The 57,671-nt window shown below is 49.9% G+C and carries 46 protein-coding genes and 1 pseudogene (2 of these 47 running past the window's edge); 21 read left to right on the forward strand and 26 right to left on the reverse strand.

Going from position 1 to position 57,671, the window contains the following annotated elements:
- On the forward strand, positions 1-396 hold the end of the coding sequence (locus tag J1C60_RS15375) for an oxidoreductase (RefSeq protein ID WP_128179051.1). It extends 444 nt beyond the left edge of the window; the window shows 396 of its 840 coding nt (coding positions 445-840); its start codon lies off the left edge, out of view; its stop codon occupies positions 394-396.
- On the opposite strand, the gene J1C60_RS18740 is transcribed toward J1C60_RS15375, so the two are convergent.
- The 3 genes and pseudogenes from J1C60_RS18740 to J1C60_RS15390 all read right to left on the reverse strand — a co-directional run.
- A complete protein-coding gene (locus J1C60_RS18740; RefSeq protein ID WP_375139769.1) occupies positions 283-564 on the reverse strand; it encodes a hypothetical protein in 282 nt (93 codons plus the stop codon). The two genes, J1C60_RS15375 and J1C60_RS18740, sit on opposite strands and share 114 nt — an antisense overlap.
- Before the next feature lie 265 nt (positions 565-829).
- Entirely contained in the window at positions 830-7,816 is a 6,987-nt protein-coding gene (locus J1C60_RS15385) for an autotransporter outer membrane beta-barrel domain-containing protein (RefSeq protein ID WP_128179052.1), read from the reverse strand.
- Between the two features lie 1,030 nt (positions 7,817-8,846).
- Positions 8,847-9,211, reverse strand: a pseudogene (locus tag J1C60_RS15390) (IS3 family transposase); the annotation flags it as partial.
- 198 nt (positions 9,212-9,409) lie between these two features.
- Here J1C60_RS15390 and J1C60_RS15395 point away from each other — a divergent pair.
- On the forward strand, positions 9,410-10,048 hold the full coding sequence (locus J1C60_RS15395; protein ID WP_128179053.1) for a response regulator: 639 nt from the start codon (positions 9,410-9,412) through the stop codon (positions 10,046-10,048).
- Here the strand turns inward: J1C60_RS15395 and J1C60_RS15400 are convergent.
- Together J1C60_RS15400 and J1C60_RS15405 are read right to left on the reverse strand one after the other, a co-directional pair.
- A complete protein-coding gene (locus J1C60_RS15400; RefSeq protein WP_128179054.1) occupies positions 10,045-11,481 on the reverse strand; it encodes a PAS domain-containing sensor histidine kinase in 1,437 nt (478 codons plus the stop codon). The genes J1C60_RS15395 and J1C60_RS15400 overlap by 4 nt on opposite strands.
- Before the next feature lie 92 nt (positions 11,482-11,573).
- Entirely contained in the window at positions 11,574-12,143 is a 570-nt protein-coding gene (locus tag J1C60_RS15405; RefSeq protein ID WP_128179055.1) for an RNA polymerase sigma factor, read from the reverse strand.
- Positions 12,144-12,394: 251 nt separating this feature from the next.
- On the opposite strand from J1C60_RS15405, the gene sctW reads away from it, so the two are divergent.
- From sctW to sctU, 11 genes are read left to right on the forward strand one after another with little or no spacing between them, the layout of a single operon-like run.
- Positions 12,395-13,579: a type III secretion system gatekeeper subunit SctW gene (gene sctW / locus J1C60_RS15410; RefSeq protein WP_128179056.1), complete on the forward strand. Its 1,185-nt coding sequence runs from the start codon at positions 12,395-12,397 to the stop codon at positions 13,577-13,579.
- Between the two features lie 33 nt (positions 13,580-13,612).
- Complete coding sequence (gene sctV, locus J1C60_RS15415) at positions 13,613-15,721, forward strand: type III secretion system export apparatus subunit SctV (protein WP_128179057.1); 2,109 nt, start codon at positions 13,613-13,615, stop codon at positions 15,719-15,721.
- Positions 15,722-15,731: 10 nt separating this feature from the next.
- Positions 15,732-16,700, forward strand: a complete 969-nt coding sequence (locus J1C60_RS15420) for an FHA domain-containing protein (RefSeq protein WP_128179058.1) — start codon at positions 15,732-15,734, stop codon at positions 16,698-16,700.
- Positions 16,694-18,058 (forward strand): FliI/YscN family ATPase, encoded by a 1,365-nt coding sequence (locus J1C60_RS15425; protein ID WP_277925159.1) that lies wholly within the window; start codon positions 16,694-16,696, stop codon positions 18,056-18,058. The genes J1C60_RS15420 and J1C60_RS15425 overlap by 7 nt, the downstream gene beginning before the upstream one ends.
- Entirely contained in the window at positions 18,042-18,509 is a 468-nt protein-coding gene (locus J1C60_RS15430) for a type III secretion protein (RefSeq protein ID WP_128179060.1), read from the forward strand. The genes J1C60_RS15425 and J1C60_RS15430 overlap by 17 nt, the downstream gene beginning before the upstream one ends.
- Positions 18,509-19,192 (forward strand): type III secretion system HrpP C-terminal domain-containing protein, encoded by a 684-nt coding sequence (locus tag J1C60_RS15435; protein ID WP_128179061.1) that lies wholly within the window; start codon positions 18,509-18,511, stop codon positions 19,190-19,192. Before J1C60_RS15430 ends, J1C60_RS15435 begins: the two co-directional genes overlap by 1 nt.
- The gene (locus tag J1C60_RS15440) at positions 19,189-20,385 is read left to right on the forward strand and encodes a FliM/FliN family flagellar motor switch protein (protein WP_229655756.1); all 1,197 of its coding nucleotides are present in this window, start codon (positions 19,189-19,191) and stop codon (positions 20,383-20,385) included. Before J1C60_RS15435 ends, J1C60_RS15440 begins: the two co-directional genes overlap by 4 nt.
- Entirely contained in the window at positions 20,385-21,050 is a 666-nt protein-coding gene (sctR, locus tag J1C60_RS15445; protein ID WP_128179062.1) for a type III secretion system export apparatus subunit SctR, read from the forward strand. The genes J1C60_RS15440 and sctR overlap by 1 nt, the downstream gene beginning before the upstream one ends.
- Positions 21,051-21,069: 19 nt before the next feature.
- Positions 21,070-21,333, forward strand: a complete 264-nt coding sequence (sctS, locus tag J1C60_RS15450) for a type III secretion system export apparatus subunit SctS (RefSeq protein ID WP_128179063.1) — start codon at positions 21,070-21,072, stop codon at positions 21,331-21,333.
- Position 21,334: 1 nt separating this feature from the next.
- Positions 21,335-22,141, forward strand: a complete 807-nt coding sequence (sctT, locus tag J1C60_RS15455) for a type III secretion system export apparatus subunit SctT (protein ID WP_128179064.1) — start codon at positions 21,335-21,337, stop codon at positions 22,139-22,141.
- Complete coding sequence (gene sctU, locus J1C60_RS15460; RefSeq protein ID WP_128179065.1) at positions 22,142-23,227, forward strand: type III secretion system export apparatus subunit SctU; 1,086 nt, start codon at positions 22,142-22,144, stop codon at positions 23,225-23,227.
- 60 nt (positions 23,228-23,287) lie between these two features.
- Here sctU and hrpT read toward each other — a convergent pair whose 3' ends face one another.
- The 11 genes from hrpT to J1C60_RS15515 all read right to left on the reverse strand — a co-directional run bounded on the left by hrpT (position 23,288) and on the right by J1C60_RS15515 (position 32,217).
- On the reverse strand, positions 23,288-23,476 hold the full coding sequence (gene hrpT, locus J1C60_RS15465; protein WP_128179066.1) for an HrpT family type III secretion system protein: 189 nt from the start codon (positions 23,474-23,476) through the stop codon (positions 23,288-23,290).
- A 9-nt stretch (positions 23,477-23,485) separates the two neighbouring features.
- Entirely contained in the window at positions 23,486-25,498 is a 2,013-nt protein-coding gene (sctC, locus tag J1C60_RS15470) for a type III secretion system outer membrane ring subunit SctC (RefSeq protein WP_128179152.1), read from the reverse strand.
- Positions 25,499-25,711: 213 nt separating this feature from the next.
- On the reverse strand, positions 25,712-25,942 hold the full coding sequence (locus J1C60_RS15475) for a type III secretion protein HrpF (RefSeq protein WP_164877306.1): 231 nt from the start codon (positions 25,940-25,942) through the stop codon (positions 25,712-25,714).
- 125 nt (positions 25,943-26,067) lie between these two features.
- Positions 26,068-26,688: a type III secretion system stator protein SctL gene (gene sctL, locus J1C60_RS15480; RefSeq protein ID WP_128179068.1), complete on the reverse strand. Its 621-nt coding sequence runs from the start codon at positions 26,686-26,688 to the stop codon at positions 26,068-26,070.
- The gene (locus J1C60_RS15485; protein ID WP_128179069.1) at positions 26,675-27,301 is read right to left on the reverse strand and encodes a hypothetical protein; all 627 of its coding nucleotides are present in this window, start codon (positions 27,299-27,301) and stop codon (positions 26,675-26,677) included. Before J1C60_RS15485 ends, sctL begins: the two co-directional genes overlap by 14 nt.
- A 42-nt stretch (positions 27,302-27,343) precedes the next feature.
- Positions 27,344-28,108, reverse strand: a complete 765-nt coding sequence (gene sctJ / locus J1C60_RS15490) for a type III secretion system inner membrane ring lipoprotein SctJ (RefSeq protein ID WP_128179153.1) — start codon at positions 28,106-28,108, stop codon at positions 27,344-27,346.
- Positions 28,109-28,113: 5 nt separating this feature from the next.
- Positions 28,114-28,476: an EscI/YscI/HrpB family type III secretion system inner rod protein gene (locus J1C60_RS15495; RefSeq protein ID WP_128179070.1), complete on the reverse strand. Its 363-nt coding sequence runs from the start codon at positions 28,474-28,476 to the stop codon at positions 28,114-28,116.
- Positions 28,477-28,538: 62 nt separating this feature from the next.
- The gene (locus J1C60_RS15500; RefSeq protein WP_128179071.1) at positions 28,539-28,775 is read right to left on the reverse strand and encodes a hypothetical protein; all 237 of its coding nucleotides are present in this window, start codon (positions 28,773-28,775) and stop codon (positions 28,539-28,541) included.
- 134 nt (positions 28,776-28,909) lie between these two features.
- Positions 28,910-29,893, reverse strand: a complete 984-nt coding sequence (locus J1C60_RS15505; RefSeq protein WP_164877307.1) for a sigma 54-interacting transcriptional regulator — start codon at positions 29,891-29,893, stop codon at positions 28,910-28,912.
- 818 nt (positions 29,894-30,711) lie between these two features.
- Positions 30,712-31,737 carry a lytic transglycosylase domain-containing protein gene (locus J1C60_RS15510; protein WP_206612523.1) on the reverse strand — a complete coding sequence of 342 codons (1,026 nt, stop codon included), beginning with the start codon at positions 31,735-31,737 and terminating at the stop codon, positions 30,712-30,714.
- Between the two features lie 249 nt (positions 31,738-31,986).
- The gene (locus J1C60_RS15515; protein WP_154325359.1) at positions 31,987-32,217 is read right to left on the reverse strand and encodes a hypothetical protein; all 231 of its coding nucleotides are present in this window, start codon (positions 32,215-32,217) and stop codon (positions 31,987-31,989) included.
- A 14-nt stretch (positions 32,218-32,231) separates the two neighbouring features.
- Here J1C60_RS15515 and J1C60_RS15520 point away from each other — a divergent pair, with 14 nt between their 5' ends.
- Complete coding sequence (locus tag J1C60_RS15520; protein ID WP_154325360.1) at positions 32,232-32,372, forward strand: hypothetical protein; 141 nt, start codon at positions 32,232-32,234, stop codon at positions 32,370-32,372.
- Here J1C60_RS15520 and J1C60_RS15525 read toward each other — a convergent pair.
- Entirely contained in the window at positions 32,369-32,638 is a 270-nt protein-coding gene (locus J1C60_RS15525) for a hypothetical protein (RefSeq protein ID WP_128179073.1), read from the reverse strand. The genes J1C60_RS15520 and J1C60_RS15525 overlap by 4 nt on opposite strands.
- Positions 32,639-32,883: 245 nt before the next feature.
- On the opposite strand from J1C60_RS15525, the gene J1C60_RS15530 reads away from it, so the two are divergent.
- Positions 32,884-33,396, forward strand: a complete 513-nt coding sequence (locus J1C60_RS15530; protein WP_128179074.1) for a lytic transglycosylase domain-containing protein — start codon at positions 32,884-32,886, stop codon at positions 33,394-33,396.
- Here the strand turns inward: J1C60_RS15530 and J1C60_RS15535 are convergent.
- The 8 genes from J1C60_RS15535 to J1C60_RS15570 form a co-directional block, all read right to left on the reverse strand.
- Positions 33,358-33,771 (reverse strand): type III secretion system chaperone, encoded by a 414-nt coding sequence (locus J1C60_RS15535; protein ID WP_128179075.1) that lies wholly within the window; start codon positions 33,769-33,771, stop codon positions 33,358-33,360. The two genes, J1C60_RS15530 and J1C60_RS15535, sit on opposite strands and share 39 nt — an antisense overlap.
- Positions 33,772-33,837: 66 nt before the next feature.
- Positions 33,838-38,913, reverse strand: coding sequence for an AvrE-family type 3 secretion system effector (locus J1C60_RS15540; protein ID WP_128179076.1), 5,076 nt, complete (start codon positions 38,911-38,913; stop codon positions 33,838-33,840).
- Positions 38,914-39,434: 521 nt separating this feature from the next.
- On the reverse strand, positions 39,435-40,229 hold the full coding sequence (locus J1C60_RS15545; protein ID WP_128179077.1) for a hypothetical protein: 795 nt from the start codon (positions 40,227-40,229) through the stop codon (positions 39,435-39,437).
- A 16-nt stretch (positions 40,230-40,245) separates the two neighbouring features.
- The gene (locus J1C60_RS15550) at positions 40,246-41,409 is read right to left on the reverse strand and encodes an MFS transporter (protein ID WP_128179078.1); all 1,164 of its coding nucleotides are present in this window, start codon (positions 41,407-41,409) and stop codon (positions 40,246-40,248) included.
- A 218-nt stretch (positions 41,410-41,627) separates the two neighbouring features.
- Positions 41,628-42,428: a hypothetical protein gene (locus tag J1C60_RS15555; protein ID WP_128179079.1), complete on the reverse strand. Its 801-nt coding sequence runs from the start codon at positions 42,426-42,428 to the stop codon at positions 41,628-41,630.
- Between the two features lie 3 nt (positions 42,429-42,431).
- Positions 42,432-43,880 carry a radical SAM protein gene (locus tag J1C60_RS15560; protein WP_128179080.1) on the reverse strand — a complete coding sequence of 483 codons (1,449 nt, stop codon included), beginning with the start codon at positions 43,878-43,880 and terminating at the stop codon, positions 42,432-42,434.
- Positions 43,880-46,546, reverse strand: coding sequence for a glycosyltransferase (locus tag J1C60_RS15565; protein ID WP_128179081.1), 2,667 nt, complete (start codon positions 46,544-46,546; stop codon positions 43,880-43,882). Before J1C60_RS15565 ends, J1C60_RS15560 begins: the two co-directional genes overlap by 1 nt.
- Positions 46,547-48,003: 1,457 nt before the next feature.
- Complete coding sequence (locus tag J1C60_RS15570) at positions 48,004-49,113, reverse strand: AI-2E family transporter (RefSeq protein WP_128179082.1); 1,110 nt, start codon at positions 49,111-49,113, stop codon at positions 48,004-48,006.
- A 457-nt stretch (positions 49,114-49,570) separates the two neighbouring features.
- Here J1C60_RS15570 and J1C60_RS15575 point away from each other — a divergent pair, with 457 nt between their 5' ends.
- Positions 49,571-50,473: an endonuclease/exonuclease/phosphatase family protein gene (locus J1C60_RS15575; protein WP_128179083.1), complete on the forward strand. Its 903-nt coding sequence runs from the start codon at positions 49,571-49,573 to the stop codon at positions 50,471-50,473.
- 96 nt (positions 50,474-50,569) lie between these two features.
- On the opposite strand, the gene J1C60_RS15580 is transcribed toward J1C60_RS15575, so the two are convergent.
- On the reverse strand, positions 50,570-51,739 hold the full coding sequence (locus J1C60_RS15580; RefSeq protein WP_128179084.1) for an ROK family protein: 1,170 nt from the start codon (positions 51,737-51,739) through the stop codon (positions 50,570-50,572).
- Positions 51,740-51,918: 179 nt separating this feature from the next.
- Here J1C60_RS15580 and J1C60_RS15585 point away from each other — a divergent pair, with 179 nt between their 5' ends.
- From J1C60_RS15585 to J1C60_RS15605, 5 genes are all read left to right on the forward strand, one after another.
- Positions 51,919-52,797, forward strand: coding sequence for an MBL fold metallo-hydrolase (locus J1C60_RS15585; protein WP_128179085.1), 879 nt, complete (start codon positions 51,919-51,921; stop codon positions 52,795-52,797).
- Positions 52,798-52,917: 120 nt separating this feature from the next.
- The gene (locus tag J1C60_RS15590) at positions 52,918-54,231 is read left to right on the forward strand and encodes an MFS transporter (RefSeq protein WP_164877308.1); all 1,314 of its coding nucleotides are present in this window, start codon (positions 52,918-52,920) and stop codon (positions 54,229-54,231) included.
- Between the two features lie 9 nt (positions 54,232-54,240).
- The gene (locus J1C60_RS15595) at positions 54,241-55,893 is read left to right on the forward strand and encodes a GMC family oxidoreductase (protein ID WP_128179087.1); all 1,653 of its coding nucleotides are present in this window, start codon (positions 54,241-54,243) and stop codon (positions 55,891-55,893) included.
- Complete coding sequence (locus J1C60_RS15600) at positions 55,890-56,972, forward strand: M24 family metallopeptidase (protein ID WP_128179088.1); 1,083 nt, start codon at positions 55,890-55,892, stop codon at positions 56,970-56,972. The genes J1C60_RS15595 and J1C60_RS15600 overlap by 4 nt, the downstream gene beginning before the upstream one ends.
- 17 nt (positions 56,973-56,989) lie before the next feature.
- Positions 56,990-57,671, forward strand: the 5' portion of a protein-coding gene (locus J1C60_RS15605) for an SDR family oxidoreductase (RefSeq protein WP_128179089.1). Its footprint extends 98 nt past the window's final position; the window shows 682 of its 780 coding nt (coding positions 1-682); its start codon is at positions 56,990-56,992; the stop codon falls past the right edge of the window.

Genomic DNA, 57,671 nt, shown 5'->3' on the forward strand with positions numbered 1-57,671 from the left:
AACGCCAGTAAACATGCCGTTGAAGCGCTGTCCGAATCGCTGGCTCAGGAGGTTCAAGCGTTAGGCATTAAGGTTACAGCAATTGAGCCTGGTCCATTCCGCACCGACTGGGCAGGACGATCGATGCTACGTGCAGAAAAAAGAATAGGTGATTATATCTCCAGCGCAGGTGCAATTCGGGATGCACTGGCACAGCGTAATGGTAAACAACCCGGCGATCCGGTACGCGCGGGCACCGTTCTGGTCAATCTGAGCAACCACGAAAACCCACCCCGCCGCTTGTTACTCGGCACCATGGGCTATAAACAAGTAGGGGCTCATCTCAGTAACCGTCTGGCTGAAATGATCGGCTGGGTTGATGTCACCACCAGTACCGATTTCCCGGCTGGCGAGTAAGGAACGCAGCAACGCATCCGCTACGTTATCGTCACGCATCCACTGTATTAACTGCTGACGTGATGCAGGCTTCAGTACCACTGTCAGGATCAATTTTTGTAGCGTTTGACTGGCGGCTACGGGCGTGGTGGTATCACGCCGCGCAACCGCATTCGTTCCCCTGAGCACGGAAGTGATCCGAAGCTTCTCAACGTCAGATTCTATAAACGAATTTTTTCACCTGGCTTTGCGCGAGCAATGTTAACCCTTTGTCGTGAAAAAGGGGCTATCTGGATAGTGGATATTCAGAAGAGGGGAACAGAAGAGTATGAGTCTGCTATCAGGAGCGATGAAAAAGGGTTCATGCAGAACATGAACCCTTTTTTAACCCTGTGCAAGGACAGAGAAGCCGGCGATTCAACAGCAGGTATCAGGATTTCATCCCGCTGTTTTATTAAAAGTTATATTTAAGCCCTATCATAGCCGAGGTATCGTTATAGCCTTTATCGCCCGCCTGTACGCCGATATTTCCCCAGACGTTAAGCCCGGGATTAATTTGCCCTTCCACACCGGTTTTAATTTCGCCCAGGTTGCGTGCACCTTTCTGACGAATGCTGACGCCATCCATTTTGGTACCGAAGTCACGGGTATTGTGGATCCAGTTAACGTCAACAAACGGCTGAAACGTGCGGCCCTTTCCATTATCAATGGCGCTATGGCCTTTAAGGAACGTTCTCACACCGAGCCGGGTTTGCAGGTTACCGTCACCTTCGCCCTGAATACGCGATCCGTTGGCTTCATGATGATCATTCGCTTTTACGCCCATCCAGATCGCCTGGGCCTGTGGCTGAATGAACCATTCACTCCCTGAACCTTTGCTGCCAGTAAACTCGCCCAGCTTGTGGGTATAGCCGAATTCAAGTGAACCGGTGATACCTTTAGACTTATAGGATTCACTCTGAATCGCCTGGCCCTTAACGCTGTTGTTAAACCAGCTATACTGCGCCCAACTGTCAAGATAAGCGCCCTGATGGGTTTCATCGTTGGCATACCAGGTTGCGTACAGACCGGTGCTGTAACCATTTACCGAGCCCTCTGAACCGTATCCCGTAGACGAGGAACGCGTGTTACTGCTGTTATGTCCATAGCCCGCCATCGCACCAAGATGCCATCGGTCAAGTCCATCACCGCTCCAGCGCGCAATGTCTCCCCCGATTTGCATCACATAGCGATTGCTCTGGGTTTTCAACTGCCCGGAACTGTCTCGCCATGCGTTATGCCCACCGACCTGACGCATCCACATACTGGTCACTTTCTTCTCGCCTGTTAACGCATCAATATACTGCGTTTCACCAAGACGATCGTGCAGCCGGTTGATAAACATGGTGTTTGCTGCGGCCAGGTTAGCCGTATAACTGCCCGGTTCCGGACGCACATCAGGTTGAGGCTTGGGCTTAGGATCGGGCCCCGGATTTGGATTCGCTTTATGGCTGGTTAAATACCAGTTGCTGTCGTTGTCATCCTGCCCACGGACCAGTGAATAATCATAAGCACCGGCGACAATCCTGCCATCCTGCGTAAACTCACCGTCTGACTGACCGTCTACATGAATCACTTCGATACCATTAATCGTCTGCGCACCTGATCCGCCAGCATTAGTGACGCTGACGCCGGTTGAGCCAGAGGTGTCCCCTTTAACAATCAGTTTATCGGTGGTGGAGTCGTCGCCGTTCAGGGCGGTATTCAGAGAGAGATGCCCCCCATCACCGATATAGTTGCCGTTAACAATCAACTGATTGCCTGCCGGGCCTACGCCATTTCCGGTCCGGATATTTCCGCTGTTAGTCAGGTTACCTCCGGCGGTAAAAATCGCCGTACCGGAAGTACCCTGGTCATCACCAACGGCCAGCGTGCCCTGGTTATCAATATTGCCTGCTACCCCGCCAAAACCGGATAAGCGCCCACCGGTGTGGATATTGACCTGGCTGCTGGCCAGTGTAACAGCCTTATCCGCTTCCCCCAGCATCAACCCACCGCCGTTGATATCGGTCTGCCCGGTCCACTGCGCGCTGCCGTTTAGCGTCACGCTACCGTTACCCTTTTTCACCACGCTGCCCAAGCCGCTAACGCTGTTTTTCAGCGACCAGCTGTCATTCGTATTAAGAACGAATTGACCGGCGTCCTTAATCGCTGCCGTCCCCAACTGCTGTGCGGAAGAGGCGGTCAGCGTTGACGCAGTATCAATCTCAAATGTACCGGTAAAATCACGATTATTTCCGGCGAGGGTAACGTCGCTGGAGGCCAGCATCACCCGCCCGGCATCGCTAATACTGTTGTATAACGCCCCCGCGGCTTTACTCAGATTCAGCACGCCCGCCGCGATAATCTGTCCGCTACCCAGCCCCTGGGTATTATCCAGTACGGCGGTTGCGCCTTGGGCAATTGTGGTACTGGCTCTCAGCGCCGAATTAGCACCGGCGACATTCAACGTTCCACCTGCAACGGTCAGTTCCCCGTCACCGGCCAGTCTGCCTGCGGACTCCCCGCCGTTCGTCAGGGTCAGGTGACCGCCGTTTAAATCCGTCAGTGAACCGCTTTCCGCCGAGAGTTTACCGATGGTCTGCGCATGGCCGCGCATATCAAACCCGGTTGCAGCGGCCAGTTTCAGCTCGCGGGTATTGCCGAGGGCACGATCGTTTAGCATCGCCAGGTTACCGCTGCGCACATCGGTGAGGCCACTGTAGTCATTATCCCTATTGGATAGCGTCACGGTCTGACCTTTCCGGCTGTCAAAGGCCAAATCCCCACTGCCGGTCACCCTGGCACTCAGGTCCGCTGCGTTATCGCTTTTGCCGTTAGCATCAAGGATAAGCGCATCCGCCCCTTTGCCCTGCAAATCGACCTGGGTCAGACCGTAGTTAACATAAAGCCCATCGTTGTTCTCTCCGCTGGTCAGACGATAGTCATAGGTTCCTTTCGCCACCACCTTGCCATTCTGGGAAATATCTGCGGTAACCGCATCGGTAATCACATTCCCGTCTTTATCCTTCAGCACCAGATCGCCGGCTCCGCCCTGAACGGCGGTGTCTGACGCGGCCAGTTTGATGAATGCCCGGGCATCATCCTGTTCCAGAATAGAGCGATGCGTATCGGCCTGGGGACGATCGTTGCTGACCGTTCCGGTATCAACCTGCACCGTTCCCCGTCCCGATAAATCCGTCGTCCCGGTGTGAAGGGTACCGCTCGCGGAGGGATTACCCGGCGTTACGCCATCAAACCGTACGGTCCCACCATTAAATGCCAGCCCGCCGATATTCTGTTCCCCAAAACCAACGTGGGTAACGCTGCCATCCCCGGCGAGAAGCGTGGCGTTAGCCAGCGCCTGGGTGTTAAGTCCGCTCAGTTCAAACTGGCTGTGAGTTAATGCCAGCGTACCGGCAAAGCCATCGGTCGCATTGTTGCGGTCAAAATCGAAGCGGTTATCCGCAGCATCCGCAGAGAGAATCCCGGTACCGGCCAGATGGCTTTTAAAGGTGATATCCGCCTTATTTTGCAGGTTAAGCTGGCTGGTGCCATCAATGTTATATCCGGTGCCGGCCCCGTCATCGCCGTTATCCCCCAATGCCAAATCAACATTATCCAGGGTGAGGCGCGAGTTGTTAGCCAGCTCAATATGCTCCATGCCAGTAATGGCATCAGCCCGATTGACGGTATAGGCTGAATTTTCCAGCCGTAGCGTATCCTCCCCGCTGCCGCCGTTTAATGAGGTGAACAGCTTGCCGCTTTCCGCTTCCTGAATATCTTTCAGAATAAAGCGATCGGTGCCGGTACCGCTGGTGATATCGGTCGCCGTACTGCCGGACGCCAGTATCACGGTATTATCACCGCTTAATAAATTCACCTGGCCGCGAATATTCGCACCGCTGGCGTTGGTAAAGGTGATCCCCTTGCCCCGATTCATTTCCAGCGCGGTATGGCCGGCATCCCGTGCCAGGATATCCGCGCGGTTAGTAAAGGTTTCAAGCGAGCCGTTGTCGACATTCACCACGGCAGCGTTATCAGAAACGGAGATGAGATTACCCAACTGCTCAACGTTCTTTGTCGTTCCCTCAACCACCAGCGCAGACTGCCCCTGGTCACTGAGCACATTCACGCTGGCACCCGTTTTCAGATCGGCGGTTGAATGAACAACGATACCGTAGCCTTCCGCCGAATTGACATTTATCACCAGATTTCTGGAGTCCGACATATCCAGCATCTGGTCGCTATTAATACCGTGCCAGGCGCTGGCAAGCGGCATCGCGTTAACGATGGCATGTATAGGGATCACTTCGAACAATAAGCCAGTCCCGCTGCCGTTAACATTGATAACGCCGGAGTTGGTCTGAGCCAAAGACGCACCGGTGTGAATGCCCAGGCCATTTCCCACATTAATGGTGGTATCTTTAAGCTGAATACCACTCACGGCGGCTCTGTTTTCTATCGCACTACCGCTGCTGGCGCTGTCCATATTGATGGTTGCACCCTCTACCGTCAGGCCTTTCGCGTACTGATCCAGTAAGATGCCGTGTGCGGTGCCCGCCGCACGGGTTTCACCTTTACCCTCTAAAGCCAGCGTAGCCTTAGCGCCGACCCGATAGGCTGCCGTGCCGTCTGTCGCGGTGACAACACCACTGTTAATGACCCGGGAATTGGCCCCCTTAATATCGATCGCCACGCCGTTAACCGTCACATCAGAGCGGTTATCGACCGTTCCGCCAGCCACCTGAATCCCGGTGCTGAACTTCGTCGCAAAGTCGATGAAGCCTTCATGGATAAGTTTACCGCCATTTTTAACCAGGTAGCCAAACGCACTATCTGAGATATTGGCCGTTTTCAACGCAGCATGGCTGGTTAAGACCGAATCACCTTTTTTCGTTTCGTCGGTTGAGCCATCAAGTTTGTAATAATTACCATCAACAATCCCAGCGGTGGCACCGCGCCCTGACACGGCAATCGTGGTGTCCGCGCTTATCTCGCCCGTCGCACCTCCTTCAATGCGAACGCCGGTTGCTCCCTGACCTGTTACGTTCAGCGCCTGTTTGCCGGAATCAAAACGGCTGTCGCTACCGGTGGTGCGGATAATAGTCGCGCCGATACCGGAAGCATTAAGCTGAGATGTACTGCCTGAGGCTCCAGAGAAGTGAGCTCCACCGTCCACACGGTAAAGCGTGGCCCCCTTCATGGAGGCGTCCTGAACGCTGGATGCGGTATTTTTAATGGAGGAACCCGCACCAAAGATGTAATACCCCGTCTGATTAACGCCCCGTTTAAAGCTGACGGCGCCGTTTCCGGCCACATCAATTTCACCCTTATTCAGCGCATAAACACCGATTGCACCGTCGCCGTATAAGTTTATCTTCCCGGATAACAGCGCCAGCGCTTTTTCCCCCTCGGCCTTAATACCGTAGTTGGCATAGTGGGTAACAGGATCCAGCCCGCCATTAACGTTAATGATCCCCGCATGGGTCGCCTGAGCATTGCTCATAACATATATCCCAATGCCGTTCAGACCACTCAAACCAATGGTACCGCTATTGACGACTTTCTCCGCCTGCGTGCCGCTGCGGGCAATAATACCGTAGTTGGCCACGGCAGCTTCACCGCCAGCCGCGCCAAAGATGGCGATACTCCCTTTTTGATTAAGGGTTGCAGGGCCGCCAACATCAAAGGCAGCGGCATTCTGCACCTGGCTACCGATAATGACCTGCGAAGCTTCCGAACCGTTATAAGTACCGTTACCGTACAGATGAACCCCAATAGACCGTTTCTTTATCGCAATGCTGTTCACGGCATCCGTCGGGGTCCGCTGCGCCATGCGGCCAATATAGAGCACCCCCTGGTTATTGAAGGTACTATTTTTCTGAACTTCCACCCCGATGTTGCTGCCATCACCCTCTGTTTTAGCGAGTTCCGGAGTGGCAGCGATGTTAATCGCGCCATCGTTATTTAATGTGGCACTATCGTTCATTAATACGGCCGTGTTGCCGAAATAATCACCTGTCGCGGCGACATTGATAACGCCCGTACGATTGTTATTAATGACGGATTTTCCGCTGGCGGAAATAGCGGTGTGCTGCCCCTGGGTAACGCCAATAGCGCCATTGTTAAAATATCCCGCCATCTCCGGGTTGGTTCCGGCATCAATCACGCCATTATTGTTGACGACTGCATCTTGTTTGGCAGCGATGACATACGCCCCACGCAGGGTATTGTTCGCCGTTCCTAACGTGCCGTTGTTAGTTAACGTGGCACTGTTTTCCAGGTTAACAACGGTTGCATCTGAATTAACCAGTTGAATATTCGCATTATTATCAACAGCAACCTTCGCGTTATTTTCAGCGTGAATATATGAAACGGCATCCTTGCTAACCGTGGCCCTGACCGCATCATCCGCGGGAATAACGGTATTGGCGTAGATAGCATGCAGCGATGTGTCTCTGGCTTTATCGAGTTCGTCAGCATACTGCTTTTCAGTTAGTGCAATTTGGCCGCTCTGAATCGCTTTGATTAGCGCATCGTTATAAGCCTTAAACTCTGCGATATTCGCGACGTTCTGTTTCCCGATGACGCTATCAAATTCCCCTTTAAAATCAGCTGCCGTCATTGAAGCCACGGGAGAAGAGGTATCACGAGCGTTGCTGTAGGTATTCCCCAAGTGTACGACCGTTTTCGCAAGATAATTTACGTTGCCGTTATCGGTTACGTGATAGACCGAAGAGAGATTTTTATACCCCAGCGAACTTTTCAGAATGGCATTGAACTGGTTATCAGCGCGAGTAAACCAGTCGTCCGTTTTCTGCCCTACATCAACATCAAGGGAAGCGTCATTGCCGATTTGATAAAAATTGCGATCAACATATTGCCCATCTTTACCCACAGGATCGGTAAGAACGATGCGGAAGTTTTCCGTTGAATCGGTTCGAATGTCTTTATTGTCAAAAACATTCATAGAGGTTGTATTGCCGGTTATCGGGTCAATAAAATTAATGGCTTTTGCCTGAGCCCCCATCCGCAATATTTGGTGATCGATCCAATTGGCTGACTCCCCGGTAATAAAACCCTCCTTTCTGGCCTGCCCGAGCGTCGTCCAGTGAAATCCTTTTTGACCTGGCGCGATCCCGGCAAAACTTCCCGTGAGTTGGGTGGAGCCAGAAATGGTTTCTTCAAAGGGATCCTGCGGTGAAAAATCGTGAACCTGCAATTCGGCGGACATTGAGGATGTTGCACATGCGCCCGATACGATTAACGCAACGGCAGACAGCATGAAGCGGTTAATAAAGCCGTATGAATCAGAATTATTCAGACTCACAGCACTTCTGCAATATCCTTTTGCTAATTCAGATACCACGACAAAAACATTCATCTGAGCATTCCAGATAACTTTAAAAACCTTATTCATCCTTTCCTCACTATATTAATAGTTTTGGTACCCTGATGATGCAGTACTCCATTATTTTAAAATCACATTCGCCAGTCTAAAAATATTGACGAGAAATTTAAAAATCAAATAAAGCAATTATTTTAATAGCGCATATATTTCATGAAGTTGAGGATGCTACCATAAGGCAAATCACCGTATCTATAGTGCAACGGAGATGAGCAAAGAGATAGTTTTCAGCTATCAAAAACAGGGAGAGTGAGCCTGTCACTTACAAAAAAAAAATTAATCACACCGTGCGACAAACCACGACAAAGTTTTAACAACCTATTGATATATATAACAATAACCTCTTAATAAGAAAATATTATAACGCATAATGGTGGTTTAAATTTACGCAGTTAGAAATCTGCTGTAAGTGAGTTTTTCTTTCTGTTACCATGCTCCGCGCAAAGCAATCTTTATGATTTATAAGAAGTTTCTACTGTGGAAAATTAATTTAAAAATCAACAAAAATTGATCGTAATCAATTTTCCTCATGACTTTATGCACGGAGTTTACCGTCTGTCGTTCCCTCTCAGGCATAGCTTCTCCCGCTGCCACAGCTCAATCAACTGGAAAACAATATTTGAAATAGTATGAGAAATGAGATGAGAATGAGAAGAAAAATGTTTCCCTGTCACTTCAGGCTGAACGCCTGGCAATGCGATGATTCTCTATCCATCGACGCTGGCTCAGTCAATCAAATAAATCGATATAAGTCTGTTATTATCTATCCTCATATATTCTATCACTGTAATCTTGTCGGATATCATTGGCTAATATTCGTATCTAAAACAAAAAAAATCGTTCTCATATCTATTATTTAGTTTTCTCACTTATAGCGTCATCGCGTCGGGCATATCCGACTAACCTATTGACCGTCGCGATCCCTCACCGATTAGCGTTAGAAAAAACTTTCCCCGAAGGGAATTCTATTGAACACACCTCCTGAATATGAAGTCTACTTTCTCTTTCCTTTGATATGTTGCCCACTAAATAGCGGTGCTTAATCGCATTCGATATGATTAAACGCCGTCGTTCGAATACTTTTACAGCTGTCGAAACATTCACCGCGGATACATTCTACTTTCAGTGAATAGAAGATGCTTTCCTCGCAGGCATTATCGTGCCAGTGCGTGATGGCATCGACCAGCCAATAACCGCACGTGACGACGCCGCAATGACAACCGCCAGAGACAACCAGACTTCATCAATACGCAAGTATATGATTGTCGCCTGTCCATTTTTGGTTTGAGCCGCAGGCGCTAAAATCTTACTTCAATATCAGCTGGCCATGTTCACGATAGCTGGCCGCGCTGAGCATCCGTAAAACTTTTACCCCAGCCTTTGGCGATGCAGGCAGGTAGCCACGGTGTTGTCATGTGAGTCACCTCTTACCTGAGAGTTTACTCACTGAGTCCCATGTCCACTATTGATGGGTAAGATCATAATACTTGATCAACGTTTAAGCTTGTTCCTCTGCTTTACGCCGCTTACACTCATACAAATGTGGGTCATTTTCAGGATGATTATTCATTTTCAAACATCACAATAAGAAAAATTGCTATTCTCATGCAAACAATCATACGATTAATACTCGCCGACGATCATGTTCTGATGCGGGAAGGACTCAAACAGATTTTTAATCTGGATAAACAACTGACCGTGGTCGCCGAAGCCGGGAACGGAGATGAGGTGCTGGCTGCATTAGCACATACCGAATGCGATATTTTGCTGCTTGATCTCTCAATGCCGGGCGTTAGCGGCACAGAGATGGTCAGAAAGATCGCCAAAGAGTGGCCGTACCTGCCAGTGCTGGTGCTGAGTATGTATAACGAGCCGCAGATGGCGATGACCGTGCTCAATAGCGGTGCGCGTGGATTTATCACCAAAGATCAGGATCCGCAAACCCTGCTTGGAGCCATCCATCGGGTAAGTCAGCACCAGCGTTATATCGATCCCAGCCTGGCTGAAGCGATTATCTTCGCCAATGGCGATAGCAGCGAGCAATGTCGCTACGCCAGTCTGTCACAGCGGGAAAAGCAGATCCTCGCCATGCTGACGCACGGCGACAGTATTAACGCTATCGCTGAAGCACTGAAGATCAGTAATAAAACAGTGAGTACTCACAAAGCGCGTATGGTGGAAAAAATGCAGTTCAGTAGTAATGCTGAAATGATTCGTTTTGGCATTAAGCATAATCTTTCTTAATGAGGCGAGGGCAGTTCTCCCGTAATTCTGACCTGACTGCCCTGTCCCGGTTGGCTGGTAATACGTAATTCCCAGCCCAGCATAGTACAGCGTTCACGCATGCCTAACAGGCCAAAGGCGGTCGTTGGCACGCTGTCGACATCAAACCCCCGTCCATTATCACTGACATCAATAGACAACAAACTCCCGGTCTGTGCGACGGTAATATGCACACGACTCGCCCGGGCATGGCGATAAACGTTGGTCAGGGACTCTTGTACCACGCGGAAAATCGCCGTGGTGTGTTCATCAGAAAGGGCAATTTCATTTTCAGCCGCTTCCAGCGTATAGCGGCAATCGCGGTGATATTTATTTGACTCATCGCACAACCATCTTAGCGCCGGGACTAGCCCCATATTGAGTACGGCTGGACGAAGAATGGTAGACAGGTCCCTTACCACACGGATCGTACCGTCAACGATATCTTTCAGCGTCTGCATCTGCTCGCTACACTCGCGGCCTTCGTCATGTATTAAAGCAATGACCATCCGCAGCGTGCTAAGCCGCTGCCCAAGTTCGTCATGGATTTCTCGTGCGATGTGTTTACGCTCATTCTCAACGCTCACCTGGATCTGTCGGGTCATCTGGCGTAATTGCTCATGGGTCCGCTTGAGCAGTTGATCATCTTTGAACTGACGGGTGATATCCTGTCCGGTGATCAGTACCGATTCGAGCATATGGCGATCGTTAAATTCAGGAATAAAACGGAGCTGAAGAATCGACTCCTCGGTTCCACTCAGTTTGCGCAAAACGTTCTCGAACCGTTTGCCGCTCTGAGCTACCGAGCGGACCGAGAGCGCGATTTGCTGAAATAGTTGGCTATTTTCCAGCACATTTCGTAAAGCCTGCCCCACTAGCGGAGCGTCAACATAGTCCAACCAATACTGTGCTGCCTCGTTGGCATAGAGGCAGCGAAGATGCATATCAACACGCAGCATCACGTCGGGCACATTTTTTAACATACCGCGCAGGCTGTTTTCGCGTTCGTAGTAAAAGCGGTGCAAATCGTTACGATGGCGCGTATCGCAAATCACTACGGTCGCGTGCTGTCGTTGCTGGTAGATAAACCGGCTGGTACACACTTCAGCGGGAATCATGCCTTGCGTATGGGTGGCATAGAAAACGTTAAACTTATCGCCATAGCGAGTGGTTTCAATCTGCCATAGCAAAGCCAGAATATTCTGTTCCTGATAGCCGTGCAGAAAAGACAGCAAGTCCTTGCCATACAGTGTCTGGGGCGTCTTTCCCATCAATTCCATCGCATGCCGGTTGGCGTAGACGATGCAATTTTGATCATCAATGATAAAAACCGATTCGCGCAGGTTCTCAAAAGCAGCGTTAGTCAGGTTGGTCGCAGCAGATAACTCTTCGTGTAGCGTGTTGTCGTCTAACATACCCGGTTAATCCTGTAGCGGCATTAACATTTCCCTTATTCACAGCGCAGAGAAACATTAGTAGCGACCCGTTTTTATATTTTGCACATCACTTAGAAAGTCATATCCGAATCAAGCTCGCTCCGCAGAGACTGACGCAAACGCGACAAACGGGAACGGACGGTGCCAATCGGGATTGCCATCTCCAGTGCGACTTCCTGGTAGCTAATATCACCGTCCACGATCAGCTGTAACATCTGCTGAGATTCTTCGGGTAGGTGCGCCACAATGCTCAGTATTTTGCTCAAAGTCCGATGTCCTGCGGTGAGATCATCAGGCTTGCCATGGCAAGGCAACTGACTCAACAGCTCATCACTTAGCTCATCGTGCAGGAAGCTTGTGGCTCGTGATTTATAATAGTTGCGCACCAAATTCAGTGCAATGCCGAAAACCCAGGTTTCAGGACGCGAGGTACCTGAATATTTATGCTTGTTTTTCAAGACTTCCAGCCACGTCGACTGCACTAAATCCTCGACGTCAGCAAAGTTCGCAACCCGCTTACGGATAAAGTTAACCAGACGCTTCTCCTGCTGAGTCATTACGTTCTCCCATCTCACCGACGAAACCGTTTGCGGGAAAGACTGATCAACATAATGCATTTCATAATCTAATAATGCCGACATGGGGTAACTCCTGATAAGGGTTGGAGTTGTACCTGTAGCAAACGCCATGCCAGCACAAAAATAAAATTAACCAATTGATTTTAAATGAAAGAAAAATCAAATACAGACAATTCCGAGTATAAAGCGACACGGTTTTTTTAACCCTTTGTGCAACTTTTGACACAGATGTAGCTGCGCATTAAAAATTTTAATTTCTGCGGAACCGTACCGGATTCCCCACCACATAACTGCATTAACCTGCAGAGGTGTTTATGCGAATTAATCATCCCCTCCCGAAAATTCATCATCATCATCCTACGCACACAACTGGCGATAAGCAGGATGAGATTGATGTCCGCGAGAGTAACAGCAGTAACGACGCCAGGACTGCCAATAAAGTGAAATCGCCGGAGGGGGAATTCGCTGAAGTCGTTGCTAAAGGCGGGAGCCAGCTAGCCGAGGCGATTGAAAACCGTCTGAAACTCAATGAGCAGCGCATAACCAACACCCGCCCGGCTGGGCGCTTGCGGATCGCGGTCGATAAAATCGAGCGTCTGGCTGAGCTTTATCAATTGCTGGACGATCGGCCGTCTGAGACCCAAAACAAACAACACGCGGCGATTAACGCCCTGACCTCGCGTGAAGCACCGGCCTCGCCGGAAGAGTATCTTTCTGCAGCCAATGACGACCCCGTCATTGCCGATACTCTGCTCCGCATTTCACTGGAGAAAGCACAGAAAAAACAAGACAGTGCGGCAGTTGAGAAAATTCAACTGGCGTTAGCGACGCTTAGCAGCAAGTTCGGCGAGCAGATTGTCGCCGGTGTGAATACCGCCGCAGCGATTTCACTGTTTAGTACCCAGCCTGAGCAGAAACAGGCGATGCGTCAAATTTATTATAACTCAGTGATCGGCCAGCAATCCTCCGGGGCAATTTTCGATGCCCTGCTCGATAAGTTTGGCAAAGAAGGCTTTGTGCCCGCACTGCGCACGCTGCAACGCGCGCTGGCTGATGATATTGCTGCATTCGCACCTTCGATGACGCCGGTCGCGCTGCGCAAAGTATTAAACGGGCTTAACGATACCCGCACCATCACCCACACGATGGCGGCGGTTGATACTCTGTTGCAGCGCCTGAATAACAAATATCCGCATATCTCGCTCGACGGATCCCAACTGACTCGCCGTCTGCTCAACCTGACGCAGAACGGCTTCAAGCCACAGGACATCGCCAATCTGGGGCTGGAGGTAGTCGGCCAGCAGCCGCATCATCAGTCAGTATTTTTCAACCAACTTTTATCACTGTTGCAGAAACTCCCCGCCACGTTATGGCGCGAAGAAAAAAACCGAGGCGGCGCGTTGGCCATGCTACGCACACTGATCGGTGAGTATGCAACGTGGGAACAGAAAACAACCCGAAAAACTAAATATCGATCGTCGCTCAATGCCCGTTCGTAACACATGCAAGCTTGGAGTAGCCTGAGGCTGTAGATGAATACCCTATTTAACCTGCTAAATAAAATTGCCATCAGCGCAATGCAGCGCTCAGAAATTGTCGGTGCAGCTATTGCACTGGCGATCGTATTCATGCTGATTATTCCGTTACCTCTGCCGTTGATCGATGTGCTGATTGCCGTCAATATCAGTCTGTCTTCACTGCTGATCGTACTGGCAATGTACTTGCCGAAGCCGCTGGCTTTTTCAACCTTCCCGGCGGTGCTGCTGCTAACCACCATGTTCCGTATGGCGCTCTCTATCTCCACCACCCGCCAAATTTTGCTGCAACAGAACGCCGGGCATATCGTACAGGCGTTTGGCGACTTCGTGGTCGGTGGTAACCTCGCCGTGGGCCTGGTGGTGTTTTTAATTCTTACCGTGGTCAACTTTCTGGTCATTACCAAAGGCTCCGAGCGCGTGGCGGAAGTGGCAGCGCGCTTCACCCTTGACGCCATGCCAGGCAAACAGATGTCTATCGACAGCGATCTGCGTGCCGGCATGATTAACGTACAGCAGGCGAAAAATCGCCGCGAAGACTTAGCTAAAGAGAGCCAGCTGTTCGGCGCCATGGACGGTGCGATGAAGTTCGTAAAAGGCGACGCCATCTCCGGCCTGGTTATCCTGTTTATCAACATGATCGGCGGCTTTTGTATTGGCGTCTTGCAACTGGGTATGGAGGCAGGCGATGCCATGCATACCTACTCCATTTTGACCATTGGCGATGGCCTGATTGCTCAGATCCCTGCTCTGCTTATCTCGCTGACCGCCGGGATGATCATCACCCGCGTCTCCGGCAACGAGGAGATTAAAAGCAACAATATTGGTCGCGAAATTACCGATCAACTGACTAGCCAACCCAAAGCATGGATTATCTCCTCCTTTGGTATGTTGTGTTTTGCCCTGCTGCCGGGAATGCCCACGGTTATTTTTATTATCCTTGCGGCCATCACCTGTACAACCGGTTCATTCCAGCTATGGCGCGCAAGCAAGCAAGCTGTACAGGTCGTGCGCGAACAAGTTGAGAATATCACCCCGGATATGAACGGCAGCGAAGATATACGTTCCTTCAATCCCGCACGCTATTTTGTACTCAGCTTTCCGGCAGCACGCCATGGCGACCCGATAGTCGATAAGATAACGGAAGGCGTGCGACGCCTGCGTAACCGTATCGTCTACCGCTACGGCTTTACCCTGCCGTCGTTCCATGTGGAATATATCCCCACGCAGCCGGAAGATGAATTTCGTTTTAGCATATATGAAATTCCTAAGATAACCGCCACCCTGAGCAACGATCGCTACGCGGTTGAGGCTGGCTTGCTGACGGAAGAACAGCGTAACGACACCGATGGTCGCACTCCTGGGATCGAGCGCCGCAACGAAAGCCAGTTCCTGTGGTTTGGTGACGGTGACAGCCTGCGACAACAAACAGAAATTAAGGTGTGGAGCGCCTCGGAGCTGCTACTTGAACGTATGGAACAGGCGCTATTTGCCAACAGCTCACGCTTCATTGGCTTACAGGAGACTCGCTCCATTCTGAACTGGCTGGAGGCCGAGCACGCTGAACTGGCACAGGAATTTCAGCGTATCCTGCCACTGCCACGCCTTTCCGCTGTGTTGCAGCGTCTGGTCGCCGAGCGCGTTTCCCTGCGTTCGGTGCGTGGCATTACCGAATCGTTGATTGAACACGGTCAGCACGAACGCGACATCAATCTGCTCGTCGATCAGGTGCGTATCGATATTAAAGAGCAAATTTGCCATCAGTATGCGAGTGAAGGCGGCATATCAGTCTGGCTGCTTACCCCTGAAACCGAAGAGATCCTACGTGACAGCCTGCGTCAGACACAGAATGACACCTTTTTCGCTCTGGAGCAGCAGCAGCACACTCAATTACTGGAATATTTTAAAGATCTCTTCCCGCTCTTTGAACCGCTGTCTGGCGTGCTGCTAACGGCACAGGACTTGCGCAGCCCACTGCGCATGTTGATTCAGGATGAGTTCAACCATGTACCGGTTCTGTCGTTTGCCGAGCTGCAGTTTGACCTGTCGGTTAACGTGCTGGGCCGTATTGAGCTGAATACTTCATCCGAATCCTTCAACGCATAAGGACCTCATCATGTATGAGCTCAGAGTCTTAAATGGTCTTCATGAAGGTGCCGCGCTTCCCCTCAGTGGCAACCTTTGGTGGATAGGGAATACGGTCGAGAGTGACCTGCAACTGTGTGACAACGGTATCAAAGCGCGCCACTGTCAACTGGTACGGCAGGATGATCAATCATGGCTACTTCTGGCCGAAGAAGGCATCGTATGTAACCGCGAAGGCGAACGCCAAACCATCCCATTGAGTATTGTGCCAGGCGAAATTTTCACACTCAACGGCGTGTGGATCTGCCTTGAAGCCGCAGAAACCGAATGGTCTGGCAACCAGATCATCCCCCAACCGCAAGTACAAACTGCGATCAAGCCTGTCCAGCCCGTACAACAGGATCGGCAAGAGCCGATAGGCGAACAAATCGCGGCGATGGTACCGGCGAAAAAATCACTGTTCAAACGCCTGTTGCCACCGTGGACACAGATAACCGCAGTCTCACTGCTGCTGCTGTTTGCTATCACCGTGACCAGTTGGATCCTCCAGCCGGGCATCGCCGAACAAAGCACCGAGACCACCACACAACTCAGCAAACCACATCTTGACAACAACGTTGCTATACGAACGGTGGTGGAACACATGTTGCGCGAACGTCAGTTGAACGGTGTGGTGAAAATCGATACGTCAAAGAAAAGCGTTATCCTGCGCGGTTCGCTACCTAAAGATCAATTGCCGGTCGTGCAACGGATGGTCGATAACGTAGAGAAAAACTATCACTTGGGTGTGCCACTGATCAACGACACCGAAGCGCGTGCCACCACGCTGCCGTTTCGCATCACTCAAATCACCGATGGCAGCAAAGCCAACATCGTCACTGAGGATGGCCAACGCCTGTTTATCGGCGATGAACATAGCGGCTTCCGCTTAGTGCGTATCAGTACCAACGAAGTGCAGTTCAGAGGCCAGGACAACAACGACATCACGGTGAACTGGTAATGGACGCGATCAAGGCACTGGACAACTGGTACCAGCAACGTTCGCAGGCGCTGAGGGCCGTTTCGGCAGTCACCGCCAGCGGTAAAATTACCGGAATCAACGGCATTCTGCTGGAGAGCAGCTTGCCACAAGCACGTATTGGTGATTTATGCCGGGTGAGCCGCAGCGGCGATGATGAGATGATGGCTGAAGTCGTCGGCTTCAATCCGAATCACACCCTGCTGTCAGCGCTTGGCCCACTGGACGGCGTCGCACAGGGCGCCAAAGTGGTCCCCCTCTTTCAGCCACACAGCATCGCGGTGTCGGAAGCCCTGCTCGGCAGCGTACTCGACGGCTTTGGTCGTGCTATCGATGACGACAGCATTTCAGCCTTTGCGCTCTCCAGTGAACACGCTAACACCACGCCGGTATTGGGTGACGCTCCGTCGCCGACCGATCGTCCGCGTATCGACACCGCGTTGACCACCGGGATCCGCGCGATTGATGGCTTGCTGACGATTGGCGTTGGCCAACGCGTCGGCGTATTCGCCGGTGCAGGCTGTGGCAAAACGACGCTCCTGGCGGAACTGGCACGTAATACGCCGTGCGACGTCATCGTCTTTGGTTTGATCGGCGAGCGAGGCCGCGAACTTCGCGAGTTTCTCGATCATGAACTGGACGCCAAATTACGCAGCCGTACCGTACTGGTTTGTTCCACCTCGGACCGCAGCAGCATGGAGCGTGCCCGCGCTGCCTTTACGGCCACTTCTATTGCCGAAGCCTTCCGCGACAGCGGTAAAAGCGTATTACTGATCATCGATTCCCTGACTCGTTTTGCCCGTGCCCAGCGAGAAATTGGGCTGGCATTGGGTGAGCCGCCTGGACGCGGTGGCCTACCGCCTTCGGTCTATACTCTGTTGCCCGGTTTGCTGGAGCGTGCGGGGAAAACCTCAAAAGGATCCATTACCGCGCTCTATTCCGTGCTGATCGAGCAGGACTCAATGAATGACCCGGTGGCGGACGAAGTTCGATCGCTGATTGACGGGCACATTGTACTGGCACGTCGCCTGGCGGAGCGAGGTCACTATCCAGCCATTGATATCTTAGCCAGCCTGAGCCGTACCATGTCGAGCGTGGTGGATCCATCACAAATGCAGGATGCCTCACTGGTGCGCCAGTTGATGTCTTCTTATCAACAAGTCGAAATGCTCATTCGTCTGGGAGAATACCAACCTGGCAACGATGCGATGGTTGATGCCGCCGTACAGGCGCAGGGAGCGATTAACGCCTATTTACGTCAGGCGGGGCGTTCTCCTACCGCTTTCGAAGACGTCCGTTATGCTCTTGCTGAGGTAAGCCGCTATGCGCCGACACATTGATCCTGAAACGCCGCCAGAACCCGATTTACAAGCCGAAGAGTTACAGCGCATTCTTAAAATCCTGCTGCCAATTCGTAAACAGCGCCTGAGCCGCAGTGAACGCGTGCAGCGTGCCGAAGCGGCCAAACTGGTGGCCTGCGATCGTGCGCTTATTGAAGGTGAACAACAATTAGTCGGGCAACGGCAGGAGTACCGTACCGTCAATACGATGGTGGAGGAGCAGTACGTTGGTCGGACCGAGGCGCTGAGTACGCTGCGCAACGTCCTGAATAAGGAGCAAACAAGCCACCAGATGGTACTGCAACAGGAAATACACCTGGTACAGCTAGACGCCGATCGTCAGCAGCAGCAACAGAAAAATGAAAACGCCCAACGCGATGTGGCCTTGCGCCAGCGTGAAGTTGAAAAAGTGGAGTATCTGCTCCAGCAACATCAGGGGAATAACTCATAATGCATCGCCCTATACAACATTCGTTACCTCCCACAGCGCACACCCAGCAGCACCATGACCATGAGAATCGCGAGGAGGCCCAGGCAAAAAATCGTCCGAATCCGGCATTCGCCAACAACAAACCCAACGCGCTAATCCAGCCGAGAAACCCGCTACCCGGTCCGCTATCGGCGCAGCACAGCGGTCGCTCGTCCACCGCCTCCCGCAGCGCGGACAAGCACCACCTGAACCGTGACAAAAATGATTTCGCCAGCCTACTTTCTGGTGACAACGAAGCAGCTATGCCGATATTGCCAGTCATGCTGGCCGATAATCACAGCGGTGAAAACTTCCGTTCGATGCTGTCAGAAGCCAGCGAAGCCGGGGCGTCTGCGCCAACACCGCCCTGCTGGCAGATTGTTGAACCGACGCTGACCGAGGAGATCGACAAACAGCCGACCTTCCCCGCCACGTTCAGCATGCTGTTACCACAGTTGGGGGAAGTCAACGCGCAGGTTAATCAGATCAACAGCGGCGAACTCGACATCGCGCTGGCTTTCAAACGTAGCAGTTTTGACGCGGTGCGTGGTTCACAGAATAGCTGCGGTCGTTCGCTGTCACAGCGTATGGGCAAACGTGTACACCTGAGCTTCAATCTGCAAGACGAGCGCTATCAGGACAACATGCAGGATAAATGGTCATGACAGCGCTGACGTTAAGACAGCAAAGTCGTGCCGAAGCCGACGCCCGGCGCTGGCTTGGTAAAGGCCAGATCCTGCGCTTTTACCACGACAATCAGCCCGGCGAGCTGCGTATTAAACTGAGTAATAAGGGAGCAGCAGACCTTCGCTGGCCGTGCTTTAGCTGTTCGGCTGGCATGCTGGCGTTAAGTGATTTTGCGCCACTGTTTTCCCTACTGAGCGAATGCCCGGCACTTAACGGTGATAGCGATGACGACGGGGAATGGTACTGGGAGCTGTTCAATCAAAGTCTGTTTAGTGATATCGCGTCGCTGTTTGGTACGATACGACCTCTGGCAGCCACCGACACGCCTTCGGTAACACTCTGTTTACAGCTTCAGGTGACTTTTGCCGGGCAACAGGCTCGCAGCCTGCTATGTCTGACGCCAGAAACCCTGAATACTTTGTCCGCCCATCCCGGCTGGCAACCGCACAAGACTGCGCTCATTGAGACCCTACCGCTGACCCTCCCACTGGTGATGGCAACCTTCTCGTTACCGCTGGAAGACATTATTCAATTACAGGCTGGAGATGTTCTGCGTGCGCCCTCTGCACACTTCGGTGTTGATGGCGACGGCGTAATTAACATCGGACATCTGGCGCTATATGGAGCACTACAACCTTCGCCCGACTCTCCACACAACGCCTGTTTTTCAATTTACGATATCAAGGAGTTAACCATGAGCTACCCGAATGACCCGCTGCTGCCTGCTGATGAAGAAAATCCGTACCCGCACGTTAATGAAACCGATGACTACGAGCAAAACGAGCTGTATGACAGCGGCGATGGGGAACAGCTCAACGAGATACTTGATGAAGAAAGTCCGTATCCACACGCCGATGATATGCATGATGATTACGGGCAAGATGAACAGCACGAAATCGCTGGCGCGAGTGCGCTTAACGAGGCGCTTAGCGCCCTGCCACTGGAGCTAAGCGTTCGCTGTGGGCAGCTCAGACTAACACTGGGTGAACTGCAGCAACTGGATATTGGCTCAACCGTGGTAGTCGATAACGTCAAGCCGGGTGCCGCGATACTGTGTCACGGTAGCTTCCCAATCGCCAAAGGCGAGTTGGTGAATGTCGACGGCCATCTTGGCTTACAGTTGACCAATATCATCAATAACCGACCCGTTGGCACAGGGGAAGGTGTGTAATGAACACCGATATCAATGCCTTTAATCCACTGGCGCTGGCACTGTTGCTTGGCGCACTATCTTTACTGCCGCTGGCGTTGATGATAACCACCAGTTTTTTAAAAATTTCTATTGTGCTGATGTTAACGCGCAACGCGCTCGGCGTTCAGCAGATCCCCCCCAATATGGCACTTTATAGCATCGCGCTGGCGGCAACATTGTTCGTAATGGCCCCCGTATTTAACGGCATGCATCAGCGATTTACCGAGCGTCCGATAGATACATCGTCAACGGAAAAGCTGGAAAGCACGTTGACGAACGGCATTCAACCTCTGACCCTTTTTATGCAGCACAATACCGATGCGGATATCGAGACTCACTTGCAGGAGAATACCCAGCGCATGTGGCCAAAAGAGATGTCCGCTTCCGTGGTAAAAGATCGCAATAACCTGATGCTCCTGATCCCTGCGTTCGTGCTGTCTGAGCTGCAAAGCGGTTTTAAAATTGGCTTCCTCATCTTTATTCCTTTCGTAGTCGTTGACCTGATTGTGTCCAATGTACTGCTCGCGCTTGGTATGCAAATGGTGTCGCCAATGTCCATCTCATTGCCGCTAAAAATCCTGTTATTTGTAATGGCCAGTGGCTGGACTCGCCTGCTCGACGGCTTGTTCTACAGCTATTTATGACGTAATGAGGGGGTAGGGTATGGATATTATTTACATGTTCAAGCAAGCAATGGTCCTGGTGGTGATGCTTTCAGCACCACCACTGGCCGTGGCGGTGCTGATCGGCATTATTATTTCGCTGCTGCAGGCCGTGATGCAGTTACAGGATCAGACATTGCCATTTGCCGTCAAGCTGTTGGCGGTAGGCGCTACTCTTGCACTAACCGGCCGCTGGATTGGCGTCCAGTTGCTCGATCTGACGCAATCAGCCTTTACCATGATGGCTACAGTGAACGCACCGTAATATGTTAACTACCGTGATGCACGAGCTGTTTAGCTATATTCTGGCGCTGGGTTTTGCCATCGCGCGTATTTTTCCTTGCCTGCTTATCGTGCCGGCCTTCTCTTTTTTCACGCTAAAGGGGATGGTGCGCAGTGCGATCATCGTTTCGCTATCGCTGTTTTTAGTGCCGGCACTGCAACCAGTACTGTCAGTACTGTCGAAGGATCCTTATGTATTGCTGGGGATTGCGATGAAAGAGATCGTGATCGGTATGTTCCTCGGCATCCTGCTTTCTGTACCCTTTTGGATTTTCGAATCGGTCGGGGCGCTGTTTGATAACCAGCGTGGTGCGATGTCCGGTGGTCAACTAAACCCGGCGCTCGGCCCAGACGTCACCATCATCGGTCATATGTTGCAACAGTGGTTTATCATGCTGCTGATGCTTGGTTTCGGTTTGACGGTAATGACACAGGTGATTTGGGATAGCTATCGTCTCTGGCCGCTGGAGTCCTGGCTACCGACCTTCTCCGCAAAAGGATTTAGCTACTTCCTTGATTTGCTGGCCGACATGTTCACCAAAAGCGTGTTGTTCGCCGCGCCGCTGGTGCTGGTGCTGATGCTGATTGACTTCTGTATCGGCGTGTTAAGTGTCTACAGCCAGCAACTGCAGGCCTCAACCCTGTCCGTGCCGCTAAAAAGTATCGTTGGCATTCTGTTTTTCCTGATGTATTTACCGACCCTTGAATACCTCGCCAACCATCAACTTGCCTCATTTCACGATTTGATTGCCCATCTGACGCTGGTGTTCCCTAAAGGAGGGGCTTTATAAGTGGCCGAAAAAACGGAGAAAGCTTCCCCCCAGAAACTTCAGCAAGCGCGACGTAAGGGGCAGGTTACACAAAGTCAGGACATTCCCAAGCTTTTGATCATGTTAGGCGTCACCGAAACGGTGTTCGCAATGGCCGACGACAGTCTGGACAAGTTACAGGCACTGCTCCTGCTGCCAACACAACGTCTCACCCAACCATTTGACGCGGCGGCGAACGACATCCTGGGCAGCGCACTCCTGTTAGTCGTGGTCTTTTTTATGATGACGCTCGGGGTGGCGGTGCTAATGCGTATCATCGGGGGCTGGGCACAGTTCGGCCCGCTATTTGCCACCGAGGCACTGCAGCTGAAGCTTGATGCGCTCAATCCGATGGGTAAGTTCAAACAGATGTTTTCCGGTCGCCAGTTAATACAGCTGCTGGTGAGTATCCTGAAAGCGGTGGTGATGTCCTTCGTGTTTTATAAGTTGCTCGCACCGAAACTGGGGGATATCGCCATACTGGCGACCACCTCACTGGAAGGCTTTATTCATGCTGCACTGCAAATACTTGAGAAACTGTCACGCACTATTTTTGGCGTGCTACTGGTCTTTGGTATTGCAGACTATGGCATACAAAAATATTTCTTCCTCAAGCAGAACCGCATGAGTATGGAAGATGTGAAAAACGAATATAAACAGAGCGAAGGCGATCCACACACCAAGGGGCATCGCAAGCAGCTGGCACGAGAATTAGCCAATGAAGCACCGAAAAAACGCCTGGGGCCCGCCGACATTGAAAACGCTGATGTTTTGATGATTAACCCCACCCACTTCGCGGTAGGCTTGTATTATCGTCCGGATGAAACGCCGCTACCGAAGTTGCTTTTTAAGGCGGAAGAGGAGGAGGTACGTGAAGTGATCAAAATGGCCCACGACGCCAAAATCCCGGTGATTCGCTATATCTGGCTAACCCGCACTCTCCACCGTACCACCAAGGAGGGCGCCTATATCCCGCGTGAAACACTCAAAGCCGTGGCGCAAATTTACCGCCTGCTGCGCGAACTGGAAGAACAGGTTGGTGGCCAGATTATTGAATATAAAGAGTAGTCACAAAACGCGCATAAAAAAAGGCGACCCTGTAAAAGGGCCGCCACTAACACGTTTCGGCTAACGGCCAACCGAGACTTGAGAATAATCCTGAACACCGCTGCGAATATCCGACGGCCACCAGACCGTCAGACTATGATTTTCAGACAGCGGGCGACAGAGGGTTTTGTTGCACCCGTTATCACCCGGTGACGCACAGGCACTGAGCAAGCTAGTGCCAACGACCAACAACACAAGACGAATCTTCATTACGGTTCCTTAACGTGTTCTGCCCAACAGTGAGGTACGGGTACGACGGGCCGATCCACGTGACTCATATGCCACATAAATTTCAGCCGACTCACCCGGCGCCAGGATTGACTTCGGCCATAAGGCTACGGCCAGCACATCCTGACCGCGGCAGCTTGCTTCATCGAAACGCAGCGGCCTTGTCGTGGTATTACGCACCAGGCCCACGGTAATTTGCACATTCTTATTGCTGAACCACTGGCTATGCGAAATGTCGTAACTGATACCGCGCAGCGGATCACACAGAGCGTTAACCCCCAGACCTTCACCGCCCGGATTAAAACCTGCAGGGATATTGTTTTCCGCCAAATCACGCATCGCGGATTCCACATCATTTTTGATCGAGCCATATTTCTGACGACGCTGCACTTCCTGCAGCGAACCGTTGAGCTGAGAACGGAACTCATCACCGATATAGCGTGATGGATCGACCTGATCGCCCACCAGATGCGGGGTAATGATAAACAGACGTTCACGCTGTGAGGTTTCATGACGCGTCGACGTAAACAATGGGCCGATCAACGGGATGCTGCCGAGGATAGGAATACGGTGTACTTCATCGCCGCTTTCTCGCGAGTGGAAGCCCCCCATCACCAGCGAGTTTTTCTCCTGCACCTGCGCCTGCGTACTGATGGTCGCACGGCTGTCCCCAATCGCCTGACCTTCATCACCTTTGTCCACCTTGCCGTCTTCAACATCCACCACCAGCTCAACCGTCGATTTTCCGCCATTATCAATGGCACGCGGGATGACCTGCAGGCTGGTGCCGGCAGTGACGGGCGTGACGTTCGCTACCCGCTCACCAACGGTGCTGATAAACGCTGTTTGACTGAAGTCAATCACCGCGGGCTGGTTTTCCAGCGTCAGCACTGACGGGTTAGCCACAATAGAGGCGTTACCGTTGCCTTCCAGCGCCTGTACCTGCGCAAAAAAACGCTGGAAGTCGGTGACAAACAGCGTGCTGCTACCGTCGAGCAGCGTCGAACCGGCGGTGATATTACCGAACCGGCCCCCCAGGTTAGCCGACAGCGCCGACATGGCGTGGCGGTCAACATCAACAATCAACGCGTCAATCTCAACCAGTTTTTGCGGCACGTCGATTTGCGAGATCAGCGCCTGATACTGCTCACGCTTGTTCGGCTCATCACGCACCAGCAGGGCGTTGTTACGCACATCGGCGGACACCAGCGGATTCAAACCGCTTTTGCCCTCATCAAATTCGTCATGTCCCCCAGTCGGTTTCTGGCCCTCTAACATCGAGGAAAGAATGCTATCGGGGTCTGCATTCTGGGTAAATGGTCTCGCTTCGGAAATATCATCAGAACCACTTGCTTTAAGTCCCTGCGTACTCTTGTTACTTTTCTTGCCCAATAACTCGTTCAGGATAGTCGCCACCCCAGGTACGGTCAGGGTTTTGTCCCGGTAGTGAATTTCACGGTCAGAGACAGAAGCGTATTTCAGCGGAAAACTCATCATCTCTTTACCGGATTTATAGTCTTTCTGTTGTTCGCTGAACTTGCTAATCAACGCCACATACTCCGGCGGTCCCGTCACTAAGATCACACTATCATCGGGCAATTCACCAAAACCAAATTTTGGTTCAAGCAGGCCAATACCATCAAGGGCGTTTTTTAAATCCGGGGCAGCCTCGGAAGAGACATGAATGCGTCTGGAGACTTGCTCCGACTGCGGGCTGATATACAGCGTATCGTTGTAGACAAACCACTGAAATTGATACTCTAACGCCAGACGGTCAAGGAAAGTCGCCGCGCTGTTGGCACGTAAACGTCCATTGATCATAGCGTCCGTTACATTGCCCAGCCGCAGCGTCACGCCATGGCTGTTGGCGAAGTCGTTAAGTACGGTACGCAGTGGGGTGCTTTGGGCTGAATAGGCATAAGCGCCATTGTTCCACCCTTCCGGCACTTGCGCTGACGCGCTAAAAGAGAGGCTACTTAGACTTAAGGCCAGCGAGGTGGCCATCAGCGTATGCGTTAATTTGGTTGAAAAAGTCTTCACAGCGATTTTCTCCCTTGAAGGAAGATACCGCTCTTCAATAAAGATCCCAGCCCCGCTGAAGCGATCAAAAGCATCGTTGTACGCATCATTGCCCTGATTTTTGTGGAGTTTTAATGAGTGTGTAATATCAAAAAACGGCTCTGAAGCGTTCAAGTCAGCCAGAAGCCGCTGCCAACATTAGTTAATTGAATCGATAATATTTTTGCTCAATGAATGCGTGAGCGAACTCAACTGGCCAGACGCGTAGTTAGCGGTAGACTCACGCATAACTGCTTTCTGGAAATCTATTACATCATATGGATTGGGCGTATCGTGGTTTAAAATACCAGAAACCACGTCATTAATATGTGAATCACTGGTTACCAGCGCCGAATCGAGACGGCGCTGTAACTTATCGAAACTGCTCATACTCATCTCCTGCTTTGATTAATGGTGATCATGAGTAGCACCAGGAGGGAATTGGTTCCCGAGAACGGCGGATTTTACTCACTGTTTTGAGTTCATCGGTAGGTATGACGGATAATCCCGTCGACTTAGTCAATCGCGCGCAACAGCTGACTCTTCAGCGCCTGCCAGCCAATGCGCAATTCTCCGCTGGCCGTCTCCAGCAGCAGTTGGTCGGTATGGAGAGATTCATCAAACTGGCATTCCCAGGTGATATGCGACCGAACCTCAAGCCAATGGGTAATATGTTCTTTCTGATCGGGATGACACCATAATGTCGCCTGCTGACCGCGCGGCTGAGCCTGCAGCAATTGCCGCAGTAGTGCATTAAGTTGCTGGGCTGGAGTGGTGTCGTCCAGAAGACGGGTCATCACCTGATTAAGCAGCTCGCTGGCGCGATCGACAATCCTCGCCTCCTGCGTCATTTGCTGCTCCTGCCAGCCATGAAACAGTACGTCTGCCCGGTTCAAAAATTCGGCTTCACTGTTCGCCAGGAGATTAGCCAGTTGCCGATCCGCCTCGAAACGCGCCTGTTCAATCAACCGCTCAGCCTCCGTTTCTGCCTGTTGCAATAACAGGGCAGCCTGCTGGCGGGCGCGTTCAATCAGACCAATACTGTGTTGGTGGCGTTGCAAAACAGCCTGTGACAGAACGACATCGTCCGTAGCCTGTGATGAGGCCACGAGTTCAACGATTTTAAGCTGCCACATATTCAGTTTCCTGCAGCGAATCGGATGTGTCAGTACGCGCCAGTGAAGCACGCCAGAAAGCGGCTTGCCACAGAGGAGATAACTTATTGATCAACATAATATTTTTCGCCCATTCATCATCCCTTATTTCTTCACTGGCGACGACCCACGCAGAAGGAAATAAGAAACGCACCCGCTGCCAGCATCCCTGCGGTAAAGCATGACGTAACAGCATCAGTGACGTGATCTGCCACGGCAAAGTGAGGTCTTCAGGCAGCCACACGCCGGGGCGCAACGCACGAGCAATCCGTTTACACCACTGCAGCATTTCTTCATCCAGGGGGGGGGCAGCGGCATCTGCGGGATAGAAACTACCTATCCCGGCGGTCAGGCGCAACGCAACAGTTCGCTGCTCCGCGCTTAACGCTAATAGAGCACGGGTCAAGCCATGCGGTGCGGTAGGCAGGCGGGTATCAATACCCAGTTGCCCGGCAATCAACTGGGGATTCATCGCAAGAAGGCGCGAGATTAACGATTGCGGCTGGTGAAAGAAGGCAAGCGAGTGCCAACTCTCTTCTACCTGTTGCCAGTAACCTTCCGTCCACCAGACCACCCATGCTTGTGCGTCATTCATCGGTTATCCCATATGCATATCACGCATTTTCTGACGTGACGGTTATTGCCCTTTCTTCGCTGCAAGGCGACGCTGGATTTTCGATTTCGCTACCAATCCACTGGCAGCCAATATCAGTGTCACCAACAACGTCAGAAACACCATTTTCACCGTGCCATACTGATTCATGGTCAGTTGGAAAGGCCCCAGATTAACCATATCGATGTGATCCTGATAGATTCCGACAGGGACGAAGACAACAGACAAGGCGCTGCTTTCTTTGCCCGCCAGCCCCGGAATACTGGTGGAGACCAGCCGGCGAATTTGCGGCTCAATACTGTCAGGATCAAGATCCGGCTGATATTTGATAAATACCGAAGCCGAAGCCGGTTGGATCGGTTCACCCGGCGCTACGCGCTCGGGTAACACCACATTAACGCGGGCAACAATAACGCCATCAATCTGCGCCAGCGTAGATTCCACCTCTTGCGATAAAGCGTAGATATAGCGAGCCCTCTCCTCCAGCGGGCTGGAGATAATGCCGCTCTTCTGAAACACTTCACCTAAGTTGGTTCGCGCTTTATGAGGTAAACCCGCTGTATTAAGGATCTGAACGGCTCGCTCAATGGTGTCTTGCTCCACCAGCACCGTAACCCCGGTTTTATCGATCAGCTTTTCGGCTGGAATCTTGTATCTGGACAGTTCAGCGATAATATCATTGGCGTCGTTTTCGGTTAGGCCGGTGTTGAGAATCACTTGTTGCCCACACCCGGATAACATCAAAACAATCAGCAGAGTTGAAAAGATCTTCAGCGCAATGTTAACCATATTCATTATTGCATGTTGGTCAGTTTATCCAGCCCCTGAACGGACTTAGAAATAATTTTTGCGTTCATCAAATTTTCCAAATCGTACTTCGACAGTTCCCCGCCGACTTTATTAAGCACCATCGGATCTGTTGTGCCTGCGGCTTTGGTTAGCACACTACTGATATGGCGACTGTCAACGTCGAGCTGTTTAAACATGTCGGAAACATGATTCAGCAGGCCACCGCTTACGTGGCTATCGGCATCGCTACTCTGGCCGATTTCTGAAGCAAAAAAATGTGCATCAGCAGAGGTGATTGCGCTTGCTTCACTGCCGGAGATACCGGGGGAAACCAGCGACTGGAACACCGGGGGTTGATTGATTTTCATGATGTCACTCCACTACCGGACAGGGGAAGTAATACGGGAACCGTTATCGGTTCCCTTTCACTCTAGAACTGAATTTTTGGCTGTGTAAGAGCACTGATAAGCTTCACTATGCTATCAATACGTCCTGAGAGCGCAGCATTTTGCTGGTCAGTTTCCATTTTTAACAAGGAGTCCCGTACCATCTGTGCCTGAATCGCTGCCATACCGCCTTCCATAGCAACATTTGAACCGGCATTAACGGCCGCGCCAGGAAGACCTGCTGCAGCTCCCGGCAGGCTAGGCATATGAGGTATATTCATAAGATTACTCCCAAGTAAGTTAAGAAAAGTGAATGAACATTCATTCCCTTGTTAAGTGGTTATGCCGCACGATAGGTTCCATCCGTAACGCCTATTTTTATGAATTTTCGCAACGCATTCATTTACAGAATAAATCATTCACTGTTGCTCAAAGATTTAATGCGTTGATACAGCGTACGACGTGGGATACCCAGCTCATGTGCAGCGTTAACAATTTTATTCTGATGGCGCATCAGGCAGTCTTCAATCAGGCAGTGTTCGATCCGCCGCATACGATCTTTCAGTCGAAATGAACCGCTGTCTATGCGCATCGCGTTACCCAGCGGGGGGATTCCCAGAACGAAACGCTCGGCGGCCCCTTTCAGTTCACGAATATTACCTGGCCAGTCGTGCATGATCAGTGACTCGCTAAGATTGGCAGTGATAGCGGGTAATGCGCAATTTAAACGTAATGCCGCCTCTTGCGAGAAACGCGCGAACATTGGAATGATATATTTAATACGCGAACGCAGTGCGGGTAGCGTAATTTTAATAGTGGTCAGGCGGAAATAGAGATCCTGGCGAAACAGCTTCTGTTCAACCAGCATTGCCAGCGGTTTTTGAGAGGCCACCACGATGCGTAAATCTAAAGAGATTTGCTGCGTGCTCCCTAGACGGCTGACACTGCGTGATTCCAGCACGCGCAGTAGCTTGGCTTGCAGGCTCAACGGCATACTGTCGATTTCATCAAGAAATAAAATCCCACCGTTCGCACTTTCGATATAACCCGCACGTGCATGCGTCGCACCGGTGTAAGCCCCGGCCATAATACCGAATAGCTCACTCTCAGCCAGCGACTCGGGGATCGCTGCACAATTAATCGGCACAAACGCGCCTTTGCAACCGGAGCGCTCATACAGGCGGCGAGCAAAAGTGTCTTTACCCGTGCCGGTTTCTCCCTCCAGAGTCAGGTCAACTTTCAGCGGAGCTAAAGTTTGTAGCATGGAATCAAAGTCGCTATGGATATCCCACGCTTCATGCACCGTTAGCTGTTCAGGAATATCCTCTTCCGGGAGATCTTCGTTAATGTCACGGCTTATTTTAGCCGGCCTTATCGAGTTAGGAAGATTGTCTCTCATACTTTCCTCGCATCCATTTCCATCCATAAAATAATAATGTTGTGATTATTAGAATAAAATAATGAATTTATAATGAATTAGCGTCAGGCAGCTTTAAAAGCTAACACGCAGGAACGATACGCATTTAATTTTGTCTACCAGCGCCAATCTGCGGATAAATTAGCATCAGAAACTCGACAGGCAATCAGGAAACAGGAATGGGGTATGTAGGGAAATCCTTACATCACGTTCAACATGAACAGGCCCGCTACTCAATATGGTTTTACCTGTTACAATATTTAAGCTTCAGCGAATAAACACCATAATCTGTGTATTTGGGATAATTTTACCTTTTGGTAAAAAAGAGTTTAGCTACGCCATCGGTAAAGCAGAAAAAAAACTCCCAACAAAAAAAACATAAAAATCAATAATATAAATGTAAATTTTATTTTTTTACTTAATTTAACGTATCAAAAATATAACAAAGTAGTGTTATTTCCAGCCATTTAAAGACTCACTAAAAAAGTGCGTATCCTTGTATACATATAGTGTGACACACCTCTACTTTTAACAAAACCTTAATATAAATGCGGCTAAAACCGCCTAAAAAAACACAAACTGACATCAAATTTACAATTAGACATCTTTATCCGATATCTAAAAAAATCGAATTTAAGATTATTCCTAATAAATAGCAGCTAATTTTATTCATCTCAAGAGCAGAGGATATTTCACTAAAGTTACACCACACTAAAAAACAACCTTAAAAAAATCCGATAATGAAATTTATTCATTATCGGATGATGTAAACCACGTCGACACATACAACATATTACTTATTAAGCCGGCAGTTTCCCCTGCCCTGAAGAAATAATTTTAGCATAGCTTAATACATTATCTACATACGGCGAAGCACCTGTACCGGTTTTCGAAATATCAGACAGGTTGGATAAATTAACGTTATCCGGGCCAGAGTTGTACGCGCGTAAACCAGCACCAATATTGCCATTAAAGGCATGCGTTTGCTGCTTAAGATACAACGCACCGGCCATAATATTATTCTCTGCACTGTTTGGGTTGCCCGACAGCAGTCCAGGGTTCTCATTTTTCATTTCATTGTAGGTATCCGGGTTTACCTGCATCAGGCCCGAGTCAGTTTTGCCATTACCGCCATTGGTTGAGGCGGCTGACAAGTTACCGCGGGACTCAGCCCAAATCTGAGCGGCGATCACGCTGGCTGGCATACCGGTGACTTTCGCCGCGTGGTTGATCGACTGACGATAAGGCTCAAGCTGCGGTGGTAAATGTAAATCACCAGAACCACTAAGGCCTGACGCACCCGATGTTGCGCCGGCACTGTCCGCACCTTTAGCGCCCCCAGACGAACCTGGCTGTACCAGCATGCTATGCCCCACCGACGGGCCACCGCCGCCATTTACGATGGGTGGTGTTGGTGAACCGTTGCCACCTGATGGAGCCGCGGGCGTATTGCTTGTCTGGCCTGAATGGTCGCCGATACTGAACTTTTTCTTCATGTCCTCAATCAGTTTGCTCAACTGATTCAGGATATCGGAAATAACGCTTTCTAAACTCCCACCACTCTTCTCCGGCCCTGGCTGAGTCGGGCTGCCCGCCGCATTATTTGGCGCAGGAGCATTCACACTGAAAACTGGCGGGGAGTCGAAATTGATAGGGCCACTCCCCGTGGCACCGCTCAGGGCGGTTGTGATATGTGGGGAAGCCGTCGCGTCTCCTGGATTATTGTTATTACTCACCGCACCACTATGATTACCGCCACCATCTGCTTGACCATGATCCGCAAGGGGGATATTGTGAGTCTGAGCGCCCAACCCGTTAATATTCATCGTTATTCCTCATAATAAGTGTTGCTTGCCCTCGCATATATCGCACGACACCAGGCAACCTGTTAGATAAATTCACTTGGGGGAGCTCCATCGGCGTAACATATTCATCGCCTCAGCAAACAGCCCACCGCCTTCGCCAGCACCATTCTGCTTCTTCACCGACGGCCCTGGCGTTACCTGCGGCACTCTTTTTCGTTGAAACGTGAACGACAGACCGGCGTTGATCCGGCCTGTCGTCCAAAATATGACTTAAAAACCCACGGCACGATGCCCATGAGCCGGGCCAGTACCCTGGTTCCCACTATGGTTACCCGGAGCCGTACCCTGGTTCCCACTATGGTTACCCGGAGCCGTACCCTGGTTCCCACTATGGTTACCCGGAGCCGTACCCTGGTTTCCACTATGATTACCCGGCGCAGTTCCCTGGGTTCCACCATGGATTCCGTGCATCATATCGCCTAAAGGTCCAGAAACATTCATGATTAGCCCTCATTGTGAACAATACATTGATTTGTCTGTTGCTCTACACCGTCAATGCATTAACCCGCTCATTCCCACAGCCAGCAACAATGGAGAACCGCGGTGTACAGCAGTACAGCGGTATTAGCAAACCGGCATGCCACGGCGTTCGTTAAAAGTGAACAGGCGCCCCATGCTCTTTACCCGCAGCCTTGTGCAGGGTATCCCATAACGCGCCATGCGGCATGTTGCCCGGTATGGTGCCATGTGTAGGGTGTCCTGGATCTCTGGGGATCATTCCTCCCTGCGGCTGAGTGCCCGGTACTGTGCCATGTATATGGCCAGGTTTTGCATCGTGCATGGCATGTCCAAACACCCCTGCCGCCCCGTTGTGATGGGATAAAAAATCGTTAAGCATTGAACTTAAGCTATTGATATTCATGACTTATCCTTGTAGGTAATAAGGTTTTTATTTGTGCATCATACTGCAATCATATTCTTCGCCTGGTCGATTCTGTTGCGAAAAAGAAGACAACACGTATCACGTTACGTCTTCGCCTCTTGTGTGCGTTCTGCTCCCCGGTTAGTTCCAGGCTTTTTAGTAAAAGTTATGTCGCGTGGAACTCCTCTCCCCTCTGCACCACATAAAAGGATTCGAATTTCAGCGGTTATTATGGAGCTCCGGCGATGAATCGATACTGGCTAGCGTTAACTCTCTGCCTCAGCGCAAGCTGTCAGGCAAATTGCTTTAATCGCGCAGGGGAAGCTTTTGGAATTCCACCCGTCCTATTGCTTTCGATTGCCATTAAAGAGTCCAGGCTGAACCTTTCGGCGGTGAACAACGCGAATCACAATCACACCGAAGACGTTTGTATGATGCAGGTAAACAGCACGCACTTTGCACATCTTGCAAGCCTTGGTATATCGCGCAGTAAACTGTTGAGTGACCCCTGTACTTGCGTAAATACCGGTGCGTGGGTGTTGCATGGTATGTTCCGGCAGTATGGAAAATCCTGGAATACGGTCGGTATGTATAATGCGGGAGCTTCGCCTTCACGTCAGCCGCAGCGCGACCGCTATGCTGGCGAGGTACGCCGGATTTATCAGCGCCTGCTACACAACGTCAGCGAGGATGCCTTACTGACGCTGGAGCAAATGCCATCACGACAGGAGAGTGCGGACGTACTCGCGAAGAAATGACTGAACGTCGTTGGCTTGCTGAATAAATCCATCCAGCAGGATGATAAAACTGTGGTTATCGAGAGAAGAGAGCTTCTGCTGAGTACACAGGCGGAGGTTCTCTTCTTCCAGCGCCAGCCAACAACCACGCATGGCATCCATCTCAAAATTCAGGGTTAAAAGGCTACGTAACAACGACGCTGACGCATCATGCCTGAGCGCCATAACCTGACAATGCAGCACCACCACGTCACTGGCTGGCGGTAACTCAATAATTGCGGCTTCCTGCTTTTGTGCGGTGAACAGTGCGCAAGTGCCATTTTCCAATCTCAGCGAAGTATTTAATCGGCGTCCATAGTGACTCAATAAATTCTGCAGGTGTGCGCTTTCGTTCACCGTGTTCTCCTGTCATTCACATTCCAGTCATTCATTACTGTTCAACATATTGATGACTCACATGCCTTACCCTTTGGTAACAAAACCCTGTTTTTGCGTGGCTGCAAGCGCCTTATATATATCCTCATTTGGACGGGTGATTTTCCCTTCCAACGTAAACCCTGTCGGATCGAGTTGGTTTTCTCCATAGGCGAAATTGATTTTTCCGAGATTAACGCTCATGGCAACGGATGCACTGTTCGAGCCGCCCAGCAAGAAAGCCGGCGTGGCAAACCCATCACCTTTGCTTTGTGAACGGGTGAAACCGATAGACTTAATACGCAAGTTGTCACTGTTACTGAGCGTTTCAAAAATCTCTTGCGGTGTAATATCACCACCTTGCCAGGCATCAGCTACCTTATTCTTCTGAGCTTCACTGAGTTCCAGCGTCACCACCGCTTCGGTGCTGCTGTTTTGCTGTAACTCGCGCACGATCTGCTTGAGACGCGGATCATCATCCATCATTTTAGCGATGCGATCGGCGTTACTGTCAGAAGGACGCGGGTTGACCATATGGAACAGATTATGGAAGAAACTGTTGCTGTCGAGCTTATTGAGGTTGCCATAGGTAGAGCGATATTCGGCCGTGCCAATTTCTTTACCTTTACGCTCGGCCAATATTTGCTGGCGATTGCTTTGCCGTAGCTGCAATATCGCATCGCGCTGAGCATTACCACGCATTGTCGTGCCGGGTGCAAACGGCTTGCTGAGCTGAGGTTTAAAATGTTCCACCAACGCTTTCAACTTATCAGCAGGCAGCTTTTCCTCATCTTTTTTCAATTCATCAATTAATTTATTGGTCAGCGGATCGGTAAATTGATCCCCCAGCGATTTGATCAGCTTGTCAATATGCACATCGGCCAGCGGCTGCGCGTCTTTCAACTGTAGGTTGATATTCTGCCGAGTACGGTTATCCACCGAGGCTTGAATACTGGTACCCGCTCCAACAAACAGTGGCAGGCGACTGTCTTCACCCACTTGCTTACTGACACCGACAGGAATAGCGACGTTAGCGCCAGTATTAAACTGGTTAAAGGCACGCAGGCGGTTATCACTTTGCGCCTGCTGCTGGCTAACCTCACGACGGGTAACGTTGCGTTCACGGCTACCGTTCAACACGTTCGCACCGGCATAGACTCCGCCCCCAAAACGTGCACTGGCCGACGCGTTTTTCTCATGCCTGTCAGTGATCGGCAGACCGACGCTGGCTACCGCTGCCACATTGACGTCCACACTAATGCGCATCGTATTACCACTCTTCACACTATGGTCCATCCCTTTATCCATTAATGCCCGAGGGTCGAGATTGCCTTCGGTCAGCGCATCCAGGAATGCTGGCAGTTCCGCCTCACTGAGGCTAAAGGTGAGGCCGTTTTGCATTTGGCGCTGTAACATCGCCGATACGGTGCCCCCCAGACGGAAGCCGGGAGCAAGCGTACGATCGCTACCCAGTGCGATTCGGTGATCCCGGATGTAGTCGGTCAACAGATTATATCCTGCCGCACCGAATACCGTTCCTGAACCTCCGCCGTTACGGCCAAAACTGACATTAATCCCGGTTTCGCTACGTGAGAAGTTCAGGCTATAGCTACGATCGGCATTCAGCCGCACACCCGGGCTAACAAAACTTTGCGCGCCAGGGAGGATCGTGCCGGTACCCGCCACGCCATAGGCACGGTTGAAGGTGATCTCTTCGCCGCTTTCCAGCGATAAAATCGTTTCCTTCATGCGGCTGTTCAGCTCAGTTTTATCTTTGGCGCTCATGACGTTACGGCTGGTAACATGCACGCCGTGGTCTTCTTTTGAAAATGCCTTAGTCATCGACTTAATCGCATCGTAGTTAGCTTCTAATCCACGATGATTAACAAAACCCATGGAGGTGGCTTTTTTAATTGGACTCTCACTCCAGGTAACGTCACGCAGCGCATTGAACGTTGAGCGCAGGCTTTGCATCGCCTCCTCTTTCTCCGGCCCCTTCTTCGCCATCGCCTGCTGCATTTCACCCAATAAATTGTGCATATCGGCCTGCGTCAGTGACGTCAGAATAAGCTGCGATTTCACCAAACCGACTTCATCATGAGTATCGCGCTGCTTACCGAGCGGCACCTCCGATTTCTGATGATTGAGCACCACGTTTCTCTCTTTCATCAGTGCCAGAATAGTATTGGCCGGATTGTCAGTACTGGATGGGTAGTGATGCATCATGCGGTTCAAGCTTTCAGTCAGCTCACCCTCGCGGCTACTGGCAGGGTTGAAGCGGCCACTGTGGCTATTTTTGGTTTTACTCTCGGCAGGCGTCGGTCGACCGCGGCTGTCCAGCACACCGTAGTGCTGGCCCAGCAGACTGGCGTGATGGCTGGCAGAATCGGTAAGATCCTGACTAAAGTGCAACAAGGCACTTTTTAGATCCTCATTTCCCGTCCAGTCCATACTGTCGATACGATTGCTTAATGGCATTCGCGCGGCGGTAATCCTTTCCTGGCGGGCAGGGTCGGCGTCGCGTAGGCGATTGAGCAGCACTCCTTGCTCTTGATACACTGGCTGTAACCCTTCACGTCCCGCATAGCTATGTTGTAGATGGTAACCGGCGTTTTTTAGCGGCCGCGGCGTTTCCAGCGTCGGCTTAAACAGAAAGGCACGTATCCGGGACTTAAACGGCGTCTGCACTTTGAGGCCATCCTGACCGGTTGACCCCATGATATTCACCTCACGTTTCACGGTGATGCGTGTACCGGGCAATTGCCTGTCCTTAGTGGCGGTTTCCAGGCGCTGGAAGACTTCTTCTGCCACCCGCTTTTCCGGACGCCCCTCGAAATCTACCAGGCCTTTTTCCCATTTTCCGTCATGCAGCGTGGCCAGATCGCCCTCGCCATTACTGAGCAGGAGATTATTCGGGCCGCGTTGGGTAAGAGAGGTGTATTTCGGTCCCTCACGTAGTACTTCAATAATCTCAGGTTCAGGTGTTCCGGGTGACGTGGCGGCTTCTTTCGGCTCGGTAGCGGGGATGTTTTCACGCATCAGTGACGTGGTCTGGCCTTTTTGCCAGGAGGTCGCTGGCAGGCTAAACACGCCGCCCTCTTCGCTGAGCAGATACATTTTCTGATTTGTTCCCAGCGCCATATCGACGATTTTTCCCGCCTTGCCACCGTCATTCAAACTTTTGATAGCGCTATTAAGCATGTCGGCTTTGAGCGTCTGAGTACTACGATTTTCGCGGCGATATTCTTTATTAACCTGATGATATTGTACTTCGCCGTCTTCATTGAGGGCGACGAATCGTCCCTCGGAGAGCGCATCAATCGCCACGGTTTTCTGTTTTTTATCCAGACCACCTACCGGTAAGTCGGCCTTAACGCTATTCTTAACCCGGCCTAACGTAAACAAGCTACTGTCATGACGAATTTCATCGCTCGCCAGATTGACTTTCAGGCGGCGTAACTCCCCATCATTAAGGATCCACGGTTGACCGTCCTGCCCACGTCGCAGCTGTTTTGCCGACTCTTTCGACGCGATCCAACTGTTAGTGGCATGGTCGAGATAGTGTACTTTGCCATCATGTAACGCCAACTGGCCGAGCGGGCCAAAATCCATAATATGATGACTTTCAGGCGTTATACGCGGCAACCCTTTCTGGTTGTCAAGCACCATGCTATCGCTAATACTCCAGCTCGATGTCACATTATTACCGCTAAGGGTGACAGCATGTTGCTGATTCTGCATATCTTTTAATTTGGCGTGCATCTGCTGCCGATCATCGGTGAATAGAGACTCCACCCGCACACCCTGGCCGAACTGCGCCGCCAGGTTCGCTTTAAGCGCCGCCGCCGGTTCGAAGGTTATACTCTGACTGCCTTCGGCCGGTAACCGCGCCTGAAACAGTTCACCGGTGTTATCCGTGGTATAGAGCGTATCCTTATGTAAGCCCAGAATGCCGGGAGCAAAACCCTCGGGCTTGATTGTTATTTGCTGTGGCTCAGTCTCTGACGCATCGATCCGCGGATAAAAACTTAACTGCTGCTGGAAAGTCGTTTCGTCGGTGGAGAGAATCACCGCTCGTCCGTCGGTATCCATCGCTACCTGTGAAATTTTCCCCGCGACCTGTAACGATTTCCCGCTGGTGAGATCCAACAGCTTTTTCTCATCCGCAACGGCATAAAGATGACCATCGTTCTGTTGACTTAGCTTAGCGATTTTCCCGCTGACGGCATCATGTACTTTCCACTCTCCACTTGTTGCATCATGGCGATAAATCTTTTTTTCGTGTAAACGCAGAGCCTCTTCACCACTGGCGGTGCGGTGGCGATACACGCCGGTCAGCTCACTTTGAATGGCGGCATCGGGCAAGCTGGCTTTTGAGATAGCCCGCCCGCCGGGCGAGAAGATATCAGCCTGCTTGTTATCGTTACTCAAACGAACCTGATGATTCTCGGTCGAGGTGGTGCGCAAAACCGGCATGCGGCCGTTGTGGGTTTCGATAGGCTGCTCATAGGTTTTACTGTTCACCATACCGAGCAAATATAGTGGCGACTGCTGTAATGACACCAGCCGTCCGCGCGTGTCGAGCAGTACCTGCTGACCATCGCTTACATCATGTCCCTGATATTTTTGCCCGGAACGGCCTAACGTGACATTAAGCAGTCGGTCAAAAGGAGGGTTGCCATCAGGCACGCTAAAGTGTGCCTGGCCTTTATCATTAAGCGCAACATTGACGCGTAGTTGCGGAGGATTATCAACCGTACGCGCCTGGGCTTCAGGTTGTCCTGCCCTTCCGCCACTGCCCGACACTCCGGGAACGGAGATGAGGTCAGCAAGTTTAATGTAGTTCGAAGACGTTCCCAGTAACGCCATTCTTGTTGGTTCGTGCCTGGAACGTAAAAAACGCCCAAATACCCCCCCGTGCGACAGCTTCCCCTGAGCGCTTTGCTGCTGTATGTCATTACGCGGCATTCCAGCGTGAGCCAGTGTTCCTCCCCCCGTTTGACGGGGTCGTGAGGACTGCTGAGTCAGGTGGCTGGTAGATGTCGCCTCCTGTTGCTGACGCGTTATTTCCGCATGGTTAATTATGCTGTCGGGTTTAAGCGCTACGGAAAAATTAAGTGCCATTGTGCTAATCCTTATACAACAACGTGGGGAAGCATTAATTTATCTACACATAAGAAGCATTAATTTATCTAAGCAATATGTGTAAAGGGCGATCGATTGGTTCCAGCGCAAAATACGTTCCTGGGTTTTTTTAGGCACTAAAAGCAAATAAAACCTCATCCATCCCTATGATTATTAATAAAAAATGCTCAATTGTTAAATTTTTAAGACATTTTCTCTGGCGTCGTATGGCCTCATGTGCCTGCATTAAGATTTACAGTATGAACACATAAGCAGATATAGTTCAACGGCAGAAAACTATTACCCTGTCAGGCATTTAACAATACGTTAGGGTTTAGCATGTTTCCCACACAGGGAACGGCCGATTCGCCGACCTAACAGCAATAATGGAAGCCCTACTGCTCCCCAGCCTTTAACGCTTTTCAATTATAGCGGGCGTGCTTTTCTGCCGATGACACCGCGCATCATCTCCTGGTGTTAAAGGCAGTGACGTAAAGGTCAGGGGAGCGAGACAAGTAAACCTACAGACTGCCCGCAACGGTGATGTAGTCGGTATAAAGCTGTGGCGCGCCCGAGAAAGATGCCAGTTCTCGCCACTCGTCATACATCCGCTCACTTTCCTGGTGCTCCCGGACAAACTGTAGCGATTTCTCCGTTGAAACATCCAGCTCAGGGTGGAAGGCGTTAAGCGACGTCAGGCTTTCAATTTCCAGCATCACCATATATTGCTCACTACGGCTCCCTCCCGTACCTTTAAGCATATGGAATTTCCAGCCCGGGTAGTCATCAATCCGGTGAACGTTGTTGATAATAAAATTATCGAAAGTCTGTGGTGAAACACCTGAGCGGAGCGCCAAATTATGCAGCCCGACGACACGCTTCACCGTTGCCTGTCCCGGTTGCTGCTGATAATTGGCGCCCTCAGGTAGAGAACTGTTGCTGTTTTCTGCCAACAGCGACCAGGTTGAGAAAATCGTGGGTAGCTCGCCGAACGTGGCAAACGTTTTCCAGTTATTGATGAGTGCAACGGCAGCCGGACGATCACGCCAGAATGCCTGGGCCAGTTCCGTCTGCTCCCCGTTGCTGTCAACATAGCGTGCATAACACTCAGCGTTCTCTGCTTCATACATCATTAAATACTGATTCTGTCGCTCACCACGCAGACCTTTTAACAAGGTCCATCGCCAGCCAGGATAAGCAGGAATCTCCACTCCCTGCTGCTGAACAAAGGCCTCAAATGTGTCGTCGGTAACACCTTTTTTCAGGTTGAGACCAACATAGTGAAGACTAAAGACTGACGGTGATAATTGATGCATAGAAACTCCTGTTTAGTTAACGCGGGTGGGAAATAAACGGCGAACCGAAAACAACACATAAAAGCAATAAGAGAGTGCCGCTGAAAGTCAGCGTAAGCCCGATATGATGAGCGATAAAACCGATAAGCGCGGGGCCGACCAGCAGTCCGGCGTAACCAAAAAGAGTGACAGCAGGAATGGCAAAATCAGCCGGGATGCCGGGTTGGTTACCTGCGGCAGTGAAGAGAATCGGAACGATATTCGAAAGGCCCGCGCCAATAAGGATAAAACCTGGCAGCGTACCTGCGGACGTTGTGACAAGCAGAACAATACCGGCTGCGGCGACAACGCAACCCAACAGCAGCATGTATCTTCTGCCGAAGACGCCGACTAATCTGTCCCCGGCGAGTCTGCCAAGAGTAACGGTGACGGAATAAAGGGTGTAGCCGAGCCCCGCCAGTGAAGCGCTCATACCACGTTCCGAGGTCATAAAAACGGCTGACCAATCGAGCATCGCGCCTTCGAGAATAAAAACAAAAAAACATAAAACAGCGATAAGCAGGATTGGTGGATGATTAAGGACACGCCGTGTTTCACTTTTACGGCCCTGCCCGGCCCTGTTTTTGGGCAGGATGTAGCGAGAAGCGAAGGCCAAAAGTACGATAAGAAAAACGGTGATTGCCGCTACGGAAAACAGCGGTGAAACGCCTAGCCACAGAAAAAGGCTGACGCTCCCGGCGCCGGTAATACTGCCGATGCTATAAAAACCGTGAAAGCCCGACATTTTAGCCTGCCCACTTTCTTGTTCGATAAGAATCGCATGCGCGTTCATCGCAACATCCAGCGTGCCGTTAAACACACCGAACAGTAGCAGCGATAGCGCCATCGTGCTGCGCACGTCAAAAAACATCAATAAAGGTAAATCAATACCCAGCCCCAGTGCAGAAATAATAATTAATTGGCGGCACCCTATTTTTTTAATAAGGCTTCCGGTAAACGGCATAATTAACATTGAACCTGCGGCAATGCAAAATAATAGCAAACCCAAAGAGTCATCATTAATATTAAGCCGAAGCTTAGCAAACGGGATCAGCGGCGCCCATGATGACATCGCTAATCCGGCGATAAAGAATATGGCACGGGTCGCATGCTGTTCGCGTAATGGTGTAACAGCCTGGCTGTTGATTGCGTTTATTGTCATGTTAGCTTAATGGCCTATTTATACTCGCCAGATGTCGAGTCGCATGCAGGCGGAACGTTCTCGCGCTATTTAGTCGCACAGTCAACTATGCTCTCAGCGTTTCCCGGCCCGTCTTTTATCTGCAACTCAAATTATTTAGCGTCTCTCCCCCCGATCCATGACCGGGGATGAGTGTCTACAGAATAGTGCCTGTTCCATCAGGCACATGGTTCGTGAAATTAACGCAAACTTTCAGCTACCGAGATATAGTCGGTGTATATCTGGGGTGAGCCAGAAAATGAAGCAAGTTTTTTCCACTCCTCATACATCTGCTTGGTATCACGATGAGCCCTCGCAAATTTAGCCGCCTCATCCGTCGCCATATCTGGTTCGGGATAGAAAACATCCAGAGCCTCAAGGCTGGCGATTTCCATCAATACCACATACTGATCCAGACGATTTCCACGCTCTCCTTTTAACAACCGAAATTTCCAATCCGGATAATCTTCAATGCGGTGATGATTATCCGCAATAAAGGTTTCGAACTGTTCCTCGCTAACATTGGGACGCAGCGCCAGATTATGAATACCTATCACCCTTGCAACAGCAGGCTGATCGGGACGCGCCTGGTAGCGAGGTCCCGGGAGAACGGTACTTTTTTTGTTCTCGGCCAAGAGTCGATAGTCCGTGAATAGCGTCGGAAGCTCACTGAAAGTACCGTATCTGCGCCATTCGGACAGCAATGCTTCAGCCTCAGGGTGTTGCTGCCAGAATTGATGCGCGTACGTGGTTTGGTTGCCATCTGCGGTAACATAGCGATCCCGGAACTCAGCGCTTTCAATTTCAAACATCATCAAATATTGTCCGCCGCGCTCTCCACGTAACCCGCGTAAAAGCGTCCAGCGCCAGCCCGGGTAACAGGGAATATGAATACCTTTATTTCTGACGAATGCTTCAAATGACTGCGGGGTAACACCCGCTTCGGTATCAATTGCAATGTAATACAGGCTGAATACGGGTGTAGCTGGATTATTATTCATATATTACGCCTGTTCATCATTATTTAAGGTGAACTGAGTATTAATAATCGCTTCAACCAGCGTCACACCAATAGATGTCAGTGTTACAATATCTTTCTCAATAACAATGAGTTCCTTTTGAGTCAATTTTTCCAGCGTGTTCTTTATAATGCTGTTATCAAAAAAACTCTTCCCTTTAAAACGTTTTGAAAAAACCGTATCATCTACCGGGATCAACGTAGAGAGAGCCATTTTAAAAGCATTAACTTCACGCTGCTCAGGCGATATACCGTGACTCTCTTCGATAGGTAGCCGATCTTCGTCAAGAAATTGCTTATATTGCTTATAGCCAGTGATATTAATTGCTTCTGAGCGGGTACATTTCGAACTTCCACCCAGGCCAATTGCGACTTCGGGATATTGCTTATCGAGATCGGTAATCAGGCCTTTCCATTTTTCTGGTTCCAGATGATTCTGGTGGAAATACATAGTCGGATGTTCGCAATAGCCTTCTTTAAGGTATGTTTCGACCAACTCGCGCATTTGATATTGCTTTCCCAGCCCGGGGAAGGTCATGTTATTCATATTGATCAGACCTTTTTTCTGCCACAAACTTTCACGTTCGCCGGAAACTCCGGTTCGCGTTTTCATAAACTCTTCCATATGCAGTTTGGTACAAACCACATGTGAAAGATCGAGTGCCAGCGTTCTCTCCATGTCATATTTAACATCATCGACGGTCTGACCCAGCATGCCGTAGATAAGATCAACGCTAACCCAATCAATGCCCTGTTCACGCGCACTGTGGATCGTCTCTTCACATTCTTCGGCGGTATGCATACGGCCACAGGCTGCAATGATTTCATCGTTAAATGACTGAGTACCAAAACTAATTTTGCTAAAACCAAGCTCTTTTAAAATGCCAATATACTCCCGATTTAGCGTACCGGGCTCGCCTTCGAAGCGTAATGTCGCAGCTGAAAAATTAAAATGGGTGTAATAGAAGTCCATTAGCCGACGCAACTCCGGCTCAGGCAACAATGAAGGGGTTCCACCGAAGATATTGAATTCACCAATTTCGGCCGTTGACAGACTTGGAACTTTTTCCAACCACATCAATGCTTCTTTAATGTTGTAATCAACCAAATCGCGGAACACGCCCTCAGCGGAGGGAGATTTAGGATTGAGGATCACCGTTGGATACTGGCAGAAGTGGCAGCGATAACGGCACGTCGGAATATAAGCCCATAAATGGATCTGCTTCGCCTCCTGAATATCGTGTTCCATATCAGCAAAGAACGAAGAAAGGGGGTAATTATCTATATCACCCGGAAAAACGTGGCAACCAAAGGGGTCTCTATGGACGTAGTCTAAAAATGTATGGTTCTCCGGTTGCGAAAGAAAATCATATACCGCGGGCACAGGATAGCCTGGATCGAGATCCTTTAATGATGCAAGAGCTTCAGTATTCATTAAAATACGCCTCCATTAGCAAAGTAGTTATGGGCTTCGCCTGACTCACGATCCTCACAGAAGTACCAGACAAAGCGTTCAAAATCTTTTTCAGCAACGTTATCAAAGCAACTCGGTAGAGGTGGTGCGAAACCTATATCCTCACCAACGGCATTACGCAGCGCGGTAAATATTTCGTGACGAAACTCAAAATAGAGCCGATAGGCCGGCGTTTTATAGCTATGGATAGGTTTAAAATCGATAATACTCATTTCTCTTTTAATGGTATGGATACGTTGATATAGCCTCTCAGCAACGCTCGGTGAAAAAAATGCCCGCACTCGCTCACATTCCAGAAGAATATGTGGATTGAGAAGTACAGGAAGAATGATATTTTTAGGAATATAATCCTTTATTGAATACTCCCAACCTTGCTTTGCTTGCTCGTCATTGAGATCGGTTAGCGTATTTTTTTGTGCCGATACATCAGGGCGAACATCTTTCATAATAATGATGCCGTCACTGCCATAGGCAATACCGTTAATCACATCATCAATAATGGTATCTACTCGGCGACTATTAATTTCTACGCAGGACTCTTTGGCATAAACAGGCTTACCACCGAAGGCAATGACTTTGATACCAAAATCCCAGTCGTCGGATAGATGTTCAACAAAACGTCCTTTCTCCAGTTGGTAAAAAATTTCGATCCCCCCCATTTTTTCATACAGACCGCGCTCAACAGCAAAACCTTTGCCATCCGGGAATCCACCAAACAATGAGAAGGAAACGTCACGGCAGCGCAGCGTTTTCTGAATTTCTCTGAAAAGGTTTGGCCGTTGATGAAAAGCTTCATGATTGTAGTAATAGTTACAAGTACCCAGATCGCCATTATCGGAAATCATTTTCTCTATCAAGGTATGTAACCAGTAGGGATCAACGGTGCAATCTGCATCGGCCGAAACAATATAATGTTTGTTATTTTTTCCCAATCTTGCATCACGAACACGGGAGCGCAGAGCGGCATAATCCATACCGCATTTACGGGCGGAGGATACACCCTGTGTTTTTTCATTTATAATGTGAATATCCATCGTTGGATTTTTTTCTTTAAATAAATTTATTTTATCCACTGATTCATCACGGGAATTATTATCGACGATGATTACCTCATAAGAATTATGTGTTATGAGATGCCCCTGTGTTTTTTGATTAAACAGTGACGTCAAAACCTCATCAATTCTGTCACTTTCGTTATAAACAGGTAGCACTACCGAGACGAAAATGTTATCGCGCATATCTACTCCTGGGGGGTTAATATTTAGAATATCCATAACGTTGTTCGAAAGAATGTCTTTGCCAATGGCAAAATTTTTCTCTGCAATAAGATTCATATGCGATTTATTGGTGAGCAGTAAAAAAACTTCATTAATAAATGCATCGTCCGGGAGATCGCCTTGACTTCCTGAAATAGGCATAACGGGTGCCTCAAAACCGTGTTGGCCATAGACCTCCTGATAATATTCATAACTGGTTGTGAGGTAACAGCGCTGGCTACTGATTGCTTCACCGATTGGATTTCCGTAGCTATCATAATCCCAGGAGGTCAGAAACGAGACCAGATCGCAGGAATGATATAAATCTTCTATGGTGATTTTCCCTTTGCTCATCGGCATAAAATTATGGTGCAACGGGCCAAGAAACTTCACATAGGGCATGACATCCAGGTGTATGGCCAACTGCTCCAGCTCAGTGGCATGGTCTGCATGTTCTTTGGTATCACCTGCGATAAGTAGCCAGACCGTTTTATCAATATTATGTTTTCTGAAAAGATGATTAAGGTGATGAATTAAGACCACATCCCGGTCTATCCGCTTTTGTGGAATAATGCGCGTCGTTCTGGCAATAACGATATCCTGCAGAGGAATATTTAGTGAATCGCGTATATTATTAAGATCATGCTGCCTGTCAAAACTGTAGGTGTTTTTCACAACATGAATATTAACTTGATGATCGCACCATTCTTCCAGTTTATCTTTAAGGTCGTGATTAAGGGTGACATAGCTAATATAATTGGACTTTACCGGTTTGATAGCATGGCTATACGGAGGTAAGCCATACTTCATGATATTTTTTTCGCTATTCCACATCAGATCATGATCGCGCCAGATAACGTAGTTCCCAAGGTTATTACTCTTTCCGTAACGTTCAATCGCAATATAGAGGGCTTTAGTGTAGATAATGTTTTCAGGAAGCGTACCATTTTCGATAATGACAGTACTAATATGGAGACTTTGCCACTGCTGAATAATTCTCTCAGCAAGTGCCTGTGCGGACTCTTCAACAGCGCTCTTAACCTGTTCTTTTTCCGCTGGAGAAACAGCGAGTTTTTCACTGATGAGCACCGCATGTGCTTTATCGATAAACTCGGGAGAATAATATGGAATGGTAGTGATATCGCTAATACGCGTTAATGTAAATGCATTGCGATAAATTTCGAGTTCGCTATTGTAAGGCTTATTAAAATTACCTTTATCAACTTTTATATCGTAGCCAAGGTCGAGGTAAGAATTGATCCCCTTTGCTTTAAGACTCTGCGATACTTTCAATGCCTCTACCGTAATACCTGATACAGCAACAGCATCAAAAGAAATGAACATGGCATATCTTTGTCCATAAACATCCATGGTGGCGCCCCCTTTCAAACAGAGTGACTCTGTTTGTTTTTTATAAGCAAATGATACGTTCTAAAAACACTGTGTTTACATTTCCTCAGTGTCATCAGAACCTGCAAAGTAAGAAATGATGATCGGCGATCCTTCAGGATCCAACTTTCTTATGCTGTATGTATCAAAAATGCCTGCAAGAATTAGCTTGCGGGATAGTCTACCAATGATGTTTTCTGATTATTTTTTTATTCATATCCGGCCGGCCCTTTTATTAAAAGGCAACAGCGCTTTTTCAGGATAAATACTTATCACTCACCTGATTTTGGCTCATTTAGCAAAATAAAAAATTAAAGATATTTTTATTACAACCCTCACGACAATGGAGGCTTAAAAGACGGCGTAATCTTAGTCATTTCTTTTTTTTTACGTAAAGTGGGAACGTTCCGATTGGTGAGCGCGATCACACATTACATTTTATTTACAGGGGATAAATTTTTAATAAGAAAGAGGACATTAATATTAAATATCTGTCTTTGGTAATTATTTATTATTCAAAAGTTATGATGGTCATTTTATACACAGCAAAAATGAGTGGGAACGTTCCCGGACAGTGCGGCTTCGCTTAGTTTCATTCGATTTCACCGCGAGGAATACGCCCTGCTTTCGATGGGTTTTTCAGGCGCTTTTTACCCCCAAAGATAGAAATGATATTCACGTAGTTGATGAAGCACGTAGCTTTAACCTGGAAGGGTCAAAATTGACACCTTCATAAGGTAAACCCATATAAAAGCTATTTTTTTTAACATGTCTTTTTACAACTGCCTTCGGCCAGGTCGTGCTGAATAAAACTATCGACTATTTTTCAATGGATTGACCTTTGGACCATTAAAACTCCACGCCATATCATCTTTTTCTATAAGGTTATTGTTTAAAAAACAAGCCACAAACAGGCGAATTCCTCTGCAGATCATCATGGAACAGCGCGTTGAGGCATTTCCAATGCGGTTTTTATGTCATGTGCCAACCTGACACGCGTTATTTTTAACGTATATCGCCTGGATAAATTCGAGCTGCATGAAGGCAACGATGCAGTAAATCATTGAGGTTTATCGGAGTAAATGCGCAAGAGGAAAGAAGAGAGCCAACGCACATGTCACTGAAGTATGGCGGATTAGCTTTAAATGGTGCAGGAATTGGCAACCGTGCCGAATCGATAAACAACTCAGCGCCAGCCCGACAGGAATGAGTTACAGGAGATGTATTGCCCGCTGATCACTTATTTATGAATGAATGATCCCCGTTCGTCATTTTTATATTAATAATCTTTTTATTGTATCTGGGCTACGTTCCCCTGTTCTGCGGAAAAGCGCTTTTGATCGTTGAAGGTATGGTGAAGAAACCAGATAGCGGTGAACAAAATGGCAGTGCGCTAACGCCTGCCATCACAGGCGTTAGCGGTCAGTCACGTTTAGCCATTAGGCGTCCGGATGGTTTTTACCTTCTTCGATAAAATCCTCATCAATCTCATCGCTATTATCCTGATTATCACGACCGGAAAGCAGGTTCCAGCAGGCAATAAACAGGGCGGCAATAAGCGGGCCAATAACAAAACCATTTATCCCGTAAATTTCCATTCCACCCAAGGTGGTTATCAGAATGAGATAATCCGGCATTTTGGTATCTTTTCCCACCAGCAGCGGACGAAGAATATTATCAACCAACCCGATAACAATAACAAAGAAGCCCACCAGGAACAGGCCTTTCCACAACATACCTGCACCGAAAAAATAGATGGCGGCAGGCACCCAGATAATCGCTGAACCAACGGCAGGGATGATGGATAAAAAAGCCATCAGTGCGCCCCATAATAGACTGCCGTCAATGCCCGTAAAGTAAAAAGCCAATCCACCAAGTGCACCCTGTACGATAGCCACCACGACGGTGCCTTTAACGGTCGCGCGGGCAACTGCGGCAAATTTAACGAACAGATGGTGCTTAACAAATTTCGATAGCGGTAGTGCCTCAAGCGTTAGATTCACCAAATAAGAACCATCTTTCAGCAGAAAGAACAGCAGATAAAGCATTACGCCGAAACCAACAACAAAGCTGAAGGTGCTTTTACCTATCATAAAGACGCTGCCGGCCAAATATTGCCCACCTTTCAGCGCCACTTCGGATAATTTCTGCTGTATCTCCGTGGTGCTATCCAGATTGTGTTCGGCAAGAAAATGACGTGCCCATCCAGGCAGATGCTGCATTATGTCGGCCAGAATGACGGGTAATTGCGTATCGTTGTTCTGCAGTTTGGTGTAAACGACGTTGAATTCAATCGCCAGCGAAGAGACGATAATTCCCAAAGGGGTAAAGACAATTAAACAGATGACGATAACGGTCAAAAATGAAGCCAGACCGTTTCTATCGCCCAGTGAATCTCTGAGTCGTGTTTTCATTGGATGGAAAATCACGGCCAGGATGGTAGCCCATAATACCGATGAGTAATAAGGCCCTAATACATCCAAAAACGCGATGCTAACAATGAAAAGGATCAGAATAAAAAATCCTTTAGAAATGCCGTTAAACCTCATTTGAATCCCTCTGATTGTACTTTTGCCAGCGAATCATAGAACGTAACGGCGGTTTTGCAAGGTTGTCTAACGCCATAAATGCATGGCGTCAGAGAAAGGGCAACTAAATGCCTGCGAATCGCCCAGTTGTCCTCTTGCAACGGTAAGATTTCGGGCATCTCAATGCGGTTAAAGCAAGGCATGGAAGCGGTCCCACCTGAATCGATACGCCTGAGACCGCAGGGATAACAGGATCGGTTTTCAGGCTTTATAAATCATCCAGGACATCCTCATGTATCCTTCCACGCTTTTTCTTTAGGCATCACGGCCTCGTCTGCAAGGTATGCAATATGGCCCTATTTTCATTTTTCTTATTTTATCGCTAAAAAATATATCATCGCGAAAAGTGTTACCCGTATCAAAATAATATTATCGCAAAAAAATTACACTAACCTGTTTTTTAAATGGGAGAGTAAACATGGAGTTAAAATATATAGTTGGAGCTGTATCCCTTGTTGTTATGTCTTCGGTTACTTTTGCAGCCGATCTTGTTGACACGCAATATACAAGCACACCCAATAAAATCTACAACGCTGGCGATAAATCTCCGCTGATAAAAATTGCGAATTATAATATCGCGGGCGGGTTGAGAAACCATAAAGTCGATTTAGACAAAGTGGCCGCTGCAATCAAAAAACTTGATCCTGATATCATTACGCTTGAAGAGGTTGATCAAAATACGCTCCGCAGCGATGGGTTGGATCAGGCAAAAGAGCTGGCCAATCGCACCGGTATGCACTATGCCTATGGTAAAGCGACTGAATTAAAAGGTGGAAATTACGGCAATGCTATTTTGTCTAAATTTCCGATTGAAAAAACAGTGGTTTTCAAACTCCCGTCCGGGAGTTATGAGCCGCGTGCATTAATGCTCAGTAAAATTAACGTTCCCGGATTTGATGCACCACTCTATGTTTACAACACACATTTTGACTGGCATGAGGAAGATGAAATCAGGATGAGTCAGGCACGATTTATCAATAGTATTGTGTTTGATGATTTAGATCTTGATAAAGAATTTCCGAATCTTGCCACTGGTATTACGATACTTATGGGAGATTTCAATTCAGTTAAGGAAGATCGCGTAATTAAGGAGATAAAAAAATACTGGAACATGGTTGAGGTTCCCGGAAAAGATGTCAGAACATGGCCTGCGGGCAATCCGGGATTGGATCTTGATCATATCTTCACGGGCAAGGGGCAAAAATGGGCAATAGAAAAATTGACCATTCCCAATGACGGCAAAGAAGAAATGGGCATTAAATGGCAGACAACCAGCGATCATATTCCTGTAATGGCAACACTGAAGCTTATTGAGCAGTAATCTGCTTATTACGTAGCTTATCGAGCCTCGGGATCTGAGTCATATCAGATCCCTGAATAACAGTTGCTGATATCGCCTCGCTTTTGCCCCAACCACTTATATTCCCTGCTCGCTCTCTACATACAGATAACCAATACCCAAAATCTGGCTGGCGCGATCCAACTGGCCAAACTGGATATTTGTTGCTTTGCTTTTCGGGCTGTCGTTCTGGTCAAAGGGATTAAATGCGATCTGATGTACCAGCGTTTCACGCCAGCTCTCTCCAAACGCACAGCTGCGACCATAGAGCCATATTTGATTAATGTTCAAAATATTGAGGAAGTTATATAAACTCATACCAATAGCTTTTGCGGCCCGATCGACCCATTCCAGAACCCACGGCTCACCAGCTTGCCAGTGCCGTAATAGCTGAGCCGTGCTCAGCGAATGCTCACTCTGTTCATGTAACCGTGACTGTCTTTTCAGCGCAGAAAGCGAGGCTACGGTTTCCAGACATCCCTGACGCCCACAGCTACAATGCGCGCCGTTGGGATCAATAATTGTATGGCCAATCTGGCCGCTACCATTGAGACTGCCCCGATAAATCAGCCCGTTAATGACAAAGGACGAACCAATACCATAGTCTACATTAATCACACAGAAATCGGCCTGATGACTGCTATTCAGCCACTTCTCCGCCAGTGCTAACATCACGCAATCATTATCTACCCGAACCTGAATCCCCAATTTCTCTTCCAGCAGGTATTTTAATTCAATCGGCTTCTTCCATGCCGCTTGCGGCATGTGCTGCGAGACACCGGTCACCGGATCCACCTGCCCATGTATCGCCAGTGCAAGGTTGATGGTGCGTTCCGGCCAACGTTTTCGCTGCTGCTGCCAAATCTTTTCAATTTCGTTCAGCAGCGCTTCAGGTTCAGCAACCTCAATGGCAAAATGCTGGTACGCGCCCTGCGCCACCAGCCTCGCATCTGCAATCACGCTCTCAATCCGGGTCGGTGTAATGTTCATACATAGCGTCCAGTCCCCGACGTCAGGCAACTGGAAGCTCCCGCTATTCTGCCCGCGATTACTGAGTTTGATACATGAGTGCCATACCCGCCCTTCATCCACCAGTTCCTGCAGGATTTTACTGGCGGCAGGAATCGATAATCCTGTAAGTTGCGAAAGCCGGGATTTGCTCAGCCGTTTATGCCGCCACATTAAACGCATAAATAGCTGTTTATTACGCTGGCGTACCTGCTGATTATTAAGTCCGGTGTTAAGCATAAATCGATTTCTCCTGAGACCTCCGGGCAGAATGAACACGTCCGCCCTCCCCTGCAAGTGATGGCTACAGCTTACTAAACATTGTTAACTATGTTCTGTGACCCGCGCGCCACCCCGGCCAATAGGTTTCCTCTAAAGTTCAGCCTGCCGAGAAAAAACAGCAACGAGGTATCCGACTGATGCATTTCTTCCTCCGCTCCCCGCTGCAGTTAGCTGACGAACTGTCCACCACCCGCGTCCCCGAGGATTCACTGGCAATTTGGAGTCTCGGACAGGCGGGTGCGATCGTGAAAAATGAAGCGGGCAATCTGCTGGCGATCGATCCCTACTTAAGCGATGCCATTGAGAAAAATCATCCGGATACTGAATTCGTTCGCCGCTTTCCTCCGGTGTTATCGCCGGCAGCGTTGAAAGTCTGTGATGCCGTGCTGATCAGTCACTTTCATGATGACCATATGGATATGGGAACGCTGGAACCTCTGGCCGCGCAGGCACCTCACCTGCCGTTCTGGATCCCATCACAGGACGCAACGACACTACAGCGTGATAATCCGCACCTGCGTCAAAATATAAGGCCAGCTATCACCGGCAATGTATTTCGGGTGGGTGAATTCCAGGTTCAGCCTATTGCAGCAGCGCACAGCGAGTATGAGAAAAATGCCGCCGGGCACGATCGCTACCTCGGCTATTTCATTACCAGTGGCAACATCAGCTTTTGGCACAGTGGCGATACGCTGGTCACACCGGAATTAATGGCTGAAATGCAATTACTGGCACCGGATATCGCCATGCTTCCTATTAACGGCGGTGATTACGCGCGCGGCATACGCGGCATTTTACCTAATATGAATTTCCGCGATGCTGCCGATCTAAATCACGCCATTGGCTGCGATCTCTTACTCCCCTGCCATTACGACATGTTCAGTTGTAATAGCGACAACCCAAGCTATTTCGTGGATTACATCATGGCCCATTATCCCGGCGATAAATTCCACATGCTGATGCCAGGCGAACGTTTGCTTTATATGAAATCAATATCGCACCACCCCACGCGCTAACCAGGGCGCTGATATGGGGAAGTGCATTGCCTGCCCATGGCAAAGCGCAGTGGCTGAACGCATCGAGGCCACGCGGATGTCTTGCCGTATAACCATAATGACATAATGGAAACACCTGCGATGACAACGGCTTCTCACCATCCACTGCTAAGTAAACTCGGCATCCCACCAAGCCTTGCATGGGGCTATATTGCGGTTCTGATTTTTATGGTTGGCGACGGCGTCGAATCCAACTACCTGGCTCCTTATCTGAGCCAAAATGGCTTCACGCTGGATATCGCCGCAACGGTTATCGCTTTCTATGGGATTACCGTCACCATCGGTTCCTGGCTGGCGGGTTCGCTCTCAACCTTAATCGGTCCACGCCGCGTTATGATACTGGGTGCCGCTATCTGGATTGTGTTTGAAATTCTGTTTCTGAGTTTCGCGTTACCCGGTAAAAGCGTCCTGCTCACCGCATTGACCTACGGTCTGCGCGGTGTTGCTTACCCGATGTTTGCTTATGCGTTTCTGGTCTGGATTCAGGCAGCCGCTCCCGCGGATATGCGCGGTTCAGCAACCGGCTGGTTCTGGCTGGCTTTTACTGGCGGGCTACCGACACTCGGTTCCCTTGTCGCGATTTTCTCCATCAAACTGATTGGTGAATATGCGACTTTCTGGCTGTCACTAGGCCTGGTTGCATTGGGTGCAATCATTATGCTGGTTGCCGTCAAAGAGCGAACCGGTTGCAAGCCACTGCTCGATCCCTCTATGCAAGATCAAAGTACGCTACGTACTTTGATGGGCGGTATCGACATTCTCTGGCGGCGTCCTCGTATCGCGGCGGCGGCGGTAGTACGCATTATCAATACCACACCTTATTTTGGCTTCTTTATTTTCCTGCCGGGTTTCTTTACCTCTATCGGCTTCTCCCAAACCGAATATTTAACGCTGATCACCATCATGGGACTGGTCGGCATGAGCTTTAATCCGGTTATCGGCAAACTGAGCGATAAAATTGGCTGGCGGCGTGTACTCACTTTTATCGGCGGTATCGGTTCAGCCCTCTCCATGCTGCTGATGTATTTTGTTCCACAATGGAGCCACGGCAATTTTATTCTCAGTGTGATCTTCGCCTGCCTGTACGGTATTACGCTCTGCGGTTATGTTCCCGCAGCCGCACTGTTCTCCTCGTTATGCGATAAAAAAGACAAGGGTAACTCAATGGCGATTTACTGTTTTGCCGCAGGGCTTTCGACCTTTTTTGGTCCGGCGTTGTACGGCATTCTCAATGCACTGTTGGGTACTGAAGGGGTCATCTGGGTCTACGCCTCACTGTATATCGTCAGCGCGCTGCTCTCCTGGTTTTTCCTGCTCAGTCCGCTGGATCCTGGCGAACAAAATAACCCGGCAGCCGCGCGTCTGCGCATACTGGACTCAGTGGTATCCGAATAAAGGAGTACGATGAAAAACTACGATTACATCATTGTCGGTGGTGGCAGTTCCGGCTGTATTGTCGCCTCAAGGCTGGTACGAGAGCAGAATGCGCGCGTGTTACTGCTGGAAGCAGGCAGCGGACATTATAATCCGGTACTTAAAATGCCGGCAGGTTACATGAAATACCTTGCCAGCGATGCTTATCTGACTATGCATCAGACCGAACCTCAGCCACAGTTGAACGGACGCGGCGTGATTGTGCCGCAGGCGAAAGTTTTGGGCGGCGGTTCAACGGTAAATGCAATGGTTTACATGCGCGGCCATGAACAAGACTACGCAGACTGGAACCGAGCCATCAGCGGTAGCAATATTGACTGGTCCTGGTCGGCGCTGCTCCCCCATTTTATGGCGATCGAAGACAATGATCATCTCGGCACCCCTTTCCACGGCGTCGACGGTCCGATGAAGGTTTCACACCTGGGGCATTTCAGCCCACTGAGCCGGGCTTATGTCAAAACCATGCAGGCACTTGGCATTCCCTACACACCCGATTTTAATAGGGGTAATCCCTACGGTGTTGGTTTTATGCAGCACACTATCGACGGGCAAACGCGTAAGCGCTGTAGCGTAGTCGATGCTTTTATCACGCCCCTGCGCGACGACCCTAATCTCACTATCGAAACAGAGGCCAGCGTCACTGAGCTACTGTTTGAAGACAATCGCGCGGTGGGTGTCGCCTGGCAGCATAAAGGTCAAGTGAAGCAGGCCCGTGCCGACCGCGAAATTATCCTGGCCGCAGGCGCTTACCAAACACCAAAAATACTGATGCTTTCGGGGATTGGCCCGGAAGATGAGCTTGCCGCTCACGGTATTCCGCGGCGGCATGTGCTGCCGGGTGTGGGCAAAAACCTCCAGGATCATTACGAAGTCCCTGTCGTTGCCAGCACCAATGGTGCATTCGGCTATTACGGCCAGGATAAAGGCTGGCCAATGGTAAAAGCCGGTTTGCAGTATCTGCTGTTCAAAAGCGGGCCGGTCACCACGACAGGCGTGGAAACCTGTGCTTTCTTTAACCCGCTTGATTTTAACGCCACGCCAACTATTCAAATGTTTTGTGTACCTACCGTCTATCTGGATCGCGATGTGATGGGCGCCGATCCGGGCCATGGCGTAACGATTAATTCACTGCTGCTACGTCCTAAGGCGACCGGTTACGTAACGTTACGTAATACCGATCCCACCGCGTTACCACGCATTGATACGCAAATTTTCGGTCACCCGGACGATCTGGCAACCACCATGGCCGGATTACAATTTGCACGTAAAGTGATCGCCACGATGCCTATTCAGAACATGGTTGAAGGAGAGATCTTCCCGGGCTCAGCGATCGCTTCTGATGAGGAGATCGCCGCACACTGCAAGCGTATGGTTAAAACCGGCTACCATCCGGTGGGCACTTGCCGCATGGGAAATGATGACGATCCAATGGCCGTCTTGCATGCCGATCTGCGGGTACGCGGCGTGCAAAATCTGCGTGTGGTTGATGCGTCCATGATGCCTAATATCATCAGCGGTAATACTAACGCCACCGTCATGGCCGTTGCGCACCGGGCTGCCGATTTGATTATGGGTAATGCCCCTTCATTACATCAGACACAACCACAGGAAGGGCTGGCATGACGGAAAAATTGCAGCGGGTTCGGCAGCTATTACGCGAGCAACAGCTTGACGCGGTATTGATTACCCGCCGGGATAATATAGCGTGGCTAACCGAGGGTAAGACCTTTTATGTGGTAGATCGCGCAGAAGCTGGGGTCGCGAGTTTATTGGTCAGTACACATGACGTCCTGCTTATCGCTCCCGATAATGAGATGCCGCGCATTCTGGCGGAAGAACCGCTGCCGTTCGCCATCACACCACGGAGCTATCCCTGGTATCAATCACTGGACAACGTACTGCCAACGCTTGCGCTATCGCGTATTGGTAGCGATATTTGCAGGGCAAATAGCCAGGATGTACAAACTGATTTCGTTCACTTGCGTACCCGCATGACGCCAGCGGAATGCGATCGTTTCCTGCAGCTTGGCAGACAGACGGCAGCCGTTATCGAAAAGGTCGCACGTAGCGTACGTCCAGGTCTCACCGAGCGTGAGGTGGAAGCAAGAATTTATGCCGCCTGTCTGCCGCTTGGAATACGTCCCGTCTGCACACTGATTGCCGTCGATACGCGGATCAGCGCGTTCAAACACCCCATCCCCGGAACGACGCAAATGCGCAAAAAAATGTTACTTACGCTGGGCGCAGAACGTGAGGGGCTGAACGTCAGCATGACCCGTATGGTCCACGCGGGTCCGCCTTCAGATGCCAGCCGCCAGTTGCTCCGCTCGGTGGCTGAAATCCACGCAGATATATTGATGGCATCGCGTCCCGCTCGTCCATGGCAGGACATTTTCAGCGATATACAGGCAAGTTATGCGCGGCATGGTTTCCCCGAGGGCTGGAAAGCACACCATCAGGGGGGGCCTGCGGGTTATGGCTGTCGCGATTTTATTGTCACGCCCGAAACGCCCGGTGTGCTGGCGCTAAATCAGGCAATGGCGTGGAACCCCACCTTGTCCGGAGTCAAAAGTGAAGATACGTCATTGCTGACGGAAGATGGCCCGCAATGGCTGACACGCACCGGCGACTGGCCGATGATGAACATCCATAGAGGCGATAAAACATGGCAGTTTGCTGACTGGCTAATGATTGAGCCGTAAAAAAACAGGAAAAAAGTATGTCACAACGACTGGAAGGAAAAACGGCGATCGTGACCGGCGCAGCCAGCGGTATTGGCAGCGCGATTGCGGAACTGTTTGCACAGCAAGGCGCAAAACTGGCGCTGCTGGATCTCAATGCAGAGGCGTGTGAGACATTAGCCTCTCGGCTGGCGCGCGAAACCGGCCTACCCTGCCTGCCATTACAGGCTGATGTTACCGACAGTACGCAGATGAATAACTGTGTCGCTCAGATTGAAGCGCAGTTAGGCATCCCTGATATTCTGATCAATTGCGCGGGCATTAATGTGTTTCGCGATCCGCTCACCATGAGTGATACAGACTGGCAACGCTGCCTGGCGGTGAACTTACAGGGGCCGCTTAACGGCATTCGCGCGGTATTACCCGGCATGCTGAAACGGCAGTACGGTAACATCGTGAATATCGCATCGGTGCATGGGCATAAAATTATTCCAGGTACATTCCCTTATCCCGTTGCAAAGCATGGCCTTATTGGACTGACCCGTTCGCTAGGCGTTGAGTATGCCAGCCAGGGAATACGCATGAATAGTGTTTCACCGGGACTGATTATGACACCGTCAGCAGAGGCCTGGCTTGCCAGTTGCCCCGATCCCGCACGGGAACGCCAGCGCCAGCAGGATCTTTTACCCTGTAAGCGGATCGGAGAGCCGCAAGAAGTGG

The organism is [Pantoea] beijingensis (genome assembly GCF_022647505.1).
In the GTDB taxonomy this organism is placed as follows: domain Bacteria; phylum Pseudomonadota; class Gammaproteobacteria; order Enterobacterales; family Enterobacteriaceae; genus Erwinia; species Erwinia beijingensis.

Bases quoted from the DNA above. Each gene is read 5' to 3' on its own strand.
- J1C60_RS15385 (WP_128179052.1), bottom strand. From the start codon at position 7,816: ATGAATAAGGTTTTTAAAGTTATCTGGAATGCTCAGATGAATGTTTTT.
- J1C60_RS15395 (WP_128179053.1), top strand. From the start codon at position 9,410: ATGCAAACAATCATACGATTAATACTCGCCGACGATCATGTTCTGATG.
- J1C60_RS15400 (WP_128179054.1), bottom strand. From the start codon at position 11,481: ATGTTAGACGACAACACGCTACACGAAGAGTTATCTGCTGCGACCAAC.
- J1C60_RS15405 (WP_128179055.1), bottom strand. From the start codon at position 12,143: ATGTCGGCATTATTAGATTATGAAATGCATTATGTTGATCAGTCTTTC.
- sctW (WP_128179056.1), top strand. From the start codon at position 12,395: ATGCGAATTAATCATCCCCTCCCGAAAATTCATCATCATCATCCTACG.
- sctV (WP_128179057.1), top strand. From the start codon at position 13,613: ATGAATACCCTATTTAACCTGCTAAATAAAATTGCCATCAGCGCAATG.
- J1C60_RS15420 (WP_128179058.1), top strand. From the start codon at position 15,732: ATGTATGAGCTCAGAGTCTTAAATGGTCTTCATGAAGGTGCCGCGCTT.
- J1C60_RS15430 (WP_128179060.1), top strand. From the start codon at position 18,042: ATGCGCCGACACATTGATCCTGAAACGCCGCCAGAACCCGATTTACAA.
- J1C60_RS15435 (WP_128179061.1), top strand. From the start codon at position 18,509: ATGCATCGCCCTATACAACATTCGTTACCTCCCACAGCGCACACCCAG.
- J1C60_RS15440 (WP_229655756.1), top strand. From the start codon at position 19,189: ATGACAGCGCTGACGTTAAGACAGCAAAGTCGTGCCGAAGCCGACGCC.
- sctR (WP_128179062.1), top strand. From the start codon at position 20,385: ATGAACACCGATATCAATGCCTTTAATCCACTGGCGCTGGCACTGTTG.
- sctS (WP_128179063.1), top strand. From the start codon at position 21,070: ATGGATATTATTTACATGTTCAAGCAAGCAATGGTCCTGGTGGTGATG.
- sctT (WP_128179064.1), top strand. From the start codon at position 21,335: ATGTTAACTACCGTGATGCACGAGCTGTTTAGCTATATTCTGGCGCTG.
- hrpT (WP_128179066.1), bottom strand. From the start codon at position 23,476: ATGAAGATTCGTCTTGTGTTGTTGGTCGTTGGCACTAGCTTGCTCAGT.
- sctC (WP_128179152.1), bottom strand. From the start codon at position 25,498: ATGGCCACCTCGCTGGCCTTAAGTCTAAGTAGCCTCTCTTTTAGCGCG.
- J1C60_RS15475 (WP_164877306.1), bottom strand. From the start codon at position 25,942: ATGAGCAGTTTCGATAAGTTACAGCGCCGTCTCGATTCGGCGCTGGTA.
- sctL (WP_128179068.1), bottom strand. From the start codon at position 26,688: ATGTGGCAGCTTAAAATCGTTGAACTCGTGGCCTCATCACAGGCTACG.
- J1C60_RS15485 (WP_128179069.1), bottom strand. From the start codon at position 27,301: ATGAATGACGCACAAGCATGGGTGGTCTGGTGGACGGAAGGTTACTGG.
- sctJ (WP_128179153.1), bottom strand. From the start codon at position 28,108: ATGGTTAACATTGCGCTGAAGATCTTTTCAACTCTGCTGATTGTTTTG.
- J1C60_RS15495 (WP_128179070.1), bottom strand. From the start codon at position 28,476: ATGAAAATCAATCAACCCCCGGTGTTCCAGTCGCTGGTTTCCCCCGGT.
- J1C60_RS15500 (WP_128179071.1), bottom strand. From the start codon at position 28,775: ATGAATATACCTCATATGCCTAGCCTGCCGGGAGCTGCAGCAGGTCTT.
- J1C60_RS15505 (WP_164877307.1), bottom strand. From the start codon at position 29,893: ATGAGAGACAATCTTCCTAACTCGATAAGGCCGGCTAAAATAAGCCGT.
- J1C60_RS15510 (WP_206612523.1), bottom strand. From the start codon at position 31,737: ATGAATATTAACGGGTTGGGCGCTCAGACTCACAATATCCCCCTTGCG.
- J1C60_RS15515 (WP_154325359.1), bottom strand. From the start codon at position 32,217: ATGAATGTTTCTGGACCTTTAGGCGATATGATGCACGGAATCCATGGT.
- J1C60_RS15525 (WP_128179073.1), bottom strand. From the start codon at position 32,638: ATGAATATCAATAGCTTAAGTTCAATGCTTAACGATTTTTTATCCCAT.
- J1C60_RS15530 (WP_128179074.1), top strand. From the start codon at position 32,884: ATGAATCGATACTGGCTAGCGTTAACTCTCTGCCTCAGCGCAAGCTGT.
- J1C60_RS15540 (WP_128179076.1), bottom strand. From the start codon at position 38,913: ATGGCACTTAATTTTTCCGTAGCGCTTAAACCCGACAGCATAATTAAC.
- J1C60_RS15545 (WP_128179077.1), bottom strand. From the start codon at position 40,229: ATGCATCAATTATCACCGTCAGTCTTTAGTCTTCACTATGTTGGTCTC.
- J1C60_RS15550 (WP_128179078.1), bottom strand. From the start codon at position 41,409: ATGACAATAAACGCAATCAACAGCCAGGCTGTTACACCATTACGCGAA.
- J1C60_RS15555 (WP_128179079.1), bottom strand. From the start codon at position 42,428: ATGAATAATAATCCAGCTACACCCGTATTCAGCCTGTATTACATTGCA.
- J1C60_RS15560 (WP_128179080.1), bottom strand. From the start codon at position 43,880: ATGAATACTGAAGCTCTTGCATCATTAAAGGATCTCGATCCAGGCTAT.
- J1C60_RS15565 (WP_128179081.1), bottom strand. From the start codon at position 46,546: ATGGATGTTTATGGACAAAGATATGCCATGTTCATTTCTTTTGATGCT.
- J1C60_RS15570 (WP_128179082.1), bottom strand. From the start codon at position 49,113: ATGAGGTTTAACGGCATTTCTAAAGGATTTTTTATTCTGATCCTTTTC.
- J1C60_RS15575 (WP_128179083.1), top strand. From the start codon at position 49,571: ATGGAGTTAAAATATATAGTTGGAGCTGTATCCCTTGTTGTTATGTCT.
- J1C60_RS15580 (WP_128179084.1), bottom strand. From the start codon at position 51,739: ATGCTTAACACCGGACTTAATAATCAGCAGGTACGCCAGCGTAATAAA.
- J1C60_RS15585 (WP_128179085.1), top strand. From the start codon at position 51,919: ATGCATTTCTTCCTCCGCTCCCCGCTGCAGTTAGCTGACGAACTGTCC.
- J1C60_RS15590 (WP_164877308.1), top strand. From the start codon at position 52,918: ATGACAACGGCTTCTCACCATCCACTGCTAAGTAAACTCGGCATCCCA.
- J1C60_RS15595 (WP_128179087.1), top strand. From the start codon at position 54,241: ATGAAAAACTACGATTACATCATTGTCGGTGGTGGCAGTTCCGGCTGT.
- J1C60_RS15600 (WP_128179088.1), top strand. From the start codon at position 55,890: ATGACGGAAAAATTGCAGCGGGTTCGGCAGCTATTACGCGAGCAACAG.